This is a genomic window from Rhodococcus sp. H36-A4, from assembly GCF_027158005.1.
In the GTDB taxonomy this organism is placed as follows: domain Bacteria; phylum Actinomycetota; class Actinomycetes; order Mycobacteriales; family Mycobacteriaceae; genus Rhodococcoides.
Genome location: NZ_JAPVLQ010000008.1, coordinates 57,672 through 99,586 on the forward strand (window position 1 = coordinate 57,672; position 41,915 = coordinate 99,586).

Genomic DNA, 41,915 nt, shown 5'->3' on the forward strand with positions numbered 1-41,915 from the left:
CCTTGTCGATGCTCGGGGTGCTCAACTGCATACGAGCACCGGCTTGGTCGAGCAGGTCGATCGCCTTGTCCGGCAGGAACCGGTCGCCGATGTAGCGATCGGACAACTCGACGGCAGCAGTGATCGCATCGTCGGTGTAGCGGACGCCGTGGTGTTCTTCGTAGCGGGTCCGTAGGCCGGTCAGAATCGCAACAGCGTCCTCGACGCTCGGTTCGGGAACCGTGACGGGTTGGAATCGGCGTTCGAGGGCCGGATCCTTCTCGATGTGGGTGCGGTACTCGTCGAGTGTGGTTGCACCGACGATGTGCAGTTCACCGCGAGCGAGCTTGGGCTTGAGGATGTTTCCGGCATCCATGGCACCTTCGGCGCCACCGCCTGCCCCGGCGATCGTGTGGACCTCGTCGATGAAGACGATGAGTTCGTCTTTGTGCGCGACGATTTCGTCTATCACCTTGGTGAGGCGTTCCTCGAAGTCACCGCGGTACCGAGTGCCCGCCACCATGGACGACAGGTCGAGTTGCACGATCCGCTTGCCGTTCAGGCGATCCGGGACCTCACCGTCGACGATGCGTTGTGCAAGCCCTTCGACGACGGCAGTCTTGCCGACGCCTGCTTCGCCGACGAGAACAGGATTGTTCTTGGTGCGGCGCGAGAGGATCTCGATGGTTTGTTGAATCTCGTCGGAGCGTCCGATGACCGGGTCGATCCCGCCGTCGCGAGCGCGTTGGGTGAGGTCGACGCCGTACTTGTCGAGTGTCGGGGTGTCGGAGTTCGATTCGGAAGCCACCGAGCCACCCTTGAGCGCAGTCTGCAGCCCTTCGGGTGTGATGCCCTCCGAGGCGAGCAGTCGACCAGCGATCTGCTCGAGGTCGGCTGCGAAGGACACGAAGAGATGCTCGGGGTCGATGTACGTCGAGCCCAGTGTCTGGGCAATGTGATGGGCCTCGAGGATGGCGGTCTTGAGGGTGCTGCTCAATCCGGTGGCGTTGGCGGGTGTTTGAGCGCGCGACTGCGGTAGGCGGAGTTCGACGGCGTCGACGACGGCGTCGGGCTGGGCACCTGCGCGCTGCATCAGGTTGCGGATGGGGTCGTTCTGCGCCATGACGTGAAGAACGTGGAGCGCATCCAGTTCAGCGTCGCCGCGACCTGCTGCGAAGGTGGCTGCGTCGCCGATGAGGGACTGGGTGGACCTGCTCATCAGACGGCTGATATCGATGCGACGAGGACCTTCTGGTCCCAGGTAAGCCGGCATTGAGTTCCTCCTAGAAAGGGTGAGCGTCTTCGACTCAACTAACATGCGTAGGAGTGATTCAATTCCCGAAGGCATTTTTCGCCGCCCGACCCCGCCTGACCGCTTGCTAAGGTCGACCGGTGTCCAGCCCTCAGCGCAAGATCCTCAGGCGCATCGTCGTGGCCGTCGTCGCGCTCTGTGCAGCGTTCTTGGCCTTCGACGGGCTGACGAACGGCAACTGGTACGCAGTCGGCTTCGCCGTTTTCGCAGCGGTCATGCTGCTCGACTGGCTCCGGCCGACCTCGGAAGCGGTCGAGCCCGTCGACCCGTCGATGGTGCCCGCGGATGATGTCCTCGCTGCCATCAGCGCGACGGACAGTCGGATCCCGGCCATCAAACTACTCCGCGAGCACCATCCCGGTCTCGGCCTGAAGGACGCAAAAGACCTGGTCGACGACCAACTCGGCCGATGATGGAGCTGCGCTACTTTTCGCGTTTCTTCGTTCCCGGCAGAATCCCGGTGACGATCACCGCTTTGACGTAGGGCCGCACTCGGGAGATCAGCTCCTCGGCATCGGGAACGTTGCGCCAGATGGCCGAGGCCAGGGCGTCGGTGCGGGCTTCGATGTGAGCATCGAGTGCAACCCCGTCGTCGGTGAGCGTCTCGTTCTTCTCTGCTCGCGTGATCAGGCCACGGGATGCGAGGCGGTCGGCGGCAGCAGCCCATTCGTCATCGGACCATTGCCGAGTGAGCTGTGTGATGCGCTTGCCGAGCACTTTGCGAGCATTCGGGTCGGGGTGGACGGCTTCATGGAAGACCACGGCTTCGGTCGGATCCAATTCGGCGTCGATGAGCGCTGCGAGATGCCCGTCGCCCCGCCACTCGCGGATGACGGCAATGGCGTGCCAGAGCTCGAGATGCGGCACATCCGGGGCTACAGCCGAGTGCCATGCTGCCGAGAGAGTGCGTCCGGCGAAGACTGCGGTGTCGCCGACATCATGTAGTCGCTTTGCCAGCTCGACGAGTTCGGCATCGGTGGCCAGCGAACCGAGGGCGTCGCCGAGAACGGAGTCGAGCATCGACCACCGTCGGTCCGACACCGTCTCCAAGCCCGCTGCAACCGCGAGCGGCCACACCCGTTCGATCAGTGCGGGATTGAAGTTGTAGAAGGCTGCCGCTACGACGCTTGCCGTTGTCTCACCCAGCGGTGCCGCCCGGGCGCCGACGTACCAGGCATGGCCGTCGAGGCCGGTGTCCTCACCGGCCGACTTCAGCTGTGGATTGAAGTACGAGGTGAGGTGGTACGGCTCGAACGTCGTGTAGGCGGCGCGGGCGATCGTCGACAGCGAGGTATCGGTGTGGCTGCTCATGGTTTTCGAACCTACCTGTCCGGGAGCGAGTGCGGCACAAATCAAAGGCGCTCGATATCGCTTGGGATCCAGGTCTTGTCGAACCAGGGCTCGAGCGGACCGTACAAACGAAGGATGGCGTACCAGCTCTTGCCGGGCACCGTCTCGATCCAGTTGCCCCGGCGCTCACTCGGTTGCTGGGAACCGAAGGTCAGATCGATCGAGCCGTCGCTGTTGTACGTGAGCTCATCCTTGTTCTTCTCACTGCTCCGGCTCGGAAACGGCTGGCCGGTCTGCAGCTCCGAGCGGGTCTGGGGATCGTAGACGATCAGCGACCAGAAATCCTTGGCTGGAATGCCCGCCGGAAGCGTGAGCCGGTAAGTGTTGCTCCCGCTCAGGTACTCACCCGATGCATCATGCTCGGAGATCGCGTATTGAGAACCGACACCGACCATCTCCAGCGCCATCGCCGGCGTATTCAGCGTCGCCTGGTAGAAGAAGAGCGTCCGTGCGTCGAAGTTGCGTCCCCCTCTGCCATCGCCGTCGAGCCACCGATAGTCGCCGCCCACGAAGCCCGTCTTCCACTTCCTATCCGCGTAGTAGTACGCGCGAGGATCCCTCGTCTTGAAGCAGATTGCGCGAGCAGTGGCATTGCCGACCGCAGCCCCGTCGCGAAGTATGCCGCGCATCCGCTCGTCGGGATCGTAGGGCAGGTCCTTGTGGATGCCGATCGAAGCGAGCAGGCCCCGCGTCTCGGGGTCGATCATCTCGATCGGCTCGCGCGAAATGACGGCTGCGAGCTCTTCGTAGAAGTCACTGTTGTTGGCGTGGATCGTGTTGAATGTCTTGCCGGAAATCGAGGTGAACTCCATCTTCGGCTGATCGTCGGCAGCCGACAACGGGTAGATCCTGACCCCGTCCTCGAACATCGCTCTCGCCGCGTCGGTCTTGCCGTCGACCAGAAAACCACGCAGCGCAAGCAAGTTGACGCTGCTCGGTGACTCGGCTACGTGGTAACCGTCCGGAATTTCACCGGCGTACCCGGTAGGCACCAGCAGATAGTTGCCGCCGGCCCCGCGGTCGGGACCGGGCGCACCCATATCCGTCACGAACCGGAACCAGGCGTCGTTGACGGTGCCCGGCCCGCAACCTGGCGGAATCTCGACGACGGTTGGGCCGTCGCGATCGAGATCGAGCATCGCCAACGCGTAGACGGTGTCGGTGTTGCCGGTCAGGAACAGCGGGTCCGAATCCAACAACTGGTCGGCGAGCGCGACTTTGTTAGCCGCAACGCAACCCACTTCGTTCAAACCCCGGCGGAGACCCTCCATCGAGGCCGCCGGAATGCACTGCAGGAACACCTCCACCGCACGGGAAAAGTCGAGATGATCGAATACCTTTGCCGCAGTCTCGTCAGTGGGGAAGCCGTCGGCGAACTCGAGAGTCCCTAGCCGCGTCTCGACACTGTCGGGTGTCATGATCTGGTCAGGGACGGGAGTGTTGTAACCGGCAGGAACTTCCGCGGAGGAATTCATGTATCGAGGGTAGGCGTGTCGGTGGAATCACCATGGCGCTTTGGTCGATTGTCTACTTGGCGTTGATGATTCCCCGACGCGCACGAGCACCTCGAGAGCCTGCTGGGTCAGTTCGAGAGCACTGCCTTGAGGAATGCCTTCGTTCGCTCCTGCTTCGGGTTCGTGAAGATGTCCTCGGGGGTGCCTTCCTCGAGGATCCGCCCGTTGTCGAAGACGAGCACCCGATCCGCGACGTCACGTGCAAAGCCCATTTCGTGGGTCACGATGAGCATTGTGATGTCCGTTGTTTCGGCGATGGTGCGCAGCACATCGAGTACGTCGGCGACCAGCTCGGGATCGAGTGCCGAGGTCACCTCGTCGAGGAGCAGAATGTCAGGATCCATCGCTAGTGCACGGGCGATGGCGACGCGCTGTTGCTGACCACCGGACAGCTTCGTCGGGTGACTGTTTTCCTTGTCCGCGAGGCCCACTGTTTCGAGAAGTTCGCGGGCCCGGGCGATCGCGTCGGCTTTGCTTTTACCGAGAACGTGAATCGGCGCTTCGGTGATGTTCTCCAGTACCGTCATGTTGGGGAAGAGATTGAATTGTTGGAACACCATGCCGATTTTGGTGCGCACGGCTCGGAGGTGTTTTTCGGAGGCGACGACGAGCTTGTCACCTTTGTACTGGTGACTCAGCGGCTGGTCCTCGATCCAGATGACGCCATCATTGACTTTCTCGATCGTCATGAGAAGGCGGAGGATCGTGGTCTTTCCGGATCCGCTGGGACCGATCAGGGCGACGCGCTCGCCACGTGCGACGCGAAAGTCCAAATGGTCCAACACGACGTGACTGCCGAATTGTTTGACGACCTTGTCGAACGAGATCATGGTCTGCGTGCCGTCAGTAGGCAAGTCTCTTCTCCAGTCTTCTGATGAGGATCGACGTCGGGTAGCTCGCGATCAGGAAGATGACACCGGCCATCGTGATCGGCTCCAAATACTGGAAGGTTCGCGCGCCGTATTGCTGAGCAGCTGTGACCATTTCGACGACGGTGATCGCGAACAAGAACGGCGTGTCCTTGAACATCGAGATTGCGTAATTGCCCAGGGCAGGGATGGTGATGCGAATTGCTTGGGGAAGCACTACTCCTCGCCACGTGCGCGTGGTCGGCAGCGACAATGCGCGCGCTGCTTCCCATTGGCCCGGTGGCACTGCATCGATGCCGGCTCGGTAGACCTCGGCCATGTAGGTCGAATAGTGGATGCCGAGCACGGCGATACCGATCTGCAGCGCAGAGAATTGCGGTAGCAGATAATAGGCGAACAGCAGTTGCACCACCAGAGGCGTGAGCCGGATGAATTCCGAGATCATGCGTAGCGGCACCGTCACGAATTTGGGTGCCGCGTGGCGTACTACAGCTATCACCAGTCCGAGGACCGCTGCCACGAAAAACCCGATCACGGTAGCGAGGACCGTGATCTTGAATCCTTCGAGCAGGTAGGGAAGTGAGTCCCATGCTCGTTCCCAACTCCATTCCACGCTCATCGGCCCACCCCCACATTCTCGTTGATGTTTTCCGGCCTCAGGCTCAGCACCTCACGCAGCGAGGGTCCGGTGCCGAGCTTTCCCTTTGCGCGCACTTCGAGAACGTTCATCAGCAAGGTCAGGATGTAGGCGATGATGAAGTACAGAACGAGCCCGATTCCGAAGGCGAAAAGGGTGTCGCCGGTGCCTCGTCTGAGTTGTTCGATCTGGTAGGTGAGATCTTGGAGGAGAACGAAGCTCGCGAGAGCACTGCCTTTGAGTAGTTGAATCAGAAGGTTCGTCAGCGGCGGGAGCATCTGTACCCACGCCTGTGGGAAGACAACTCTGCGAAGCCGTTGGGCCGAGGAGAAGTTCAGGGCGAGCGCGGCTTCCCATTGCGGTGCCGGAACGGCTGCGATCGAACCCCGGACGACTTCCGCGCCGTAGGCGCCGTAGTTCAGACCGAGTGCCAGGATCGCGCAGAATGTCGCATCCAGCTGGTAGCCGAACAGCGGCAATACGTAGAACAGCCAGAACAACTGGACCAGAAGCGATGTGCCGCGGAAGAATTCGACGATCACACGTGCGGGAGCTCGAACCGACTTGAGTCGACTGCCTGCGGCAAGTCCGAGAATCAAGGCAAGAACGAAGGCCAATGCCGCCCCGCCGAGCGTCAGGAGAACGGTGGTGGTGATGCCTTCCTGGATTCGTGGCCACGAATCCAGGAAGGTCTCGATGTTGTCTTTCACGATCGGATTACTCGGCCTGCGATCAGGAGTCCGCCTCGCAGAGTTGCGCGGTGGTCAGCGACGGGTCGGGCAATTCTTCCGCCGTGAATCCGTACTCGCCGACGATGGAGAGGTACTTGTCGGGGTCGGAGGTGATCTTCGCAAGTTCTTCGTTGTAAGCGGCGAGCAGCTCGGTGTCATTGGTGCGGAACACGGTTGCGCCCGCGCCGACCTGAGGCTTGCCATCGATGACGGCAACGAAGGACTCGGTGACGTCGACTGGAGCGTCTGGATTGTTCGTCTTCATCCAGTTCAGTGAGATCGCAGTGAGTGCGAAGACATCTGCGCGGCCGGAAGTCACAGCATCCATCCCGTCTTGCGGGGTGGCGACCTGAGTGGACGGGATATCGAGAGCCGCCGCGTAATCGGACTCGACTGCACCGGTCATCGTCGAGAGCTTCAGGCCACTGTCCTTGACCGACTGCATGTCCGTCAGATTGGCCGGGTTGCCGGCAGGGACCATCAACGCCGTCGTGTAATTGAATTCGGGGTCTCCGAATGCTGCCTGCTCACAGCGCTGGGGCAGAATCGACATTCCGGCGCTGACCACATCGAATCTGTTGGCCTGCAAGCCGGGAATGAGTGCACCGAAGTCGGCATTGACGCCTTCGACGGTGTCGATACCGAGGTTGCCGAAGATCTCGCGGTGCAGAGCGACGGTTGCGCCCGTCAGCTGACCGTTCTCTTCGAAGCTGTACGGGGCCTCGCCCGCGAATCCGACTGTGATCGTTCCCTTGTCCTGCAGGGACTGAAGTCGATCTTCGCTGCTGGTGGAGTCGGTCGACGTGCAGCCGACGAGCGAGGCGGCGGCCAGTGAGACTCCGGCAAGCGTTGCGACGAGCCTTCTGTTCGAAATGTCGTGAAGCACTGTTCGTGCCATGTGGCGAGGCCTTCCGATCACCGTTCGGCAACGACACGGATACAGCGGCCACTACCGCCGATGAGTTCCCCGGCGGGAAGCGGCGCGGCTGATTTCGCGCATATTTGCCGACCCTTTGAATGTTCTTCGGTTGACGAAACTTAACACGCTCACAGGTTGCACATCGGGTCATTGGGGTCGCTTCTTCGGGTTCCACGACCGCTGGCGTGCGTCGAAATGCCTGACCAATGCATGTATTTGCTGGTCTTGACACGAACGGGTAACGATCGGTACGTCCTGGTCAGAATCCCTGGCACTGATGGGTATTTCGGCTCTCGAGCATCTCGGCACGACCGAGTCGGTCGCAGCACTCGCAGTCGGCTCGTCAACAGCAGGCGGGTGTCGATGCCGTCGCGCCCGTCGATGAGTCTCCGTCGCAACACGTGGGCCCATCGGTGCTCGATTCGTTCGGCAACGACGGACTGGTTCCGAAAGTGTCGGAGTCGGCAAGGACTGTATAGACCTCCCAGCGTTCACCGGCGGGACCGCTGACCCAGACTTTGCCCTGTGTCGCGAAACAGCATGTGGTGCCGATCTCTTCGTCGGTGAACAATCCTTCGCCGGTCAACCGAGCGATCTCGTTGTGAACCTCGGCCGAGGACTCGACTTCGATGCCAAGGTGGTTCAAAGTTCCCCCCTGTCCGACGTTTTCGATGAGAACGAGCTTGAGTGGTGGTTCCGCGATGACGAAGTTGGCATAACCCGGCTTGACCTTTGCCGGGCTGGTTCCGAAGAGTTTGGTGTAGAACGTGACCGCCTGATCGATGTCGTCGACGTTGAGGGCGAGTTGGGCGCGTGACATTTGGAGTACCTCCACCTGTGTGACGTATGTCGAATTACTTACTCGGTCACAATGCGCGCAGATTCGACATAAGTCAAGAAGGTAGTAGTCTGGGGTGCATGCCCAAGACGTTGCCGCTGATCGATGCCACGGCCCCACTCTGTTGTGCGCCAGTCTCTGCACAGCCGATGGCCGATGACGAGGCCCTCGAATTGGCAGTGCGGTTGAAGGCCCTCGCGGATCCTGCGCGCCTCAAGCTGCTCTCGGTTCTACTGACCGACGCTGCGGGGGAGATCTGCACGTGCGACCTCGCGGCAACGATAGGGCTGGCCGAGTCCACGGTCAGTCACCATCTCGGCCAGCTCAAGAAGGCAGGCATGGTCGTTGCTGTCCGTCGGGGCATGAATGTCTACTACTCCGCACGTACCGAGGCGCTCGACGCGCTGCGTGTGGCGCTCGACCCCCATTGCTGCACCTGATCGGCGGTGCCGGCATTTCGGGTGCGGCAGCGAGATGCTACCGGCCAGTAGGGGTCGTATCCCGCTACTGCTCCGCACGGCGCCGGATCGAAAGCTTAAAGTTGGGGGGACGTATCCAAAAGACGACGTTGAAAACTGAGGCAAAGGCGAAACATGACTGCGAAACAGCCGACCATCATATACACCCTGACCGACGAGGCGCCGATGCTTGCGACGCATGCGTTTCTGCCGGTCGTGCGTGCGTTTGCCAGTGCGGCCGACATCGACGTTGCATCGAGCGATATCTCCGTGGCCAACCGCATCCTTGCCGAGTTCCCCGATTACCTCTCCGAGGATCAGAAGGTGCCGGACAACCTGGCCGAACTGGGTCGCCTGACGCAACTGCCCGACACCAACATCATCAAACTGCCGAATATCAGCGCCTCGGTGCCGCAGCTGATCGCGGCCGTGAAAGAGCTTCAGGGCAAGGGTTTCGCAATTCCGGACTTTCCGGGAAATCCGAAGACCGACGAAGAGAAGATTATTCGTGATCGCTACACGAAGTGCCTCGGCAGTGCGGTCAACCCCGTTCTCCGTGAAGGTAACTCCGACCGCCGCGCGCCGAAGGCCGTGAAGGAATACGCCCGCAAGCACCCGCACAGCATGACCGAATGGTCGATGGCATCACGCACCCACGTGGCGCACATGCGCAGCGGCGATTTCTACCATGGCGAAAAGTCCACGGTCGTCGACGGCGATCGTGAAGTGAAGATGGAACTGCTGACCGCCGACGGCGAGTCGATCGTCCTGAAGCCGAAGGTGTCGCTCAAAGACGGCGACGTCATCGACTCCATGTTCATGAGCAAGAAGGCATTGCTCGACTTCTACGAAGAGCAGATGCAGGACGCCTACGAAACCGGCGTCATGCTTTCGCTGCATGTGAAGGCAACCATGATGCGGGTCTCGCACCCCATCGTGTTCGGGCATGCTGTCCGTGTCTTCTACAAAGACGCATTCGCCAAGCACGGCGACCTGTTCGAAGAGCTCGGTGTCAACGTCAACAACGGCCTGTCCGATCTGTACAGCAAGATCGAGACGCTTCCCGCCTCCACGCGTGACGAGATCATCGAGGATCTGCACAAGTGTCATGAGCACCGGCCGGAACTGGCCATGGTGGATTCGGCACGCGGAATCTCGAACTTCCACTCTCCCAGTGACGTCATCGTCGACGCATCGATGCCCGCGATGATCCGGGCCGGCGGCAAGATGTGGGGCGCCGATGGTCGTCCCAAGGACACCAAGGCCGTCAACCCCGAGTCCACGTTCGCGCGCATCTATCAGGAGATGGTGAACTTCTGTAAGACGAACGGCGCATTCGATCCGACGACGATGGGCACCGTCCCCAACGTCGGACTGATGGCGCAGCAGGCCGAGGAATACGGCTCGCACGACAAGACTTTCGAGGCACCGAAGGCCGGCATCGCCAACATCACCGATGTCGCCACCGGTGAGGTACTGCTGACCCAGACCGTGGAAGAGGGCGACATCTGGCGCCTGTGCATCGTGAAGGACGCACCGATCCAGGACTGGGTCGCGCTGGCTGTGCGCCGCGCCCGCGATTCGGGAATGCCGGTGGTCTTCTGGCTCGATCCGTACCGCCCGCACGAGAACGAACTGATCGCCAAGGTGCGCACGTACCTGAAGGACCATGACACCGAGGGTCTGGACATCCAGATCATGTCGCAGGTTCGTGCGATCCGGTACACGATGGAGCGTCTGGTCCGCGGGCTCGACACCATCTCCGCGACGGGCAACATTCTGCGTGACTACCTCACCGACCTGTTCCCGATCCTCGAATTGGGCACCAGCGCAAAGATGCTCTCCATCGTTCCGCTGATGGCAGGTGGCGGACTGTACGAAACCGGTGCAGGCGGTTCGGCGCCGAAGCACGTCAAGCAGCTCATCGAGGAGAACCACCTGCGGTGGGATTCGCTCGGTGAGTTCCTTGCTCTGGCCGTCAGCCTGGAAGATCTCGGTAGCAAGACAGGTGGCAAGGCAACCGTCCTGGGCAAGGCACTGGATGCGGCGACAGGCAAGTTGCTCGAAAACAGCAAGGGACCCTCGCGCAAGACCGGCGAACTCGACAACCGTGGCAGCCAGTTCTACCTCGCGCTCTACTGGGCGCAGGAGCTCGCCGAGCAGACCGAGGATGCGGAACTGGCGAAGCACTTCGCTGGCTTGGCAAAGGCGTTGTCCGACAACGAAGAAAAGATCGTCAAGGAACTCAACGACGCTCAGGGCAAGGCCGTCGAGATCGGTGGTTACTACTACCCGGATCCTGAGGCCACCGCTGCCGTCATGCGTCCGAGCAAGACGTTCAACGATGCGTTGGTGGCTGCGCAGAAGTAACCCGATCGCTTGAATGGTCCATTCATACGACGCAATCGTATGAATGGACCCCTCTATCGATCACTTTTGACCCATGGCCGGCACACTCACTCTGAATCAGCTGAGTGTGTCGGCGAAACGGCCTGCGTGGCAATGATTTCCAACTTCCGACGGTGGTCAGCCGGATCGAGGTACTCTTTCGACCAGCGGTCCCACGAGAGGTCGACCACGGCCTGAGCTTCGTGCGCTTGCGGAGCCAATGCACGCGCAAGCGCACCCGCGCCCGCCAGCCGCGTCTCGTGCACGCCCTCGGCTGCTCCCGGCCGTGCTCCGACGAGCAGCACCGACGCCATTGTGCGATTGCTACCTAGCACCCCGGGCAGGTCGCGATGCGCAGTGTCACGCAGATCGAGGTCCTCGACCAACAGGGGTTTGTCCATTTGATCAACCCGCATCGTTGAACGTAGGGGCCCGCCCCCGTCCTCGTATGTGCGTCCGAGGACGAGTGTTTCCGAGATCAGGGCGCGGGCGCCGTCGCCGAGGCCGATCTGGGTATGCCTTCTTACGTTCGCTCCCGCGGTCACGACGAACGGCGCAGAGCGCCATACCAACTGCGCATTCTCATCGACCCGGATCGACGCCGACCACGACGCCGAACCGCCTTGTGCGTGATAGGCCACCGTGCCGGACGGTTCGACGAGTTCGAGCCACACTCCAGGACCGACATGGATGTCGAGTCGGAGATCATCTCCCGCCAGGAGCATTGCGTAGCTCCCGATCAGTGCCAGCCGTGCAACCGGTCCGTCGACGTGCAACGGTTGCGGGCGAAGGAATGTGCCCGAACGCATTTCGGTGAATCGAGCCCGGCCCTTCACCAACTCGACATGGACCCTCGTCGTAACCGTTTCGGTCACGTATGACTGTGCTGCGTGCCGTCGGAGTGACTGTGCGGCGCCATCGGGCCCGGATCACGGGGCACGTGACGGCCGTTCCTGTGATCGTCGAGGATCTGCCGGACCCATTGCGCGAGTCTTGCGATCGCGTCGGTGTCATCCCAGCTCAACGCCAACACTGGAAGTCCGTCCCGAGCTTCCTTGGCGTCGGCCACCATTTGCTCGACGTCGACGCGCACGTACGGGGCGAGGTCCACTTTGTTCACGAGGAGTAGGTCTGCGCGTTCGATGCCGGGGCCACCCTTGCGGGCCACATCGCCGCCTCCTGCGACGTCGAGGCAGAAGATCTGTGCGTCCACGAGAGCGGGGCTGAATGTTGCCGTGAGGTTGTCACCGCCACTCTCGACGATCACCAGATCGAGTGGTGCGAACTCGGCTTCGAGATCCTCGACCGCAAGGAGGTTGGGGGTGATGTCGTCGCGGATCGCGGTGTGAGGACATGCACCGGTCTCGACGGCGTGAATGCGTTCGACGGGCAGCACTCCCGCCGAGCGGAGCAACCGTGCATCCTCGTCGGTGTAGATGTCGTTGGTGACGACGGCTATTTCCAGTTCGTCGGCGAGTGCACGGCAGATCGTGGCGATCAACGTGCTCTTGCCGGTGCCGACGGGGCCTGCGATGCCGAGGCGCAAAGCACGCCGCAGTGGTGCGCCGGCGCCGTTGGTCAGTTCGGTCTTGTCAGGCAATGAAAATTCTCCTTGTTTTACCAGCATGGTTCAGTGACCACTGCTCGGCTTCTGGTGCGGTGGCGGCGAGCATGTCGTCGACGGATTCGACGGCAAGCACGTTCTCCACCAATGTGTCGATCAGTGGTTCGAGAGAAAGCACCCACGCCACCGGGTCCACGGGATCGATGGGCGCGAGTTTGAGCGTTGCCGAGGCAACAGTTTGGATGTCGTCGTAGAAACAAACGCGAGCAACGGCTGCCTCGCCGATACCCATGACCGCAGCGACGGCGCCCAGGGCGACGGGACGCATCGGTGCACGATCGATAGCCACGAGCGCAGTGACCGCGGGGTGCTCGGGCCACAGTCTCAGTGCCATTCGGACCAGTCCGCGCCCGAGCATTCCCGAAACGTTGCGCAGCGGTTCGCTGGTGGTCCGGGCGAGAAGAGCATCGTGAACAGATTCGAGTCCCGACGGGTCGTCGGATTGTGCTGCACGATAAGCCAATACAGCAGCCGATGCCTCGACTGTTGCCACCGTCCGGCAACGCGCCCGTATATAGTCCGGAACCCGCTCGGGCGGCATGCCCGCCACTAGCGCCGGCTCCAAACCGCCTGAATAGATGTGTCCGCCAGTGGGGAGCCGCGCGTCGCCCAGGAGGAGCGCTCCTATATGACCGGTCATCGATCTTCTAGAACATCGTGTAACGCTGCGCGAGCGGCACTACGTCCACCGGCTTCGGTCGAACCAGTTCACCGTCGATGGAGATCGCGAACGTCTCTGGGTCGATGTCGAGTTTCGGCAGCGTCGTGTTGTTCGGCATGGACGCTTTGCCGATATTGCGAGTCGGGCGGACAGCAGCCAACTTTCGGGTCAGTCCCAGCCGGTCGGCCAGTCCATCGTCGAGTGCTGCCTGCGAGACGAACGTCGTTGCCAGGTGTGCGGCGGAGGCAGCCTCAGCCGGCAACGTCGGGCGAGTCAGGACCGGTTGCGGATTCGGCACCGCACCGTTAGGGTCGCCGAGCGGCGCTGCGACGATTGCCCCGGATTTGATGACCGCCCATGGCCGGATCCCGAAGAACGCCGGATCCCACAGAACGAGGTCCGCCATCTTGCCGCTCTCCACCGATCCGATCTCGTGATCGATACCGTGCGCGACGGCGGGGCAGATGGTGTACTTCGCTACATAGCGGCGAGCCCGCTCGTTGTCGGCAGGTTCGGAGGAACCCAGTGAACCGCGGCGGTTCTTCATCACGTGCGCCACTTGCCAAGTGCGGCAGATCACTTCGCCGATCCGGCCCATTGCTTGCGCGTCGGACGAGGTGATCGACATTGCGCCCATGTCCTGCAAAATGTCTTCGGCGGCCATCGTCGAGGCCCGAATTCGAGACTCCGCGAATGCCAGGTCCTCGGGCACCTTCGGATTCAGGTGGTGAACGACCATGAGCATGTCGAGGTGCTCGTCGACGGTATTGACGGTGTACGGGAGCGTCGGGTTGGTCGACGCGGGAATCACATTCGGCTCACTGACCACAGTGATGATGTCGGGGGCGTGGCCACCGCCCGCGCCTTCGGAATGGAACGCGTGGATGCCACGTCCGGCGATGGCGTCGAGAGTGCTTTGCACATAGCCGGTCTCGTTGAGGCTGTCGGCGTGGAGTGCGACCTGGAGACCGAACTCCTCGGCGGCGCGCAGCGATGCGTCGATCGCGGCCGGAGTTGCGCCCCAATCCTCGTGGATCTTGTACCCGCCGGCACCTGCCAGCGCATCTTCACGTAACGCTCCCTGCGACACGGTGCTGCCCTTGCCGAAAAGGATGACGTTGAGGGGGATGTGGTCGAGTGCACGGTGCATCATCGTGAGTGCCCATGCGCCGCCGGTGACCGTGGTCGCCTTCGACCCTTCGGTGGGCCCAGTACCGCCGCCGATGACCGTTGTCGTTCCGGTTGCCAGCGCTTCACGCATCTCGATTTCACTGAGAAAATGCACGTGCGTGTCGACGGCACCCGCGGTGAGGATTTTGCCTTCTCCCGAGATGACATCGGTAGCAGGCCCGATCTGCATGTCGGGACGAATTCCGTCCATGATGTCGGAGTTACCGGCCTTGGCGACCGCCACGATTCGACCGTCACGGATTCCGACGTCGGCGCGGACGATGCCCCAGTGATCGAGAACGACCGCGTTGGTGATCACAACATCGAGCGCACCCTCGGAACGCATCGAATGGCCTTGGCCCATGGATTCGCGGATCGTCTTGCCTCCGCCGAACGTAGCTTCGTCGCCTCCGACGGTGCGATCCTCGGCAACCTCGATCCACAGGTCGGTGTCTGCCAACCGGATCTGGTCACCCGTCGTCGGCCCGTACAGCTGGACGTACTTCAGGCGATCGATCCAACTCATGACTTCTCTTTCGCCGACGGAGCGTTGGTATCGGTCTTGATTTGCAGGCCGGGTACGCGTTTGCGGCCGCCCAAGGCCACAAGGTCGACCATCCGGCTCACCCCGGGTTCGAGTCGTACCGACGTACCTGCCGGCAGGTCGAGACGAAAGCCCTCGGCTTGGTCACGGTCGAACTCCAAGGCCGAGTTGGCGTCGGGCAGATGCGCATGTGATCCGACTTGAATGGGCCGGTCTCCGGTGTTGACCACCAGGAGAGTGCGGCGCTCCCGGCCGGCATTGAGTTCCACGGCCTCGGGGCGTAAGCGAAATTCACCGGGGATCATTGGATCGGATCCGTGATGGTGACCAGCTTGCGCCCGTCGGGGAACGTCGCTTCTACCTGGATGGCACCGATCATCTCCGGGACGCCTTCCATGACCTCTTCTCTGCTGAGCACTTTCCTGCCCTCGGTCATCAGTTCGGCGACGCGTCTACCCTCGCGGGCTCTCTCCATCACCCAGCAGGACAGCAGCGCTGTCGCCTCCGGATAGTTCAGGACGACGCCTCGTTCACGTCGGTCACGGGCTACCATCCCGGCCACACTGAGGAGCAACTTCTCCGTGTCCGATGGAACCAGTTGCATCGATCGACCTCGTGTTTCTTTGCAGGAAAATTCGACCCTAGCCATGGAGGCGGGGGATGCGACCGAACGCCCGGTTACGTTCTCTTTAAATCTACCGAGTGCCAGAACCTCGCGGTGGCTCAGGCGGAAGTGCCCCACCCTCGTCGGCCCAACGATCGAGCTGCTTGGGCGCGGGTTCGGGAGTAGCCTTCTTCCGTTTGAAAAGTCCCTCTACTGCATTCTTCAACTTGCCCATGGCCGAAGCATAGCGCGACTGGGCGATCGGATTGGAGTACGAGAGCTCTTCGACTTCGACCGGGCAGCGTGGCTAGAAAGTTAGATTCTCGCCGGTCGAGCGTTCCTCAGTGAATGCTTGACGCCCAGTGTTTTTCGGCAAGGCGCGATTTTCGACCGAGGTTCGTATCCGTCCGAAGAAATGTATGGAGTGGCCCGACCACCGCGCAGCACGTCGGCTCGACCCCGCTGCACGCTCAGCATTCTTGATCAGGTTTCCGGTGTCGTGAGAACTGACGAGTGGGGCGAAAGTCCGCCAACCCACGATGGATTTCGTGTTAGCGGACCAGGTGAAAGATACCGAGTGCGATCACCGGCAGGTCGATCCACGCCGCGAAAGACTGCGGGTCTTCATCGTCAGAGCTCGAGCCGCAGCAGAAGCCATGGTATTTCCATGGGGAGGGCAGTGGGTGCTCAGACGGCAATCGAGCAGTCATACCTTCAGTATTCGACGGGCGGCGTTGGAGACGCCGCCCGTCACCTGTGCATTCTGGAGCAGTATCCGAGCGGGCTCGTCGAGGTCGATCTTGATATCGCTGAGACTCATCGGAGCGGATCCACAAAATAAACCGTGGGTCTGTCACGCGTTGAATGAACTCGTTTGTCACGCAGTGGAAGCGGTGTATTCAGGAGTACGGCGTCGATGTCTGTGGAGAACGTAAGCCGGTCAACCCTTGTTGCCAAATCGGCTCGCTCGTCGCACGCATGGTGGCAGGGCCTGATGGATCCACAGGGCCAGCACTGTGATTCATAACAATCCAAAGAACGGTTTCAGGCTCGGTGATTGCTCCAGGTTCCAAAATGAGCCAAAATTACGGACCCTGAGTCTGGTTCGATCTACGCTCCTGCCGGAGTCGAGCCTCTCAACTGACGGGACCACGGAACCGATGACCATCCTCACACGGCACATACGTCTGCTCTCTCAGGCGCTGGCCGCGGCGCTCGCCTTCTCCCTTGCCGTCACGAATCCGGTTGCTGCCCAACCGGTCGTGGCCCCGGAACCTCTTCTCGGCAATTCCGTTTACGGTCTCGCCAACGGCTGTTATGCGCTCCAGTCCGGGCTGAGCGGGGAGTTCATTCGGCGCGGCGGCGAGGGCTACCGCGCCGACGCCACCGCGGCGGAAGCCGAACCGTTTCGACTCCACGCCGCCCAATTGGGCCGGTTCATGTTCTACGGCCCGGAAGGCGACCTCCTCGCCCATGAGGGCAAGAATTCAGTGGTCTCGACGCGCGACGCCCTCCCGAATACCGACTGGACGCTGACTCACACCGACGGTAGCTACCGCATCACCGCGACCGGAAACGGCAACCAGCTCACCTCCACCGATTCCGGCCTGACTCTGACCGGCCCCGGCGAAAACTCTGACGGCGGCCAGTTCACCGTCTCTCCCACCGTGGGATGCGCTGACTTCCCCGACTCCGAAGTCAACGCCACCGGCGCACCGTCGACCGCCACCGGACCGAACGGTGAAGTCCGCGGCTTCATCGATACCCATGTGCATTTGGACGCCTCCGAGTTCATGGGTGGAAATGTGCACTGCGGCACACCGTTCGACCCACAGGGCATCACCGCAGCCTTGCAGGACTGCCCCGACCACGGCAGCAACGGGATTCCCGCCCTACTCGAGAACATCCTTTCCCAGGGCACACCGTTCGCGGAACACGACACCACGGGGTGGCCGACCTTCGCGGACTGGCCGGCCCAGGACTCGCTCACCCACGAACAGACCTACTACAAGTGGGTCGAACGTGCCTGGCGCGGCGGACTGCGCATCTTCACCAACATGTTCGTAGCCAACCGCGTGCTGTGCGAGCTGTATCCGAGCAAACGCAACCCGTGCAACGAGATGGATACCGTCCGAATTCAGGCCGAACAGGTCCGCGAACTGCAGGACTACATCGACGCCCAGTATGGCGGGCCCGGTAAAGGCTGGTTCCGTATCGTCCGCTCTCCGGAAGAGGTCCGGCAGGTCGCGGCCGACGGCAAGCTGGCCGTCACCCTGGGCATCGAGGTCTCCGAGATGTTCGGCTGCACCCTGCGTAATGACAAGCCGCAGTGCACCGAAGCCGATATCGACGAAGGTCTCGACGAGGTGTACGGAATGGGTGTCCGACAGGTCATCCTCACCCACAAGTTCGACAACGCCTTCGGCGGAACACGATTCGATCCCGGCCTCACCGGTGTTGCGGTCAACATCGGCAACTTCCTCGGGACCGGCAAGTTCTGGAAGACCGAGCCCTGCACCGGTGAAGCCGCCGACAATCCGCTGATGTCGATCATCCCGGGCAATCTCGGGAGCATGTCTTCCGCGCTTCCCTCAGGTAGCTCAGGAGCCAGCTATCCGGACGGCCCGCAATGCAACGTCCGAGGACTGAGCGCTCTCGGTGAGCATGCGGTCGAGGGCATGATGGACCGCGGCATGATCGTCGACATCGACCACATGAGTGTCAAGACCGCCGACGACACCCTGAAGTTGCTCGACGCCGCGCAGTACTCCGGCGTGGTGTCCGGCCATGGTTGGACCGATCCGACGAACGTTCCCCGTATATACGCGCTCGGCGGATTCGTATCGGAGTACGCGAGTACACCGGCCGAGTTTCTGGAAAGTTGGCGCACCTACCGGGCGCAGCGCAGTGACGACTACTACTACGGCTTCGGATTCGGTGCAGATACCAACGGATTGGGAGCGCAAGTCCCTCCGCGCAAGGATGCCGCCGAGAATCCGCTGAGCTATCCGTTCACCCCGTTCGACGGCGGCACCGTGATGGACCGTCAGCGCACCGGAGAACGCGTCTTCGACGTCAACATCGACGGTGCCGCGCATTACGGGCTGATCCCGGACTGGATCGCCGATACGCAACTGGTGGCCGGTGCGGACGGCGACCAATTCATCGAGGACCTCAGTCACGGTGCCGAGGCTTACCTGCAGATGTGGGAGCGCGTAGCCAAATGAATCGCGGATATCGGAAGCCACACGGTGAAGGCAACTGATCTCCACGTCATCGATCGTGGGAAGGTTGAGCTCCAAGGGACTCGGGCATGATCAAAAGATGACTTCGTACCCGATTATCGACCTGACACCCGACGAACTACTGACCATGACGCGTACCGTCCGCAAACGTCTCGATCTGACGCGGGCCGTGCCATTGGACCTGATCAAGGAGTGCCTCGAGATCGCGTTACAAGGTCCGTCCGGATCGAACCAGCAGGGCTGGCAGTGGGTGGTGGTCACAGATCCAGACCTACGTTCACAGATCGGCGCGATCTACGGAGAACTGTTCGCCGAATATCAGGCGTCCAAACATTCGGCGAACGCTCTCTTCGCCGACGACCCCGAGCGAGGTCCGATACAGAAACGTGTCGGAGACAGTGCCGGGTGGCTAGGTGAGCACATGGGTGAAGTGCCCGTGCTGTTGATCCCCTGCATCAAGGCAGGCAAGAAGCTGCCCAGCGGCAATCAAGCCGGGCTATGGGGTTCATTGTTGCCCGCCGTGTGGAATTATGCCCTTGCTGCACGGGCACGTGGCCTCGGAACCGCTTGGACCACAATACATCTCGCGCGTGAAGCTGAGGTGGCCGAGATTCTCGGCATTCCCGAGGGGTTCCATCAGGGTGCGCTGATTCCCACGGCCTATTACACGGGTGAGACCTTCAAGGTGGCACCGCGCGATCCTATCGAGACCGTTCTGCACGTAAACTCCTGGTAGCCAGCGATTCCCGACGCAGCGAGGCGAGAAGTAGGGTGCCGGCTACCGCGGTCCGTTCTGACCGATCGATGTCGCGTTCTGCTGTTCGATGTCCTCGGCGGCTACGAAGAATTTTCGGAACACTGCTTGCATCGATGTGACGACGTCGATATGGCTTTGCAGGACGTCCACGAGGTTGTTCGGGCCGCCCACGGCCTTTTGGGAGAACTTGCGGGCAAGAGCGATTCCGGAATCGAAGGTACCGAACCCTTCGACCTTTTCCAGGGCACGGGCGTCGGTCTTGTTTTTTTCGAGAGTACATAAATATTCGCTGCATGCCGTGTCGCAATGGCGTGCGGCTGCGGGATCGAGGAACAGATGGCCCTCGTCGGCTGCGGTTCCGAGGCGTTTCCAGTATCCGAGGGGAGTCTCGAGTGTCATTGCGGTTCCTTCTTAGCTAGATCGAGGGCGGGAAGTACTGCTGGAGTTCGATTGTGTGTCGCCGAACTAATTCACACGGGTCACCCTGGGGCGGGACGGTTCCGAGAGCCTCGACCGTGAGCATTACAACACCTTCGGTGGTGTCGAAGCTGGTTCCACAGCCTTCGTCTGGATCCATAGATGCGAGTCCGAATTCGAGGGCTGTCCTGCCCCCTAACCTGACGTCTTTGAAATCCTGAAACGCACTGTTGTGCCGAACTTCGTCGAGGGTGAATCGAATCGAAAACAGCACGCCGAAGTGGTACCAGGGATTCGGAGTCGGACCGGCCCAGCCGCAGTTCGTCCAGGCCTTGACGCTGATTCCTTCTATCCATCCTGACCCGGTTTCCGGATTGAGCCCGGTCGCGGCGATCGCGTCGTCCGGGATGCTGCAGGGGTCGAATTGCTCGGCCTGCCCTGGCACCCCTGCGACGGCTACTCCCTCGACGGGTTGGCTGCAGGCTGTGAGGACAGCGGCCACCGCTGCAAGTGGTACCCACCGGCGCTGCATCGGACCCCCATCCGTTGGACTCGTCGTTAGGTTAGACGCAGAGACCCTGGTTTTGGTTCCACCCTGGCTATCAATCCTCCGCCGGTGGGGTGTAGCAAATTACATCGTCGATGTATCTGTGGCAGTGCGCGGTTCAGAACAGAGTCGGCTGCGCGTTACTGCCGAAGCGTGCTTCTGACTTTCGAGCGCTCCACCGTTGAACGAGCCACATCTCGATCAGTTCTGGGCTGGTGCCGATATCGATAGCCCAGTTGGAAAGTAGTTGTACGTAGCGGTCGTAACGACGCCGCGTGAAGCCGGTGACAGCGGGATCTTCCAGCCACCCCTCGTGAATTAGGGTGGACACCCCGTATTGGTCGATCAACTGAGCGCGCCCACCGTCCACGGATGCTTTGGCTGCCCAGAGAAACGTGGCCATAAGGGATGTTCCGACGCCTGGGGTGTCGGGCCATCCGGACCAGGATCCGTTCGGGAGTTCCGGTACTGCGCGGTCACGTATGCATCGTTGGAGCACCGTCAACGTTTTCGCAACTGGATTCTCGTCTGGACGCGTCAAATGTGGGTTGTGGACGTCGGGGAATCGCCGTATCGCTTTGCGGTTCTTGTGGCTGCCCTGCCATGCGGCACACAGAAAGAGGAGGCCGAGCGAGTCGTGGTCGCCGTCGGCGAGATCAGTGCCGATGTGAAGGTCGTTGCGCTGTACAGTCGCTACTCCGTCGGAGACGAGGTGCCCGTCGAGGTCGCGTCCGCGAAGTCGAATATCGTGACCTGCGCGGTCGAGGTGATTGTTCCACCAGTCGAGGTCGATCTCGACACCATCGTCCAGAACGTGCAAATCGTACGTGCGCAGCTGGCACCACTGCACACAGGCTGATGGTGGTGCGAAACCTTCGTCGAATCGTGACATGCAGACATCTTGGCATCCCATACCGACAGGAAGGCTCAGCAGAACTGAATCCGGTTGCGCTCCCGGGTTCCGCGATACCAGTCAATGTTCAGTAAGTTTGTGCCGCAACGCTTTCCATTACATGTTTCTGCCGGGGTAAGCTGCAACCCAACTGGGGGATTGGCTGGGCAACCGAGTCCGAACACGAGAACCCCGGCTCGGTGACAGTCAATGGGCATGTGATCCAGTAAGTAGCAGGGCGAGCATCAGTGCGCACAATTCGGTCTCGAAGGCGTCGAGATCGCGCCACACGCCAGCCACCCGATCGCGCTCCCATGACGCGAGCGCGGAGACCACAAATCGCGCGGCCAGTGCCACCCGGGCCGGGCGGTCTCCGGTGGGTAGGTGCCTGAGTTCGGTGGCGATGTCCGCAAGTAGTCGTTGCAAATTTTCCAGTCCGGGAATCGGCGGATAGGTCGGGTCATCAGGCATCAGCGGCTGTGGCGATGCGACGAAATCGCTGCGGATGCCCGCCAGCCACTGTTCGTTGAACCGAGCCCAGTAGGAGGGCGAGCATGCCGCGATCTCGGTGACAAACGGGCGCACATAAGCCTCAACCAGTGCGCCGAGCCGGTCTTGCGCGTCTTCGGCTGCGGTATGGAGTTCGCGGACCAATGCGTCGCTGGTGGCCCTACGCGACCACAACTCGATCAACAGTGCATGCCAAGAACCGAAGTAGTAATCCACTGCACCGTTGTTGCGCTGCCCGGCAGCTCGAATGACTTCGCGCACCGAGACGCCTGCTAGTCCTCGCTCGGCAATTAGTCGCTCAGCGGCATCGAGAAGCTCCTCGCGTGTGCTCGGGGCAGGCATGGACCTGAGACTACGGCAGTGCTAATGTCCCGATTAGGTCACTTGACCTAAATTGCTGAATCCAGCTTGGGAGAATGAGATCAACACACACTTGCACCGGGGAGTTCGCTTGGCTGCTGTCCTCGCGACGGCCGGCCTGATGGTGGCCTGTGGTTCCGCAACCGGCGAGCGCTCTGAAGCGGAGCAGCCAAAAGAGCACGGCACGCTGTTGGCTACTCAGCCACTTGCTGGCGACGCTGTCCTGCCCGGCGCCGTACGTAGCGAGCAGATCATCTACCTGTCCCGTGGGCCGCAGGGTGATGACGTCGAGGTGTCCGGCTCGGTGTCGATCCCCGCAGGCGAGGCTCCGGAAGCCGGCTGGCCGGTAATCAGCTGGGCGCACGGGACTACCGGGGTTTCGGACGCCTGCGCGCCGTCCTCCGGAACAGTGCCCGGATCAGACGGTGAATATCTGCGCTACGTCAACGAGACCTTGGACCAATTCCTGCGCGCCGGTTACGTGGTTGCGCAGACGGATTACGTCGGGCTGGGGACGTCGGGGATTCATCCGTACATCAACGGAGACTCCGAAGCTGCAGCCGTCACCGATATCGTGCGCGCAGCTCGCCAGCTGGACTCCAGCGTCGGCACAGGCTGGTACGCCGCTGGGCATAGCCAAGGCGGGCATGCAGCATTGTTCGCCGCTGACCAGGGGCCGGACTTAGCACCGGAACTCGAACTGCGTGGCGCAGTGTCGATCTCGCCGGGCAACAACCTCGGTGACACTGTCGAGTACTTCGTGGCCGGCGGTCCCGAAGCTCGCGCGGTACTGGGATACCTGCCCTTGATATTGCTCGGCGCGCAGGCAGCCGATGCCGCTCTTGACGCTTACAACTACGTCACAGACGAGATGACGCCGCTCTTGGAGGCTGCTAAGGTCGGTTGCACCGACGCTGTGTGGGCGCTCGCCGACACGGTTCCGCTGGACAGGGTGATCCGTCCCGGGGCTGACTTCACTCCGCTGGTGTCCTACTTGACCGAGCAAAACCCCGATCGTCTCAGTCCTCGTGTGCCGACGCTTATTCTGCAGGGCGGCGGGGATACTTCGGTGACCGAACCGGGTTCCGCGGCTCTCGCTGAATCGTTGTGCACGAGAGGATCTCAGGTCGGTTACACCGTCTACGATGGGCTCGATCATGTGCCGACGGTGGGTGCCTCAGCCGAGGACACTCTCGCATTCCTTGCCGCAATCGAAGGCGGGCGGACACCGGCCGGTCTCTGCGGAGACTGATCAGGGCAAGAGAAGCCGGCGGGCGGAACGGATAGCGACTCGGTTACCGCGGTCCGTGCTGACCGATCGAGGTTGCGTTGTGCTCGTCGACGTCCTCCGCAGTGACGAAGAACTTTCGGAACACTGCTTGCATCGCCGTGACGACGTCGATATGGCTTTGGAGGACGTCGACGAGGTTGTTCGGGCCACCCACGGCCTTTTGCGAGAATTTGCGGGCGAGCGCGATTCCGGATTCGAAAGTACCCATACCTTTGACGTTTCCCAACTTGAACGCAAGGTCCTTGTTGGTCTCGAGGGTCGACAGATACTCAGTGCATGCCTTGTCGCAATGCCGCGCGGCAGCGGGATCGAGAAACAACTGCCCATCGTCAGCCGCGGTGGCGAGGCCGTTCCAGTATGCGATTGGGGATTCCAAAGCCATTGCGGTTCCTTTTCAGCTAGATCGAAGGCGGGAAGTACCGTCCGAGATCGATTGTGTGTCGGCGGATGAGTTCACACGGGTCGCCCTGCGGCGAAGCCGTTCCGAGGGTCGCGAGCGTGAACATCACAACACCCTCGGCGGTGTCGAAGCTCGTGCCGCATGCTTCGTCATGGTCCATTGACGAAAGTCCGAACTCGAGCGCCGGCCTGCCGTCCAAGCTGACGTCTTTGTAATTCTCGAACGCGGGGTTCTGTCGAACCTCGTCAAGGGTGAATTGGATTGAGAAGTACACATCGAACTGGTACCAAGAATTTCGTGTCGGGCCCCTCCACCCACATGTCGTCCAGGCCTTGACGCTAAGTCCTTCACCCCAGCCCGCTAACCTTGCTTCGGGATTGAGCCCGGTTGCCGCGATGGCGTCGTCAGGGATGCTGCAGGGATCGAATTGCTCGGCCAGCCCGGGCACCCCTGCGACGGCTACCCCGTCGACGGGCTGAGCGCAGCCAGTCAGCACGGCGGCTACCGCGAGAAGTGACAGCCATCGGCGCTGCATCGGACCCCCATCCGTTGGACTGTTCGTTAGGTTAGACGCACAGACGCGTGCTTCGGTTCCGTCGCAGGCGGTCCATTCCGGTTTCGGTGTAGTCAGTTTCGAGTTCCACTCACCGGGACCTGGACGCAAGTGATGTGAGCCAGCTCATAGCGTTCGGCCATGGCCCAGAACAGCACAGATTCAGCGCGCATTACCGACATCCTCAATCGTCAGCGCGCGGCAACGACTACCGAGGGCCAGCCCTCAGCCGAGCTGCGGCGACAGCGAATTCAGGCTGTCATCGACATGCTCGTCACGCATCACGAAGGCCTCGTCGAAGCGATGGACGCGGACTTCGGTGGACGCCCACGCGGCTACTCCCTGATGAACGACGTACTCGGCACGATCACCAGCTTGAAGAACTCGCGTGACAACCTCGAGACGTGGATGGCTCCGCAGGATCGCGCTGTGTTCGCCCCTTATGACCAGCTCGGCGCCAAGGCCCACGTCCGGTATCAGCCGAAGGGCTCTGTCGGCATCCTCGGCACCTGGAACGCTCCGCTCTTCACAGTTCTCAGTCCGTTGGCGGGCGTTCTCGCTGCCGGTAACCGTGCCGTCCTCAAGCCATCCGAGGTAGTGCCCCGCACCGCCGCACTCCTCGCCGAAATCGTCGACGCGTCCTTGGATCCCGACGTCGTCGCCATTGTCACCGGTGGACCCGATGTGGCCGAACTGCTGACCTCGCTCCCGTTCGATCACTTTGTCTTCACCGGCAGCTCCTCGGTCGGCAAGCTGGTCATGGCGAATGCCGCGAAGAACCTTGTTCCGGTCACGCTGGAGCTAGGCGGTAAGTCCCCGACAGTGATCGGCCTCAGCGCCGACATCGATGCCGCGGCTTTCCGGATTGCTGTCGCCAAAACCACCAACGCCGGCCAACTCTGTGTCAACCCGGACACGACGTATGTTCCTCGGGAACTGCTCGAGCAGTTCGTCGCGTCGACCGCGAAGGTATATGCGGAGCTGCTGCCGACGATCGAAGGAAACCCCGACGCCGTCTCCGTGGTCAACGAGCGCCATGCTGCCCGCGTCGACGGCTACATCGATGACGCCGTTGCCCGCGGTGCCCGTGTCGAGATTGCTCCGGATGGTGCGATGCCCACCGAGGGTGGACGTCGTCCGCTTCGGATGGTTGTCGATCCACCTTCCGACTCGGTCATCCGTAGTGAAGAGATCTTCGGTCCTGCCATGGTGGTCCTCGGCTACGACAATCTCGACGACGTCCTCGCAGAGATCAACTCGGGCCCACGTCCGCTGGCTCTGTACTACTTCGGCACCGATGCTGAGGAACAGGCAAAGGTGTTGGACCACACTCTCTCCGGCGGTGTCACCATCAATGACGTGATGATGCACCCCGGTCTTCAGGATGCACCGTTCGGCGGTGTCGGAGCCTCCGGCATGGGCCACTACAACGGCCGTGAGGGCTTCGAGGAGTTCAGCCACGCACGTGCGGTGTTCGAAGCTTCGGCGGTGGAACTACGCCGCGATTGGGGTGTGCTGCCCCCGTATGCAGACGGCTTCTACACCGCGATGGCTTCTCAAGTCACCCCGTAATTCTTTCTTGCACCGATCCCTTAGAACTCTCATCAAGGAGCACACACCGTGAAGACCCGTGGCGCGATCATTCGCAGCACCCCCGGCACGTACGAAATCGTCGAGCTCGACCTCGACGCGCCCCGCAGAAACGAGATCACCGTCAAGATGGTGGCGTCTGGAATATGCCACTCCGACGATCACATAGCGAAAGGTGACCACGCTGTTGGTGTTTACCCGATCTGTGGCGGACACGAGGGTGCCGGCGTCGTTGTCGAAATTGGTCCGGAGACCACCGGCTTCGAAGAGGGCGACCATGTGCTGTTCTCCTTCATCGCGGGTTGCGGAAAGTGTCGCTGGTGCGCAAAGGGCATGCAGAACCTGTGCGATCGTGGCGCCGCGATCATGACCGGCAGTCGCCCGGACGACCCGAGTAGCTTCCGGTTGAGCCTCGACGGAGAGATTGTGGCGCAGACCTGTGGTTTGTCTACCTTCAGCGAATATACCACTGTCAGTACTGATTCCGTGATCAAGGTGGCCGACAAGAGCCTGCCGCTGGAGTCGCTGTGTCTACTGGGATGCGGCGTCGGAACCGGCTGGGGAGCTGCCGTCAACTCTGCCCAGGTCTATCCGGGCCAGACCGTGATTGTCATTGGCATCGGCGGGATCGGTATCAATGCAGTCCAGGGTGCTGCGCACGCCGGTGCCGCGCACATCCTGGCCGTCGATCCTGTTGCCTTCAAGCGTGACAGCGCTTTGAAGTTCGGTGCCACACAAGCATTCTCGACTCTCGAGGAGGCGGCCGATGTTGCACGTTCGCTGACCAACGGACAGGGCGCCGACGCAGCCATCGTCACTATCGGTGTCACTACCGGTGAGCATATCGCGCAGGCATTCTCATCGATCCGCAAGGCAGGTGCGTGCGTGGTGACCGGCCTCGGCAAGATGACCGACGTCGGGATCCCCATCAGCCCGATGGAATTGACGCTGTACCAAAAGCGTTTGGTGGGATCGCTTTTCGGTGCTTCGGCACCGAGCGCTGACATCCCTTGGCTGATCGATCTCTACAAAGCCGGCAAGCTCGAGCTCGACGGTCTGATCACTCAGACCTACACGCTCGACGACGTCGCCCGCGGCTTCGAGGACATGCACGCCGGCCTCAACTTACGGGGCGTCATCAGGTTCTGACCTCGTCGTCATCCCGCCCTCGGACCGTCTGGTCCGAGGGCGCGGTGGCGGGCTGCGTGACGGGTTTCGTCAACTGTGACCCGGTCAGAATCACGTGGACCACTGCTTCGCCCCGTCATCGTGCTTTGAAAGACGGCACCTGGAACCAGATGCTCCTTCGCTGCGTCCAAAGGGTAGGTGACGTAGATCCGACGATGGGTGTGGTGATGGAAGTAGATCCGGAAATTTTGAGGCGTTTCGCTTCCGCAGCCCAAGACGCGAGCGACACCCTGGGAAGTATTGACGTTTTTGGACCGTTCTGGTCAGCGCAGAATGCGCTGCCCGGGACAGATCTACAAATACTGTGCGCCGAGGGCGAGCGTATCTCTTCGACAGCGCTTCATGGAATGTCACAGCGTATGGACACAATTGCACGGTCTGCACGAGGAGCTTCCGAGGACTATCGCGTCGCCGATGATGAGTTCGCAGTTCAGCTTCGCTCAATGAGTAGTCGCGAATGACGCTAAGCATTGGGGATGTTCGCGCCTGGAACAGTCAGTCTTTGCTCGCTGGTTCACATGGGCTCCGCGGTATTTCCAGGGTGATCTACGGGCGGTGTGGAAGCATCGCGTCAGAGCAGAACGTCCTTGCAGAGTCGTGGCACGGTGACGCCGCCGTTGCCGCAGCTGAGCGCGTCATATCCGAGTGTTCGACCTTGTCGGCTCTCGCTGATGCCGTTTCTTCGTTGGCTACGGAGTTCTCGGCCTCGGCATCGATAGTCGACTCCGTGCGCTCGAACTTGGTGGCCGTCATCGATGAACTTGCCGACCGTGGTTTCGAAGTCGCTGACAACGGCGTTGTGACGGCCGACCGAGCAATTGCCTCCCTGGATCAGATTGCGGGGCCACTGGGGGAGGACGCGGTCCTCGCTCTGCAGATCAGAACGCAGGAAGCGACGCTCTCCGTACTCGATGCTCTTCAGCAAGCAAACCACGCTGCACTCGGAGTATGTGACCGAGTGCGCGGCCGAATCTTCGATTTGCAGGATAGTTCGTCAGAGGTGATCGTTGGCCACTTGGCGCTGAGCGAAGACGACGGATTTTCGTGGCGCCCCGATATTCAAGCTATGACCGCAGGTGTCACGATCGGGACGCTTTCGGACGCGACCGGACACGCCTTGAAGACCGCCGCTGCAGCCTCGTCCGACGATCTGGCACTGGGGCTCGGTCGTCGACTGGGACCAGTGGGAGCAGCGTTGGGGACCATACCTGCAATTTCGAACGACATCGAGGGCGGTATGGATCCGACCAAGGCGATCGTCACGGAGGGTGCGGGAGCGGTGACCGGAGTCGTTGTGGGGGGAGCGTTGGGTCAAATCGCCGCAGCTGGGATCGCCGGCTCAGCTGTCGGTTCCGTGATCCCCGGCGCAGGCACCGCGGCCGGATTGGTGGTAGGAGTGGCGATGGGGGCAGCTCTGGCCTACGGCGTTCCCAAATTCGGTCAATGGATCTGGGAGTAACGCAGTGGACGAAATGGATACAACACCAGCTGGCATTGTACGAACCGTCGAATGGTTACCAGTGTGGCCGCAGACGTTGAGGCCGATGCAGATACTCGCTTCGCTCGTGATCTTGCTGGGTGCTGCAGTGGGGTGCATTCTGGCGTGGAAGGCGGAGTCAGTAGTCGGTCTGATCGGATTCGCAGGTATCGGAGTTCTATGTGGGTGTGGTGGGTGGCTGACGCTCCGTGGGGCGGGTTTCAGATGGGTCAGGCTATCTCGTCGGTTGACCGGTTGCGAAAGTAAGTTGTACGGGAAAGGAATTCGAGTAGGCCCGGAAGCTTTGACAATGAGAGTGCTGATCATTTCAATGCTTTGCGCGAGCGTGTATTACGCGGCTGTTGCGCTGACTTTTTGGAGCGGGATCGAAGTAATGCTGCCGGATTCCCGCAACAGCTCCCCGCATGCGATATTCGCTACGGTCTGCGGTGTTGTTCTTGCGGTTCTTGCCATGCTGTTCAGCCTCTTTCGGCCAGCTACCGGCATCGAGATCTACCGTGATGTTGTGATACGAACGGTAGGTAGGCAGCCTTTCGTCCGAATCGGTGCCGACCTGGTTGTGCCCTGGGCCTCGATCGTGGCTGTGGCGGACGCAGTCCGGCTCAATACGACTGGACTGTGGACGTCCCGTGACCCTCTGATTCGGCTCGTGGTTCGTGAACCTCTCGATAAGGATGGCAGGCTCGGATGGGATACAGACCACTATCTCCAATTACCCGCCAGTTGGATGGCGGCAGAGCCCAATACGCTCATTGCTGTGCTGAGGGCTATGGCCGTGAGCGATGAGAGCCGACGGGAAATCTTGGAGATCGGGCCTGAGACGATATTCATGCCGCCGCCGTTGCATGAACGAATTCGGAGAGGCATCATCTAGCTTTGAATGGTCCGTCGGCGACGCCAGGTTCACCTCCCGATTCACGAGTTAAAATTTGTGGCCAACTACGACCAGCTGTAACTGAATGGACCGCGGTGGCCGAACCACATCGTGGATGAGCATATTTGCTCTTTGATCAGCGCGGCTTGACGCCCGGTGAGCATTGCACGTGATCGTGGAACATCGGCAGAGTTGGTCAGCTGAAGCAATCCGTCGCGCCTCCCCAGACTGATGCATTGGCCGGCGAACTTGGGACGCAGCTGTTTCGGTGTGGTGCCAGCTGCCAGGCGCAGAACGGTCTCCGCAGCGTGGACGCCGGTTGGGATTGCAGCTTGGCAGCTCATCCGAAGTGGGGAACTACTGATTGCTGCGGCATCTCCGGCGCCGATCACCGTCGAACTGCTGGTGCTGGTGAGGTTGTCGTCGACGGTCAGGGCTCCGCGCGAGTCCGTGTTCAGTCCACTGCGCTGAGCGAGGTCAGGGACACCGAATGCGGCCACGTCTACGGTGAGATCGCTCGTCAAGTGTGTCCCGTCCGACAATTCCACGCTACCGGCGCCGATACCGACCACTGCCGTGTTGTCGATGATCTCGACGCCTGCGTCGATGAGATGGGTATACAGACGGCGTCGCCCGCGTTCGCTGACGGTGGGGGCCAGTTGCTGGTCGGAAATCAACCGAATGTTGTGGCCGGTGCTCTCGGCGAGCTCTGCTGCTGTTTCGATTCCGGTGAGTCCGCCGCCGATGATCGTGACTGTCGAGCGAGGTGGGAGCTGTTGGAGGCGCGAGCGTGCGCTTTGTGTGGGTTCGAACGTTCCGATCGTGACTGCGTTGGTCGCCGAGCCCGGAATTGCCTCGGTACGGCTGTGGCTGCCGACCGCATAGATGAGGTAGTCGTAGTCGAGAGCACCACCGGCCAGTCGAATTCGTTGGTTATGGAAGTCGATCGACTCGGCCGCGTCGACCTTCAGTTCGGTCGAGGCGGGAAGGATCGACCCGAGTCGCGTTGCCGCGGTATGGGTACCGGACATGTACTGATGCAAGCGGATTCGTTCGATGAACTGGTCTCGTGGATTGACCATCGTGACATCTGCATCGACGCCGCGGCGGGAAAGCCGATGCGCTGCACTGATACCTGCATAACCCGCGCCGAGAATGACAATCTTCGATGCCATGATGCGATTTACCTCCGATGCCAGGACTTCTGCTCACCATAGTCGGATCGGTGCCGACTGTATCGGTGACTTGAATCTCAGAGTGCAACATCGGATTCGGTAGATGGGGTGGGCAGGACCCAACCCTGCAGCCACTCGGCTGCAGGGAGGTCGGTCGGGTCTACGGGTTAGGAGCTGCCGAACAACGGAGTTCCGCCGCGTGGTGGCGGCGGGGTCGGGTACCCGTTGTTGTGGCGGTCCCAATTGTTGTATTGCCATTGCCACGCGTCGTGGTGCTGCTGGATTTGGTCACGGAGTGGGCACATGAGCTCACAATCGAGTTTGCATTGGCGTGGCGGGACAACTGACTGCGAATTCGTTGGGCTCGGAATCGAGTGTGCACATGGTCGGAGATCGAAGGCGCCCTGGGTTCTCGACCAAAGGTGACGGTCGGTTCGGTGTAACGGTGAGGAGCAAACTGCGATCTATCTCGCGTCACTCCGCTGCGATAACGTGCGGACATCAGAAAGGCGTCGAGCATGACGAAGTTCAGCCACAGTTCGAGTTCTGCTGCTAGTCGGACCCGGAATCGCGTGGTGAGGTCAATCGGCGTCGCTGCCGCAGTAGGACTTGTAGGAATAGTCTCTGCCTGCAGTTCCGCCGAAGATACGACGGCAGCCTCGGACACCACCAGTGTCGCTTCAACCACCGTCGCGCCTACTACGACAACTACGACGCGTCCCGTTGTTGTCGCTCCTGAGCCAGCGCAGGCGCCACCGGCAGTCGTGACCCCCGAGGCGGTGGCAGCCCCGGTTCTGATGCCTCCGGTGGTGTGCATGAATCTTCAAGCCGCCCAGAACTTGATCCAGGATGCAGGGGTCTTCTTTTCCCGGAGTGAGGACGCATCCGGTGCCGGCCGCATGCAGGTCAACGACTCGAATTGGATCGTCGTCGACCAGACACCGGCTGTTGGGATGCCGATCGAAGAAGGCGATGCGGTCCTATCTGTCGTGAAACTTAGCGAGCCCAACAACTGTTGATCCCACACTGGGCAGGGTCGATTCCGGAGGGCGAGGGGTCAGTCGGATTGGGATCCCTGGGACGATTCGGATTCCTCACGCAGTGATTCGGCCAGCACGTCGAGGCAACTGGTGAGCCGCTCGCGCCCTTCGGGATGCAGTCCAAGCTCGGTTCCGTGGCTTAGTGTCATTTGCTGGAAGATCGGCACCAGCGGTGCGTATTTGGCGCGCAATCGATTTCGCTTGTCGAGATCGGTGAGAGCGCTCAGGCTACCGGCGTTGTCGATGAAGTCCGTGACTTTCACCAGAAAAACTCGCGGATCGGCGATGACGGCTTTCACGTGCTCGACGTAAGCCGTGTTCTTCTGTTCTTTGGTGAGCCCGGCCGGACGCGGCGGGTTGGTGACGGACCAGACGGTGTTCGACACTGTCCTACTGAAATGAGCTGTCAGCAATCGCGCGGCTTCAACTCTCGGATTCGCGCTGTGGTCGCCATCCATGAGTTCGACGAGTCGCACGGGTTGGTCTTCGACGGTGTCGTGCAAGACTGCTGCGGCGAGGACCTCTTCGTCGCGGCAGTTGAATCGTATGAGTCGCAGTGTATTTCGTAGTGGATGAGTGATGTACGGTTCGGCGGTACTGTTTTGTCCGGGTCGAGTTTGGTCACGATGCGCCTGGGATGCGAGACCCATCGCGGTCTGTAGGAGGGGGCGATCGGCGACCTCGTAGTTGATCGACAGCGTGAGCATCGCGGCGTCCATGTCGTGGGGTCGCAATTTCCGAAAGTTTTTTCCGACCACGTCGGAAGTTCTTGAATCAGTCATAGGTGTCCTTGCAGAGTTGGTGCGGGGAATGTGGGCGGCCTGGAGGCTCGGCCCGATGTCTTCACTGTATCGCGTGGCTACGACAAGATTGCAGCAACGGTCCTACAGCCTCGGTTACGCGCAAATCGCCGGTCATGCAACGCAAAAAGCGCCTGCGACGGAGAATGCTGAGGCTGAACGCGGACGCAACATGCCAGATTTTCCTCCACGCTGTACTCGATCGAGTACAGCGGAGTGTTCGACCCGGCTGCAGACCGGATTCGGTCAATCGACTGAACGACCCATGACGGAAGTCAGCACATCACAGGCCGGCTCGTGGCCCGACTACGAGCACAATGCCACAGCCTTGAAATCCACTGCTACTACATGCGATCAGAATGGGTTGTAGATGGCAATCGTGCGAAAACTACCTGCAGACGAACCCGTCGGGATCTGGACCGACCCCAGGGTGTGGTCGACGCCCGACGGATCAGTCTGCCAGCACGAACCCTGTCCGTGGAAACTGAAGCACCAGATCGGCTGACTTGTCCCGAACGGGCTGATGATCATGGAGTCCCCGCTGCGTGATCCGTAGGCGGCCGGATCGAACGCACTGACGAAGTGCTCCGTCACCTCAGTTGTGAAGATGTTGTCGTAGGGCCCCTCGGCAGCGGCCGGCGTCGCGACGAGTGCGGCGAACCCTACTGCGAGTGCAGCTGCGGCGAGAGTCTTCTTCAGCATTCGTGCTCCGATCATCGAGGGCTCCGGCCCGGTAAAAGATCAATCGGTGACGGGCGAACCCGCGTTACCAACCAGCTGGCCACGTGCATCAGCCTACCCACGGATGTTGTCGGCCCCGTGTGTCATGATTGAAATGCAGAACGGGTTCAGGTTCTGCATTTCGGCGGTGATGTTCCCGCCATTCCTCCCCTCCCGATGTACCTCGTTCGGTGCGTCGACGAAAGGTGTCTGCCATGGCCAAGAAAATTCTCTACATAGATCTCGATAACACGCTGGTGAACTTCCAGTCCGGCATCGACCAGACCGACCCAGCTGACCTCGTCGAATACGAGGGCGACCTCGACGAGATACCACACATCTTCTCGAAGATGGATCCCATCGAGGGTGCGCTCGACGCATACCGCACGCTCGCAGCAGTTTTCGACACCTACATCCTGTCCACGGCGCCGTGGAAGAACGCGAGCGCATGGCACGACAAGGTGCTGTGGGTCCAGAAGCACCTTGGACTCGAGGACGGATCGGTCGCGTACAAGCGTCTCATTCTCTCGCACCACAAGAACCTGAACCGCGGGGACTTTCTGGTCGACGACCGAGATAAGAATGGCGCCAGCGCATTCGAAGGTGAATGGCTTCAGTACGGGGAGGAACCGTACAAGACCTGGGATGAGGTGACGGCCTACTTGCTCGACCGTGCCTGACCTGGGCGGACGTTGCGAGCTCCGATTCTTGTCGGTACCACTCGGTATCGTTTTCGACATCACTTCATCGCGTCGCTTCGACGCATTTCTTCAGGAGGCTCATGTGACCAATCCACAGCTCTCTCTCGTTGTTGCTCTGCTGGACCGTTCGGGCTCGATGCATTCCATTGCCGACGACACCCGCGGCGGGTTCGATTCATTCATCGGAAAAGAGCGCGAGCAGGACGGAAATACCGTCGTGACGCTGGCGCAATTCGATCAGCAGTACGAGCTGGTCTACAGTTCGCAGCCGATCCGAACAGTGCCGCCGCTGGTACTGCAGCCCCGCGGCTCCACCGCGCTGTACGACGCCATCGGCCGGCTCATCACCGACGTCGGCGCCGAACTCGCTGCAGTGTCCGAGGACGAGCGCCCCTGCTCGGTCACCGTTGTGGTGATGACGGACGGTCACGAGAACGCGAGCAAGGAGTGGACCAATACCGCTGTGCGCGAGCTGATCGCGCAGCAGGAGAAGGACTACCAGTGGGACTTCGTGTTCCTCGGGTCCAACATCGATGCCGTCGATGTCGGCACCGATCTGGGCTTTGCACGGGACAAGTCGATGACCTACGTGTCGACGACTGTCGGAGTCACTGCGGCCTTCGATTCGGTGGCGAGCTATCAGGACCGTAAGCGGGCTCAGATACTCGGGGCCCCACCGGTTGCGGGCTTCTCCGAGGCCGATCGTCGCCGGGCGCGTGGGGAATGAGCAAGAAGGGCAGCAGCGGTGCGGCGGAGGGGATCGTCGAGATGGTCTTCTTCCTCTGCATGGTTGCGGCGGTAGTGGGCTGGGTGTTCAGCTAGAGGTACTAGCGTCGTGCATCTTTTTCATCGTGAGTGAACTGCTTCCGATACGCCGTCGGCGTCACCGCGAACGCTGCTACGAAATTCTGACGGAACGTGACGGCACTCCCGAAGCCACAGGCAGCCGATATCTCGTCGATACTCCAGGTCGTCGTTTCGAGAAGAGTGCGTGATTCGGCGAGTCGCTGCTCGAGAACCCACCGCGCCGGCGTGACCCCGGTAGCGAGTTGGAATTGACGAACGAAACTCCTTCGGCTCATTCGAGCCCGTTCGGCGAGCCGCTCGATCGGCAACGGTTCGTTCAGTCGGCCGAGCGACCATTCGAGAACGTTGGCGATGGCCGTGTCCTCGGCGGCACGGGTGAGAGGGCGCTCGATGTACTGCGCCTGACCGCCTTCTCGATGCGGGGCGACGACGAGGCTACGCGCGACTCGTGTCGCGGCCCCCGACCCCAGATGCTTGCGCACGATGTGCAGACAGGCATCGATCGACGACGCCGTGCCTGCGGAGGTCATGACATCGCCGTGATCGATGTAGAGCACCGACTCGTCGAGTTCCAATTGCGAATTCCGCTCGCGTAGCTCAGACATCTTCATCCAGTGCGTGACGGCTGAGCGGCCTTCGAGTAGTCCGGTGTCCGCGACGGCGAACGAACCGAGGCACAAGCCGGCGATCTCTGCTCCGCGCTGGTGCGCGCCGCGCAGCTGGGCCCGCAGAGCATCTCCGATAGGCGGGAGCGTGACGGGCCACGATGGGACGATGACGATATCGGCCCAGTCGACGCTGCTCGGGCCCGAGAGGTCGCCGAGTGCATAGCCCTCAGCGGTCCGGATCGATCCGCCCCGATCGGACCACAGCTGTGTTTCCCAATCGAATGCGAGGCCGAGCCGCGCGACCTCGCCGAAGACCATCAGCGGTGCGGCGAGGTGAAACATCGTGATGTCGTCGAACGCGTACAGCGCGATTTTCATGCTGGGCCTCCAGAAAGTTTGGCGCAAATCCATCGAAAGTATGCATCTGTGCCACTAGCGCGTGCAACTTCGCTGCCGAAAGATAGGAACCGAACCGAGACAACTACTTCAGGAGTGAACGCCATGACCGGACCACGCAGAGCCCTTGTCGTCGTCGACGTCCAGCAGGAATACTTCGACGGCGTCCTGCAGATCCAGTACCCGCCCAGGGCGGAGTCGCTGGCCAACATCGTCAGTGCCCTCGAAGTGGCTGTTGCCCATGACCTTCCGGTCGCGATCGTGCAGCATGAGATGCCGGCCGGAGCGCCTGCGTTCGTGAAGGGGACCCCGACGTACGAACTGCATCCGGACATCGAGGCGCAGATTCAGCCGTCGTTCAAGCGTGTCGAGAAGAAGTTCAGCAGTGTCTTCGCGGGTACCGGCGTCGCTGAGTGGTTGACGGCCGAGGGCGTCGATACCGTCACGATCGTTGGCTACATGACGAACAACTGTGACCTGGCATCCGCAGCAGACGCCGAGGTACTCGACGTGACGACCGAGATTCTCTCCGACGCCACCGGTGCGATCAATCTATCGAACGAGGCCGGTACCGTCTCCGCCGAACAGCTACACAAGGCGCTGATGGTGCTCTACCACTCGAACTTCGCCGCGGTCGCTACGACGTCGGACTGGACGGACGCCGTGAAATCCGGAAGTGCTTTGTCTGCAAGCAATCTCGTGGTGTCGGCAGCGCAGGGTAATGAGGCGGTTCGCTAGTTTGCGGACTATTTCAACTGTCGTACGGAGTCGGCGGTAGGTAACTCGACTGGATACAACTGGTGACTACCCTTGATGCCCTTGAGTTCGACTGCCCGCGGTGCGCCGAGTTCGATGTCCTCTGCCGCGCTGATTGCGTCTCGCACTGATTTGCTGACGAGGATTTCGCCGCCATCCGCGTGTCCTGCAACCCGCGCAGCCATAGCGACGTTCAGCCCGAAGAGGTCGTCACCTCGGCGCACCGAACTACCCACGTGGACGCCCATGCGCACCCGAATTTGGTTCCATCGATCGGGTTTCTCGCGCAAGGCCTGCTGAACCTCGAGCCCGCACCGCACAGCTTCAGCTGGGTCGGAGAAGGCGATCATGAAACCGTCACCCTGATTTTTCACGACGTGGCCGCCGTGGTTCTCGGCCTGCTTGGTGATGAGCCTGTTGTGTCGTTCGAGCAGCTTCAACCACCCGCGGTCGCCCAACTCTTCGTTGCGTGCAGTGGATCCTTCGATGTCGGAGAAGACGACCACGATGTCGCCGTCGGCAATCATTCGCGCCAGATCGGGACGTTCGACTCTGGCCCACCCCGCAAGGTCTTCGACGGAGTTGCGCACAGTCGCGCCGAACCCTTTCTGGAACAGGGAATCCGCAGTATCGAATGCCGTCTTGATAGCAAGCGGGGCGAGCCCACGTCGTCGACGGCGGGGCGAGTTGCTCTGGGCGCGCTCGAGCGCGCTCCGTGTGTCACGAAGCTTTTTCTGGGACACGACGAGGAGAACGCCGAGCGCCACGATCGCGGCGAGTTCGACTCCGGCTGCAAGTATCCACAAGGTCACACGATCATCTTGGTCCATCTGTCCACAACGTGGTGTTTCCCCTACCGACCGAGAACGGTCGTGCGCGCGAGGGACGGCGTGGGGGAAGCGTGCCGCGCCTCGCTGTCTTCACCCGGATCGTGCTGAGGCCGTGGGTGGGCTTACCAGCGGCGGTCAGAGGTGACTTGTCGTGCGCCGGGCGATCGCGTTGCTCAGGGCATCCAATTCGGCGAGCACGTCGGTAGCGGCCCAGATCTGGTTGCGTTTGCTCGTGGAGATCAGTTCGAGGACGCCCGCATCGGTAAGCCGTCCGAGCGCGCGATAGGTACTGGCGTCGGTAGTGCCAGTGATCTGTTGCGCCATGTCCGCGTTCAGGATTGGCGTGTCGAGGAGACGGAAGATTATGGCTTCGTCCGCGGAATTCACGCGTGGCGCGGCTAGCTGCTTCCAGCGGGCAGGGAGTTCGGAAAGTGCCCTCGCGGACTCTTCTGCAGCTTCGCTGGCGTGAACAGCGGCGGATGCGAGGTACTCGACGAATTCGTCGGCTCGACCTGCGCGGTATTCGGTGAGTCGATCGAAGTAGCGACTGGTGTCGGCGAGCATCACCGAAGCGAGCGGAACCGTGATCCGCCGTGTGAGTCCACGACGCCGCAAGACAGCGCTGATCAGTGCACGGCCGATGCGGCCGTTGCCATCTGTGAAGGGGTGGATGGATTCGAACTGCGCGTGAGCGATTGCGGCTTGCGCAATGATCGGCACGTCGGTTCGGTTCACGAAAACCATCAGGTCATCCATCAGGGCGGGAACTTGTTCGGGTGGTGGAGGGACAAACAGCGCGTTGATGGGGGTGTAGTCGCTGCCGCCGATCCAGTTCTGAACGTCGCGAAGGTGGCCGCTGTCGCGCGCCGCGTAGAAATCTGGGGCCATCAGTAAGCGGTGTGCATCGAGGAGCGTTGCGAGCGTCATCGGACCACGGCCGGTTGCATCGACCATCGCAATCAGTGCCTTTACGGCGGCCAGCTGGGACAAAGCATCGGTACTGGCTTTACCTCCGACCGATGCGCGACCGAACGCACGCCAATCGGCGTCGACGCGTTCGATCTTCGACGAAGCTACAGACTCGCTCCGAAGCAAGAAGTCGGCGAGGGGCGCAAGATGGTCGCCGAATCCGGCTTCGAGTCGAGCGACTGCGATGACGGCGGCCTCTTGGGATTGAGCGATGCTGCCGGAAGACGAATAATCGAGATCGCCGATGGGTGGCGGGATCGACACCTCGATGCTTGCGAGCATGCGGTCGGCCTTCGAGCCCTGCCGTTGCTGCGGATTCCATGCCTGCGTCTCGTAGCGGTGTGTGGGCCAGGTCAAGGCGGCTCCTCGTCCGAACGTCGAATAGCGGCTTCGTTAGTATACTTTGACCCAGTCAAAGTTAGTCAAGAGTGCGGATAGTGCAGGGCGACCACGCTGCCGACAAGCGTTCTTCGCGCACTCGGGCGCCCGTCAGCGGACACAACGGATCCGGCAAGTCCAGCTTCGTCGAGGCACTCGAGTTCGCGGTCGTCGGCAAGAGCTACCGGGGGGAGAACAAGGCGAAGCTGTGGAAGGACACCTGGCGGAACCTGCACGAGTCGTCGCCGTGCCAGATAGGCAAGGCCAAACGATCACCGGGCACCGACGGGCTCGGGTGGAAGTCGGCGATCGAGCTGCACCGCCCGATCCTGTCGTACGACGAGATCGGCGGTCTCATCGAGGACAGTCCCTCCACGTTGTACGACGCACTTGCCGAACTGCTCGGGCTCGACGAGATCGCTGACGCCGAGAAGCGGCTCGCATCGGCGTTGAAGGACGCGAAAGTGCCGCGCGTACAAGCGAAAGACGCGCTGGCTCAACTCAGGCACATCGTCGGAGAATCGCCGGATGACCGGGCCCAGTCGGCCGCAACCCTGTTGAAGAAGCGAGCTCCGGACGTCGATGCGGTTCAGGCGCTCGCGACCGGCTCCGCACCGACACACTCCTCGGCGCTGTCCGGCCCCCGCGCCATCGTCGGCCTGGCAATCCCGTTGCAGGAGCATGTCGACACCGTCGTCGTAGCGCTCCGGGAGGCGATAGCGGGCACAGTCGACCTGGCTTCCGACGCCCTTGCCGTCGTCGAACGGCGCAACGCGCTGCTGACGTCCGCCCTGGAATTGCACGCCGACACCGGCACCACCAACTGCCCGGTCTGCGAAACCGGGACTCTCGACGACGCATGGGCCGAACACGCCCGGACGCGCATGTCCGACGAGGATGGCAAGCTCACGCAATTCAAGAAGGCTCGACGCGACTTCGAGGATGCTCGCCGAGCAGTCACCGTATTGTTCCAAGACTTTGCTGACGCGGCTGAAGTCGACGGGGTCGACCTCCCGTCGTTCGATCCGTGCCGAGAGGCCGTACTAGCGGCCTGGACGGCTCCTGACGCAAACTCCAGATTTGCTGCGCTCGACAATGAGGACCCGACCAAGCCCGGATGCTATTTGGCAACAACGACTTTAGGTGCTCCATGATCAGAAAACCACTTCTGCAGTTCTTCGCCACGCAAGATCTTGGGCTGTTCGATGCCGACATCGATCGCGTCGTCGACCTGTCCACGCATCCCGACGACGTTTGCGTTACCGAGTCGTGCGTTGGTGATGACTGCATTTCGGGGGCGGATGCCCCAGTCGCTGTCGTGGAGATTTGCGCCCCGCAGATCGACATCGGCTAGCACTGCATCGCTCAGCGATGTGTTGCGAATGTCCGAATCCCGGAGGTCCGAACGCGTGAAATCTGCGTCCGACAGTCGAGCGCCGGTCAAGATCGCCGATCGGGCATTGCACCCAGTGATAATTGCCTTGCGAAGGTCTGCGCCTGTGAGGTCCACACACTCCAGATCAGCCTGTCGAATCCAGGCTTGGTACAGGCTCGTTCGCCGCATACGCACTTTGGCTAGACGTGCTGAACTGAGTTCAGCGCCTGCTAATTCCAGGCCGGACAGATCTGAGCCTGTGAAATCGAGCCCTGCACCGGCAAGAATCGGAATGAAGTGACTTGCTGGGTCGATCGCGTCGAAAAAGTGGTGTAGCGCGTCAACAGCATCCTGATTGGTCGGCCACTGTTCGACGTCAGTCCTAAGCTTGCCGAATTCGGTCATGAAGACCACCTTACTTTTCCAGCCCAATCGGGACGCTGGCTGACTAGGTCGCGTAGATGAGATTCCCTGGCCGCAGTCATGCCGTCAGAGTCCAGGAGAACACCGGTACCCTTGTTCAGTTGCTTGTTGATCATGCGATCAAATTCTGTGTCCGATTGAGAAGGTTCGATTGGTTTGCCGGAGTCCGGTCGATACGAGGGTTGAAGATCGGGTGAGGACTTCACGTCCCAATGCTCTCCCGCGGCATCAACAAATTCTCCCTGGTCTTTGCCATCCTCACTGAGCGGCGCGCGGATGATCGGTCCGGGAATTACGCCAGCAGACTCGGCCTCGAGGCCGACGTCAGCTTCTCGTTCTGATTGCGGATTGGACTGTCCCCCTTTCGCTGGATCTTTGGCGAGCTCCTCTCGTCGTGCTTCGTATTCAGGGTTCCCTGATATAGGTGAGGTGTAAGGCTGCACTGCATTCGCGTCATCCCCGGGTAGATGTTGCACGACGAGCGTGGTGATGACTTCGAGGGCCGATACAGTCGTAACTCCGTTGATAGCAGCGAATGTGGCTGTCGCAGAACCGAGCAGGGCAGCAAGGGTGCTGGCAGTCAGTAGGCCTCTAATTGCGTTTGCTGCTGTCGCGATTGCAGCGGTTGTCCCCGCAGCGCCCGCTGCCACCTCGGCCTGGGCAGGACCGAGCGCTCCGAGTCCACCGGTGAGAAGCACAGTCGCGATTGCCGCAACGGCCGTCACAGCCCCGATGGCACCGAGCGTCCACGCCAGTTCATCTGAGCTAGCTTTGATTCCTGTGCGGAGGTCTGTGACGGCCACGTTGTGTGCAGCCACAGGGGAGGCCAACGCTGAGGCGGTCGATATGAGCTCGGCTGCGCTTCGGCTCAGGGTTTCGAGGTGGGCTGTGACAGCGGCGACGTCGGGTGCGTCGAGGCCGTCGAAGCGGTCAACTGCGCCTCGAATATCCCGTGCTGCGGCCGTTGTGACCGCATGTTCGGCAAACGCCCGCCATGCATCGGCTGCGATAGTCAGTTTGTCACTGTCCCCGTCGGGGACAGGCAGTCCGATCTGTTCGAGTAGCCCCGGCACATCGGTGTTCAGCCCATCCCTGCGTGCCAGGGTGAGGTGAGTCCACTGGTTCATAGCAACCCGGCCTGATGCAGGGCGAGATACGGATCGACACACACCATGGCCATCACCACCAAGACGCCGGTCAGCGGCGACAATGAACGC

The 41,915-nt window shown here is 61.2% G+C and carries 43 protein-coding genes (1 of these 43 only partly in view); 15 read left to right on the top strand and 28 right to left on the bottom strand.

Going from position 1 to position 41,915, the window contains the following annotated elements:
• Nucleotides 1–1,252, bottom strand: partial view of an ATP-dependent Clp protease ATP-binding subunit gene (locus tag O1W68_RS19575; RefSeq protein ID WP_269306409.1) — the 5' portion only. Its footprint begins 1,160 nt before the window's first position; the window shows 1,252 of its 2,412 coding nt (coding positions 1–1,252); it begins with the start codon at nt 1,250–1,252; the stop codon falls past the left edge of the window.
• A 119-nt stretch (nt 1,253–1,371) separates the two neighbouring features.
• On the opposite strand from O1W68_RS19575, the gene O1W68_RS19580 reads away from it, so the two are divergent.
• Entirely contained in the window at nt 1,372–1,704 is a 333-nt protein-coding gene (locus O1W68_RS19580) for a ribosomal protein L7/L12 (protein WP_269306410.1), read from the top strand.
• Between the two features lie 10 nt (nt 1,705–1,714).
• Here the strand turns inward: O1W68_RS19580 and O1W68_RS19585 are convergent, their stop codons facing one another.
• The 7 genes from O1W68_RS19585 to O1W68_RS19615 form a co-directional block, all read right to left on the bottom strand.
• Nucleotides 1,715–2,602 (bottom strand): SCO6745 family protein, encoded by an 888-nt coding sequence (locus O1W68_RS19585; protein WP_269306412.1) that lies wholly within the window; start codon nt 2,600–2,602, stop codon nt 1,715–1,717.
• A gap of 41 nt (nt 2,603–2,643) precedes the next feature.
• Nucleotides 2,644–4,116, bottom strand: a complete 1,473-nt coding sequence (locus O1W68_RS19590; RefSeq protein ID WP_269306414.1) for a DUF1254 domain-containing protein — start codon at nt 4,114–4,116, stop codon at nt 2,644–2,646.
• 107 nt (nt 4,117–4,223) lie between these two features.
• Nucleotides 4,224–4,985: an ectoine/hydroxyectoine ABC transporter ATP-binding protein EhuA gene (gene ehuA, locus O1W68_RS19595; RefSeq protein WP_269306489.1), complete on the bottom strand. Its 762-nt coding sequence runs from the start codon at nt 4,983–4,985 to the stop codon at nt 4,224–4,226.
• Between the two features lie 13 nt (nt 4,986–4,998).
• Nucleotides 4,999–5,643 (bottom strand): ectoine/hydroxyectoine ABC transporter permease subunit EhuD, encoded by a 645-nt coding sequence (ehuD, locus tag O1W68_RS19600; protein ID WP_269306416.1) that lies wholly within the window; start codon nt 5,641–5,643, stop codon nt 4,999–5,001.
• Nucleotides 5,640–6,371, bottom strand: coding sequence for an ectoine/hydroxyectoine ABC transporter permease subunit EhuC (gene ehuC / locus O1W68_RS19605; protein ID WP_269306418.1), 732 nt, complete (start codon nt 6,369–6,371; stop codon nt 5,640–5,642). The genes ehuD and ehuC overlap by 4 nt, the downstream gene beginning before the upstream one ends.
• Nucleotides 6,372–6,393: 22 nt before the next feature.
• Nucleotides 6,394–7,290: an ectoine/hydroxyectoine ABC transporter substrate-binding protein EhuB gene (locus tag O1W68_RS19610; protein ID WP_269306420.1), complete on the bottom strand. Its 897-nt coding sequence runs from the start codon at nt 7,288–7,290 to the stop codon at nt 6,394–6,396.
• A 364-nt stretch (nt 7,291–7,654) separates the two neighbouring features.
• Entirely contained in the window at nt 7,655–8,131 is a 477-nt protein-coding gene (locus O1W68_RS19615) for an ArsI/CadI family heavy metal resistance metalloenzyme (protein WP_269306422.1), read from the bottom strand.
• Between the two features lie 98 nt (nt 8,132–8,229).
• Between O1W68_RS19615 and O1W68_RS19620 the strand changes: the two genes are divergently transcribed.
• Entirely contained in the window at nt 8,230–8,589 is a 360-nt protein-coding gene (locus O1W68_RS19620) for an Rv2640c family ArsR-like transcriptional regulator (RefSeq protein WP_269306423.1), read from the top strand.
• Between the two features lie 153 nt (nt 8,590–8,742).
• Complete coding sequence (locus O1W68_RS19625; protein WP_269306425.1) at nt 8,743–10,977, top strand: NADP-dependent isocitrate dehydrogenase; 2,235 nt, start codon at nt 8,743–8,745, stop codon at nt 10,975–10,977.
• 86 nt (nt 10,978–11,063) lie between these two features.
• Here O1W68_RS19625 and O1W68_RS19630 read toward each other — a convergent pair whose 3' ends face one another.
• The 6 genes from O1W68_RS19630 to O1W68_RS19655 are packed head-to-tail and all read right to left on the bottom strand — an operon-like array spanning nt 11,064 to nt 15,598.
• Nucleotides 11,064–11,870 carry an urease accessory protein UreD gene (locus O1W68_RS19630; RefSeq protein WP_269306427.1) on the bottom strand — a complete coding sequence of 269 codons (807 nt, stop codon included), beginning with the start codon at nt 11,868–11,870 and terminating at the stop codon, nt 11,064–11,066.
• Nucleotides 11,867–12,595: an urease accessory protein UreG gene (gene ureG / locus O1W68_RS19635; protein ID WP_269306430.1), complete on the bottom strand. Its 729-nt coding sequence runs from the start codon at nt 12,593–12,595 to the stop codon at nt 11,867–11,869. Before ureG ends, O1W68_RS19630 begins: the two co-directional genes overlap by 4 nt.
• Entirely contained in the window at nt 12,588–13,259 is a 672-nt protein-coding gene (locus tag O1W68_RS19640; RefSeq protein ID WP_269306432.1) for an urease accessory protein UreF, read from the bottom strand. Before O1W68_RS19640 ends, ureG begins: the two co-directional genes overlap by 8 nt.
• Before the next feature lie 7 nt (nt 13,260–13,266).
• Nucleotides 13,267–14,976: an urease subunit alpha gene (locus O1W68_RS19645; protein WP_269306433.1), complete on the bottom strand. Its 1,710-nt coding sequence runs from the start codon at nt 14,974–14,976 to the stop codon at nt 13,267–13,269.
• Nucleotides 14,973–15,299, bottom strand: coding sequence for an urease subunit beta (locus tag O1W68_RS19650; RefSeq protein WP_269306434.1), 327 nt, complete (start codon nt 15,297–15,299; stop codon nt 14,973–14,975). The genes O1W68_RS19645 and O1W68_RS19650 overlap by 4 nt, the downstream gene beginning before the upstream one ends.
• Nucleotides 15,296–15,598 carry an urease subunit gamma gene (locus tag O1W68_RS19655; protein WP_269306436.1) on the bottom strand — a complete coding sequence of 101 codons (303 nt, stop codon included), beginning with the start codon at nt 15,596–15,598 and terminating at the stop codon, nt 15,296–15,298. The genes O1W68_RS19650 and O1W68_RS19655 overlap by 4 nt, the downstream gene beginning before the upstream one ends.
• Nucleotides 15,599–16,758: 1,160 nt before the next feature.
• Here O1W68_RS19655 and O1W68_RS19660 point away from each other — a divergent pair.
• Nucleotides 16,759–18,825 (top strand): membrane dipeptidase, encoded by a 2,067-nt coding sequence (locus O1W68_RS19660; protein ID WP_269306437.1) that lies wholly within the window; start codon nt 16,759–16,761, stop codon nt 18,823–18,825.
• A gap of 97 nt (nt 18,826–18,922) precedes the next feature.
• Entirely contained in the window at nt 18,923–19,579 is a 657-nt protein-coding gene (locus O1W68_RS19665; protein ID WP_269306438.1) for a nitroreductase family protein, read from the top strand.
• A 42-nt stretch (nt 19,580–19,621) separates the two neighbouring features.
• On the opposite strand, the gene O1W68_RS19670 is transcribed toward O1W68_RS19665, so the two are convergent.
• The 4 genes from O1W68_RS19670 to O1W68_RS19685 form a co-directional block, all read right to left on the bottom strand.
• The gene (locus O1W68_RS19670; protein ID WP_269306440.1) at nt 19,622–19,999 is read right to left on the bottom strand and encodes a hypothetical protein; all 378 of its coding nucleotides are present in this window, start codon (nt 19,997–19,999) and stop codon (nt 19,622–19,624) included.
• A 16-nt stretch (nt 20,000–20,015) separates the two neighbouring features.
• The gene (locus O1W68_RS19675) at nt 20,016–20,549 is read right to left on the bottom strand and encodes a DUF3558 domain-containing protein (protein ID WP_269306442.1); all 534 of its coding nucleotides are present in this window, start codon (nt 20,547–20,549) and stop codon (nt 20,016–20,018) included.
• Between the two features lie 133 nt (nt 20,550–20,682).
• A complete protein-coding gene (locus O1W68_RS19680; RefSeq protein WP_269306444.1) occupies nt 20,683–21,456 on the bottom strand; it encodes an 8-oxoguanine DNA glycosylase OGG fold protein in 774 nt (257 codons plus the stop codon).
• A gap of 207 nt (nt 21,457–21,663) precedes the next feature.
• Nucleotides 21,664–22,308, bottom strand: a complete 645-nt coding sequence (locus tag O1W68_RS19685; RefSeq protein WP_269306446.1) for a TetR/AcrR family transcriptional regulator — start codon at nt 22,306–22,308, stop codon at nt 21,664–21,666.
• A 109-nt stretch (nt 22,309–22,417) separates the two neighbouring features.
• On the opposite strand from O1W68_RS19685, the gene O1W68_RS19690 reads away from it, so the two are divergent.
• Nucleotides 22,418–23,578 (top strand): alpha/beta hydrolase family protein, encoded by a 1,161-nt coding sequence (locus tag O1W68_RS19690; RefSeq protein WP_269306448.1) that lies wholly within the window; start codon nt 22,418–22,420, stop codon nt 23,576–23,578.
• A gap of 43 nt (nt 23,579–23,621) precedes the next feature.
• Here the strand turns inward: O1W68_RS19690 and O1W68_RS19695 are convergent, their stop codons facing one another.
• Nucleotides 23,622–23,999: a hypothetical protein gene (locus tag O1W68_RS19695; RefSeq protein WP_269306450.1), complete on the bottom strand. Its 378-nt coding sequence runs from the start codon at nt 23,997–23,999 to the stop codon at nt 23,622–23,624.
• Between the two features lie 16 nt (nt 24,000–24,015).
• Nucleotides 24,016–24,552 (bottom strand): DUF3558 domain-containing protein, encoded by a 537-nt coding sequence (locus O1W68_RS19700; protein WP_269306452.1) that lies wholly within the window; start codon nt 24,550–24,552, stop codon nt 24,016–24,018.
• Between the two features lie 159 nt (nt 24,553–24,711).
• On the opposite strand from O1W68_RS19700, the gene O1W68_RS19705 reads away from it, so the two are divergent.
• From O1W68_RS19705 to O1W68_RS19720, 4 genes are all read left to right on the top strand, one after another.
• Nucleotides 24,712–26,142, top strand: coding sequence for a coniferyl aldehyde dehydrogenase (locus O1W68_RS19705; RefSeq protein WP_269306453.1), 1,431 nt, complete (start codon nt 24,712–24,714; stop codon nt 26,140–26,142).
• 48 nt (nt 26,143–26,190) lie between these two features.
• Complete coding sequence (locus tag O1W68_RS19710) at nt 26,191–27,309, top strand: NDMA-dependent alcohol dehydrogenase (RefSeq protein ID WP_269306454.1); 1,119 nt, start codon at nt 26,191–26,193, stop codon at nt 27,307–27,309.
• Between the two features lie 496 nt (nt 27,310–27,805).
• A complete protein-coding gene (locus O1W68_RS19715) occupies nt 27,806–28,807 on the top strand; it encodes a hypothetical protein (protein WP_269306456.1) in 1,002 nt (333 codons plus the stop codon).
• A 412-nt stretch (nt 28,808–29,219) separates the two neighbouring features.
• The gene (locus tag O1W68_RS19720) at nt 29,220–29,720 is read left to right on the top strand and encodes a hypothetical protein (protein ID WP_269306458.1); all 501 of its coding nucleotides are present in this window, start codon (nt 29,220–29,222) and stop codon (nt 29,718–29,720) included.
• A gap of 65 nt (nt 29,721–29,785) precedes the next feature.
• On the opposite strand, the gene O1W68_RS19725 is transcribed toward O1W68_RS19720, so the two are convergent.
• Nucleotides 29,786–30,895: an NAD(P)/FAD-dependent oxidoreductase gene (locus tag O1W68_RS19725; protein WP_269306460.1), complete on the bottom strand. Its 1,110-nt coding sequence runs from the start codon at nt 30,893–30,895 to the stop codon at nt 29,786–29,788.
• 575 nt (nt 30,896–31,470) lie between these two features.
• Between O1W68_RS19725 and O1W68_RS19730 the strand changes: the two genes are divergently transcribed.
• Nucleotides 31,471–31,914, top strand: coding sequence for a hypothetical protein (locus O1W68_RS19730; protein WP_247595997.1), 444 nt, complete (start codon nt 31,471–31,473; stop codon nt 31,912–31,914).
• Between the two features lie 38 nt (nt 31,915–31,952).
• On the opposite strand, the gene O1W68_RS19735 is transcribed toward O1W68_RS19730, so the two are convergent.
• Nucleotides 31,953–32,717 carry an HD domain-containing protein gene (locus O1W68_RS19735; protein WP_269306464.1) on the bottom strand — a complete coding sequence of 255 codons (765 nt, stop codon included), beginning with the start codon at nt 32,715–32,717 and terminating at the stop codon, nt 31,953–31,955.
• Between the two features lie 372 nt (nt 32,718–33,089).
• A complete protein-coding gene (locus O1W68_RS19740) occupies nt 33,090–33,452 on the bottom strand; it encodes a hypothetical protein (RefSeq protein ID WP_247595998.1) in 363 nt (120 codons plus the stop codon).
• 218 nt (nt 33,453–33,670) lie between these two features.
• Here O1W68_RS19740 and O1W68_RS19745 point away from each other — a divergent pair, with 218 nt between their 5' ends.
• Both O1W68_RS19745 and O1W68_RS19750 read left to right on the top strand, forming a co-directional pair.
• Entirely contained in the window at nt 33,671–34,135 is a 465-nt protein-coding gene (locus O1W68_RS19745) for a 5' nucleotidase, NT5C type (RefSeq protein WP_136171509.1), read from the top strand.
• A 103-nt stretch (nt 34,136–34,238) separates the two neighbouring features.
• On the top strand, nt 34,239–34,883 hold the full coding sequence (locus tag O1W68_RS19750; RefSeq protein ID WP_269306467.1) for a VWA domain-containing protein: 645 nt from the start codon (nt 34,239–34,241) through the stop codon (nt 34,881–34,883).
• 100 nt (nt 34,884–34,983) lie between these two features.
• On the opposite strand, the gene O1W68_RS19755 is transcribed toward O1W68_RS19750, so the two are convergent.
• The gene (locus O1W68_RS19755) at nt 34,984–35,949 is read right to left on the bottom strand and encodes a GlxA family transcriptional regulator (protein ID WP_136171510.1); all 966 of its coding nucleotides are present in this window, start codon (nt 35,947–35,949) and stop codon (nt 34,984–34,986) included.
• A gap of 123 nt (nt 35,950–36,072) precedes the next feature.
• Here O1W68_RS19755 and O1W68_RS19760 point away from each other — a divergent pair, with 123 nt between their 5' ends.
• Nucleotides 36,073–36,705, top strand: a complete 633-nt coding sequence (locus O1W68_RS19760) for an isochorismatase family protein (protein ID WP_269306469.1) — start codon at nt 36,073–36,075, stop codon at nt 36,703–36,705.
• Nucleotides 36,706–36,713: 8 nt separating this feature from the next.
• Here O1W68_RS19760 and O1W68_RS19765 read toward each other — a convergent pair whose 3' ends face one another.
• Together O1W68_RS19765 and O1W68_RS19770 are read right to left on the bottom strand one after the other, a co-directional pair.
• Nucleotides 36,714–37,535, bottom strand: coding sequence for an adenylate/guanylate cyclase domain-containing protein (locus O1W68_RS19765; protein ID WP_442972418.1), 822 nt, complete (start codon nt 37,533–37,535; stop codon nt 36,714–36,716).
• Between the two features lie 153 nt (nt 37,536–37,688).
• The gene (locus tag O1W68_RS19770) at nt 37,689–38,879 is read right to left on the bottom strand and encodes a Fic family protein (protein WP_269306472.1); all 1,191 of its coding nucleotides are present in this window, start codon (nt 38,877–38,879) and stop codon (nt 37,689–37,691) included.
• An 80-nt stretch (nt 38,880–38,959) separates the two neighbouring features.
• On the opposite strand from O1W68_RS19770, the gene O1W68_RS19775 reads away from it, so the two are divergent.
• Entirely contained in the window at nt 38,960–40,054 is a 1,095-nt protein-coding gene (locus O1W68_RS19775; protein WP_269306474.1) for a hypothetical protein, read from the top strand.
• Here the strand turns inward: O1W68_RS19775 and O1W68_RS19780 are convergent.
• Complete coding sequence (locus tag O1W68_RS19780; protein WP_269306476.1) at nt 40,021–40,680, bottom strand: pentapeptide repeat-containing protein; 660 nt, start codon at nt 40,678–40,680, stop codon at nt 40,021–40,023. The two genes, O1W68_RS19775 and O1W68_RS19780, sit on opposite strands and share 34 nt — an antisense overlap.
• Nucleotides 40,677–41,825 carry a hypothetical protein gene (locus O1W68_RS19785; protein ID WP_269306478.1) on the bottom strand — a complete coding sequence of 383 codons (1,149 nt, stop codon included), beginning with the start codon at nt 41,823–41,825 and terminating at the stop codon, nt 40,677–40,679. Before O1W68_RS19785 ends, O1W68_RS19780 begins: the two co-directional genes overlap by 4 nt.
• Nucleotides 41,826–41,915: the final 90 nt, after the last annotated feature.

Coding starts and splice junctions, on each gene's coding strand:
- O1W68_RS19585 (WP_269306412.1), bottom strand. CDS start 2,602: ATGAGCAGCCACACCGATACCTCGCTGTCGACGATCGCCCGCGCCGCC.
- O1W68_RS19590 (WP_269306414.1), bottom strand. CDS start 4,116: ATGAATTCCTCCGCGGAAGTTCCTGCCGGTTACAACACTCCCGTCCCT.
- ehuA (WP_269306489.1), bottom strand. CDS start 4,985: ATGATCTCGTTCGACAAGGTCGTCAAACAATTCGGCAGTCACGTCGTG.
- ehuD (WP_269306416.1), bottom strand. CDS start 5,643: ATGAGCGTGGAATGGAGTTGGGAACGAGCATGGGACTCACTTCCCTAC.
- O1W68_RS19610 (WP_269306420.1), bottom strand. CDS start 7,290: ATGGCACGAACAGTGCTTCACGACATTTCGAACAGAAGGCTCGTCGCA.
- O1W68_RS19615 (WP_269306422.1), bottom strand. CDS start 8,131: ATGTCACGCGCCCAACTCGCCCTCAACGTCGACGACATCGATCAGGCG.
- O1W68_RS19620 (WP_269306423.1), top strand. CDS start 8,230: ATGCCCAAGACGTTGCCGCTGATCGATGCCACGGCCCCACTCTGTTGT.
- O1W68_RS19625 (WP_269306425.1), top strand. CDS start 8,743: ATGACTGCGAAACAGCCGACCATCATATACACCCTGACCGACGAGGCG.
- O1W68_RS19640 (WP_269306432.1), bottom strand. CDS start 13,259: ATGACCGGTCATATAGGAGCGCTCCTCCTGGGCGACGCGCGGCTCCCC.
- O1W68_RS19645 (WP_269306433.1), bottom strand. CDS start 14,976: ATGAGTTGGATCGATCGCCTGAAGTACGTCCAGCTGTACGGGCCGACG.
- O1W68_RS19650 (WP_269306434.1), bottom strand. CDS start 15,299: ATGATCCCCGGTGAATTTCGCTTACGCCCCGAGGCCGTGGAACTCAAT.
- O1W68_RS19655 (WP_269306436.1), bottom strand. CDS start 15,598: ATGCAACTGGTTCCATCGGACACGGAGAAGTTGCTCCTCAGTGTGGCC.
- O1W68_RS19660 (WP_269306437.1), top strand. CDS start 16,759: ATGACCATCCTCACACGGCACATACGTCTGCTCTCTCAGGCGCTGGCC.
- O1W68_RS19665 (WP_269306438.1), top strand. CDS start 18,923: ATGACTTCGTACCCGATTATCGACCTGACACCCGACGAACTACTGACC.
- O1W68_RS19670 (WP_269306440.1), bottom strand. CDS start 19,999: ATGACACTCGAGACTCCCCTCGGATACTGGAAACGCCTCGGAACCGCA.
- O1W68_RS19675 (WP_269306442.1), bottom strand. CDS start 20,549: ATGCAGCGCCGGTGGGTACCACTTGCAGCGGTGGCCGCTGTCCTCACA.
- O1W68_RS19680 (WP_269306444.1), bottom strand. CDS start 21,456: ATGTCACGATTCGACGAAGGTTTCGCACCACCATCAGCCTGTGTGCAG.
- O1W68_RS19685 (WP_269306446.1), bottom strand. CDS start 22,308: ATGCCTGCCCCGAGCACACGCGAGGAGCTTCTCGATGCCGCTGAGCGA.
- O1W68_RS19695 (WP_269306450.1), bottom strand. CDS start 23,999: ATGGCTTTGGAATCCCCAATCGCATACTGGAACGGCCTCGCCACCGCG.
- O1W68_RS19700 (WP_269306452.1), bottom strand. CDS start 24,552: ATGCAGCGCCGATGGCTGTCACTTCTCGCGGTAGCCGCCGTGCTGACT.
- O1W68_RS19705 (WP_269306453.1), top strand. CDS start 24,712: ATGGCCCAGAACAGCACAGATTCAGCGCGCATTACCGACATCCTCAAT.
- O1W68_RS19715 (WP_269306456.1), top strand. CDS start 27,806: ATGACGCTAAGCATTGGGGATGTTCGCGCCTGGAACAGTCAGTCTTTG.
- O1W68_RS19720 (WP_269306458.1), top strand. CDS start 29,220: ATGCTGCCGGATTCCCGCAACAGCTCCCCGCATGCGATATTCGCTACG.
- O1W68_RS19725 (WP_269306460.1), bottom strand. CDS start 30,895: ATGGCATCGAAGATTGTCATTCTCGGCGCGGGTTATGCAGGTATCAGT.
- O1W68_RS19735 (WP_269306464.1), bottom strand. CDS start 32,717: ATGACTGATTCAAGAACTTCCGACGTGGTCGGAAAAAACTTTCGGAAA.
- O1W68_RS19740 (WP_247595998.1), bottom strand. CDS start 33,452: ATGATCGGAGCACGAATGCTGAAGAAGACTCTCGCCGCAGCTGCACTC.
- O1W68_RS19745 (WP_136171509.1), top strand. CDS start 33,671: ATGGCCAAGAAAATTCTCTACATAGATCTCGATAACACGCTGGTGAAC.
- O1W68_RS19755 (WP_136171510.1), bottom strand. CDS start 35,949: ATGAAAATCGCGCTGTACGCGTTCGACGACATCACGATGTTTCACCTC.
- O1W68_RS19760 (WP_269306469.1), top strand. CDS start 36,073: ATGACCGGACCACGCAGAGCCCTTGTCGTCGTCGACGTCCAGCAGGAA.
- O1W68_RS19780 (WP_269306476.1), bottom strand. CDS start 40,680: ATGACCGAATTCGGCAAGCTTAGGACTGACGTCGAACAGTGGCCGACC.
- O1W68_RS19785 (WP_269306478.1), bottom strand. CDS start 41,825: ATGAACCAGTGGACTCACCTCACCCTGGCACGCAGGGATGGGCTGAAC.